The sequence below is a fragment of the Paenochrobactrum pullorum genome (assembly GCF_041929845.1).
GTDB classification, from domain to species: domain Bacteria; phylum Pseudomonadota; class Alphaproteobacteria; order Rhizobiales; family Rhizobiaceae; genus Paenochrobactrum; species Paenochrobactrum pullorum.
Window position 1 is genome coordinate 73,355 of record NZ_JBHEEH010000002.1, and the last position, 56,668, is coordinate 130,022.

The 56,668-nt window shown below is 49.5% G+C and carries 61 protein-coding genes and 1 tRNA gene (1 of these 62 only partly in view); 52 read left to right on the top strand and 10 right to left on the bottom strand.

All coding sequences use genetic code 11. From position 1 onward, the window contains the following. The 10 genes from JNC77_RS06540 to rpoC form a co-directional block, all read left to right on the top strand. Positions 1 to 78, top strand: a 78-nt coding sequence (locus JNC77_RS06540) for an EF-Tu C-terminal domain-related protein (RefSeq protein WP_445482846.1), incomplete at its 5' end; no start/stop codon positions are given. Positions 79 to 220: 142 nt separating this feature from the next. Next, positions 221 to 296 (top strand) — tRNA-Trp (locus JNC77_RS06545). 345 nt (positions 297 to 641) lie between these two features. Continuing rightward, positions 642 to 842 carry a preprotein translocase subunit SecE gene (gene secE, locus JNC77_RS06550; RefSeq protein WP_374830697.1) on the top strand — a complete coding sequence of 67 codons (201 nt, stop codon included), beginning with the start codon at positions 642 to 644 and terminating at the stop codon, positions 840 to 842. A 22-nt stretch (positions 843 to 864) separates the two neighbouring features. Next, positions 865 to 1,392, top strand: a complete 528-nt coding sequence (gene nusG, locus JNC77_RS06555) for a transcription termination/antitermination protein NusG (RefSeq protein ID WP_374830699.1) — start codon at positions 865 to 867, stop codon at positions 1,390 to 1,392. 170 nt (positions 1,393 to 1,562) lie between these two features. Further along, entirely contained in the window at positions 1,563 to 1,991 is a 429-nt protein-coding gene (rplK, locus tag JNC77_RS06560; RefSeq protein WP_343804213.1) for a 50S ribosomal protein L11, read from the top strand. 4 nt (positions 1,992 to 1,995) lie between these two features. Beyond that, positions 1,996 to 2,697: a 50S ribosomal protein L1 gene (gene rplA, locus JNC77_RS06565; RefSeq protein ID WP_374830701.1), complete on the top strand. Its 702-nt coding sequence runs from the start codon at positions 1,996 to 1,998 to the stop codon at positions 2,695 to 2,697. A gap of 326 nt (positions 2,698 to 3,023) precedes the next feature. Next, a complete protein-coding gene (gene rplJ / locus JNC77_RS06570; RefSeq protein ID WP_374830703.1) occupies positions 3,024 to 3,542 on the top strand; it encodes a 50S ribosomal protein L10 in 519 nt (172 codons plus the stop codon). A gap of 51 nt (positions 3,543 to 3,593) precedes the next feature. Continuing rightward, positions 3,594 to 3,968: a 50S ribosomal protein L7/L12 gene (gene rplL, locus JNC77_RS06575; protein WP_374830705.1), complete on the top strand. Its 375-nt coding sequence runs from the start codon at positions 3,594 to 3,596 to the stop codon at positions 3,966 to 3,968. A 213-nt stretch (positions 3,969 to 4,181) separates the two neighbouring features. Beyond that, positions 4,182 to 8,312 (top strand): DNA-directed RNA polymerase subunit beta, encoded by a 4,131-nt coding sequence (gene rpoB, locus JNC77_RS06580; protein ID WP_374830708.1) that lies wholly within the window; start codon positions 4,182 to 4,184, stop codon positions 8,310 to 8,312. Positions 8,313 to 8,460: 148 nt separating this feature from the next. Then, positions 8,461 to 12,663, top strand: a complete 4,203-nt coding sequence (gene rpoC / locus JNC77_RS06585) for a DNA-directed RNA polymerase subunit beta' (protein WP_374830710.1) — start codon at positions 8,461 to 8,463, stop codon at positions 12,661 to 12,663. Positions 12,664 to 12,770: 107 nt separating this feature from the next. Here rpoC and JNC77_RS06590 read toward each other — a convergent pair whose 3' ends face one another. After that, positions 12,771 to 13,085: a hypothetical protein gene (locus JNC77_RS06590; RefSeq protein WP_374830712.1), complete on the bottom strand. Its 315-nt coding sequence runs from the start codon at positions 13,083 to 13,085 to the stop codon at positions 12,771 to 12,773. A 478-nt stretch (positions 13,086 to 13,563) separates the two neighbouring features. On the opposite strand from JNC77_RS06590, the gene rpsL reads away from it, so the two are divergent. The 38 genes from rpsL to alaS all read left to right on the top strand — a co-directional run bounded on the left by rpsL (position 13,564) and on the right by alaS (position 41,754). Continuing rightward, positions 13,564 to 13,935 carry a 30S ribosomal protein S12 gene (gene rpsL / locus JNC77_RS06595; protein ID WP_184218718.1) on the top strand — a complete coding sequence of 124 codons (372 nt, stop codon included), beginning with the start codon at positions 13,564 to 13,566 and terminating at the stop codon, positions 13,933 to 13,935. 68 nt (positions 13,936 to 14,003) lie between these two features. Beyond that, complete coding sequence (gene rpsG, locus JNC77_RS06600; RefSeq protein ID WP_374830714.1) at positions 14,004 to 14,474, top strand: 30S ribosomal protein S7; 471 nt, start codon at positions 14,004 to 14,006, stop codon at positions 14,472 to 14,474. Between the two features lie 30 nt (positions 14,475 to 14,504). Then, the gene (gene fusA, locus JNC77_RS06605) at positions 14,505 to 16,589 is read left to right on the top strand and encodes an elongation factor G (RefSeq protein WP_374830716.1); all 2,085 of its coding nucleotides are present in this window, start codon (positions 14,505 to 14,507) and stop codon (positions 16,587 to 16,589) included. A gap of 59 nt (positions 16,590 to 16,648) precedes the next feature. After that, positions 16,649 to 17,824 carry an elongation factor Tu gene (gene tuf, locus JNC77_RS06610; protein WP_374830718.1) on the top strand — a complete coding sequence of 392 codons (1,176 nt, stop codon included), beginning with the start codon at positions 16,649 to 16,651 and terminating at the stop codon, positions 17,822 to 17,824. A 63-nt stretch (positions 17,825 to 17,887) separates the two neighbouring features. Further along, a complete protein-coding gene (gene rpsJ / locus JNC77_RS06615; protein ID WP_002964363.1) occupies positions 17,888 to 18,196 on the top strand; it encodes a 30S ribosomal protein S10 in 309 nt (102 codons plus the stop codon). 26 nt (positions 18,197 to 18,222) lie between these two features. Continuing rightward, positions 18,223 to 18,945, top strand: a complete 723-nt coding sequence (gene rplC / locus JNC77_RS06620) for a 50S ribosomal protein L3 (RefSeq protein WP_374830720.1) — start codon at positions 18,223 to 18,225, stop codon at positions 18,943 to 18,945. Then, positions 18,945 to 19,565 (top strand): 50S ribosomal protein L4, encoded by a 621-nt coding sequence (gene rplD, locus JNC77_RS06625; RefSeq protein ID WP_374830722.1) that lies wholly within the window; start codon positions 18,945 to 18,947, stop codon positions 19,563 to 19,565. The genes rplC and rplD overlap by 1 nt, the downstream gene beginning before the upstream one ends. After that, positions 19,562 to 19,855: a 50S ribosomal protein L23 gene (locus tag JNC77_RS06630; RefSeq protein WP_184218700.1), complete on the top strand. Its 294-nt coding sequence runs from the start codon at positions 19,562 to 19,564 to the stop codon at positions 19,853 to 19,855. Before rplD ends, JNC77_RS06630 begins: the two co-directional genes overlap by 4 nt. A gap of 20 nt (positions 19,856 to 19,875) precedes the next feature. Continuing rightward, positions 19,876 to 20,709, top strand: coding sequence for a 50S ribosomal protein L2 (gene rplB, locus JNC77_RS06635; protein WP_184218697.1), 834 nt, complete (start codon positions 19,876 to 19,878; stop codon positions 20,707 to 20,709). Positions 20,710 to 20,724: 15 nt separating this feature from the next. Next, complete coding sequence (rpsS, locus tag JNC77_RS06640) at positions 20,725 to 21,003, top strand: 30S ribosomal protein S19 (RefSeq protein WP_184218694.1); 279 nt, start codon at positions 20,725 to 20,727, stop codon at positions 21,001 to 21,003. Positions 21,004 to 21,005: 2 nt separating this feature from the next. After that, a complete protein-coding gene (gene rplV, locus JNC77_RS06645) occupies positions 21,006 to 21,395 on the top strand; it encodes a 50S ribosomal protein L22 (RefSeq protein WP_184218691.1) in 390 nt (129 codons plus the stop codon). Further along, a complete protein-coding gene (rpsC, locus tag JNC77_RS06650) occupies positions 21,395 to 22,105 on the top strand; it encodes a 30S ribosomal protein S3 (protein WP_184218688.1) in 711 nt (236 codons plus the stop codon). Before rplV ends, rpsC begins: the two co-directional genes overlap by 1 nt. 39 nt (positions 22,106 to 22,144) lie before the next feature. Further along, positions 22,145 to 22,558 carry a 50S ribosomal protein L16 gene (gene rplP, locus JNC77_RS06655; RefSeq protein ID WP_374830724.1) on the top strand — a complete coding sequence of 138 codons (414 nt, stop codon included), beginning with the start codon at positions 22,145 to 22,147 and terminating at the stop codon, positions 22,556 to 22,558. Positions 22,559 to 22,569: 11 nt separating this feature from the next. Beyond that, complete coding sequence (gene rpmC, locus JNC77_RS06660) at positions 22,570 to 22,770, top strand: 50S ribosomal protein L29 (RefSeq protein ID WP_184218682.1); 201 nt, start codon at positions 22,570 to 22,572, stop codon at positions 22,768 to 22,770. 12 nt (positions 22,771 to 22,782) lie between these two features. Continuing rightward, positions 22,783 to 23,025 (top strand): 30S ribosomal protein S17, encoded by a 243-nt coding sequence (rpsQ, locus tag JNC77_RS06665; protein WP_184218679.1) that lies wholly within the window; start codon positions 22,783 to 22,785, stop codon positions 23,023 to 23,025. A 66-nt stretch (positions 23,026 to 23,091) separates the two neighbouring features. After that, entirely contained in the window at positions 23,092 to 23,460 is a 369-nt protein-coding gene (gene rplN / locus JNC77_RS06670; protein ID WP_184218677.1) for a 50S ribosomal protein L14, read from the top strand. 12 nt (positions 23,461 to 23,472) lie between these two features. Further along, a complete protein-coding gene (gene rplX / locus JNC77_RS06675; RefSeq protein ID WP_374830726.1) occupies positions 23,473 to 23,784 on the top strand; it encodes a 50S ribosomal protein L24 in 312 nt (103 codons plus the stop codon). Further along, positions 23,777 to 24,334: a 50S ribosomal protein L5 gene (gene rplE, locus JNC77_RS06680; protein WP_374830728.1), complete on the top strand. Its 558-nt coding sequence runs from the start codon at positions 23,777 to 23,779 to the stop codon at positions 24,332 to 24,334. The genes rplX and rplE overlap by 8 nt, the downstream gene beginning before the upstream one ends. A 25-nt stretch (positions 24,335 to 24,359) precedes the next feature. Next, positions 24,360 to 24,665: a 30S ribosomal protein S14 gene (gene rpsN, locus JNC77_RS06685; protein ID WP_374830730.1), complete on the top strand. Its 306-nt coding sequence runs from the start codon at positions 24,360 to 24,362 to the stop codon at positions 24,663 to 24,665. 10 nt (positions 24,666 to 24,675) lie between these two features. Then, positions 24,676 to 25,074 carry a 30S ribosomal protein S8 gene (gene rpsH, locus JNC77_RS06690; protein WP_184218669.1) on the top strand — a complete coding sequence of 133 codons (399 nt, stop codon included), beginning with the start codon at positions 24,676 to 24,678 and terminating at the stop codon, positions 25,072 to 25,074. A gap of 39 nt (positions 25,075 to 25,113) precedes the next feature. Next, entirely contained in the window at positions 25,114 to 25,647 is a 534-nt protein-coding gene (gene rplF, locus JNC77_RS06695) for a 50S ribosomal protein L6 (RefSeq protein WP_374830732.1), read from the top strand. Between the two features lie 12 nt (positions 25,648 to 25,659). After that, a complete protein-coding gene (rplR, locus tag JNC77_RS06700) occupies positions 25,660 to 26,022 on the top strand; it encodes a 50S ribosomal protein L18 (protein WP_374830734.1) in 363 nt (120 codons plus the stop codon). Positions 26,023 to 26,195: 173 nt separating this feature from the next. Continuing rightward, complete coding sequence (gene rpsE / locus JNC77_RS06705; RefSeq protein ID WP_374830736.1) at positions 26,196 to 26,756, top strand: 30S ribosomal protein S5; 561 nt, start codon at positions 26,196 to 26,198, stop codon at positions 26,754 to 26,756. A 56-nt stretch (positions 26,757 to 26,812) separates the two neighbouring features. Further along, a complete protein-coding gene (gene rpmD, locus JNC77_RS06710; RefSeq protein ID WP_184218657.1) occupies positions 26,813 to 27,010 on the top strand; it encodes a 50S ribosomal protein L30 in 198 nt (65 codons plus the stop codon). Positions 27,011 to 27,029: 19 nt separating this feature from the next. Continuing rightward, entirely contained in the window at positions 27,030 to 27,506 is a 477-nt protein-coding gene (gene rplO, locus JNC77_RS06715) for a 50S ribosomal protein L15 (protein WP_374830738.1), read from the top strand. A gap of 275 nt (positions 27,507 to 27,781) precedes the next feature. Beyond that, positions 27,782 to 29,122, top strand: coding sequence for a preprotein translocase subunit SecY (secY, locus tag JNC77_RS06720; RefSeq protein ID WP_374830740.1), 1,341 nt, complete (start codon positions 27,782 to 27,784; stop codon positions 29,120 to 29,122). Beyond that, complete coding sequence (locus tag JNC77_RS06725; RefSeq protein ID WP_374830742.1) at positions 29,119 to 29,703, top strand: adenylate kinase; 585 nt, start codon at positions 29,119 to 29,121, stop codon at positions 29,701 to 29,703. The genes secY and JNC77_RS06725 overlap by 4 nt, the downstream gene beginning before the upstream one ends. A gap of 231 nt (positions 29,704 to 29,934) precedes the next feature. Further along, entirely contained in the window at positions 29,935 to 30,303 is a 369-nt protein-coding gene (rpsM, locus tag JNC77_RS06730; RefSeq protein WP_374830744.1) for a 30S ribosomal protein S13, read from the top strand. A gap of 135 nt (positions 30,304 to 30,438) precedes the next feature. Next, positions 30,439 to 30,828, top strand: coding sequence for a 30S ribosomal protein S11 (rpsK, locus tag JNC77_RS06735; protein WP_374830746.1), 390 nt, complete (start codon positions 30,439 to 30,441; stop codon positions 30,826 to 30,828). 112 nt (positions 30,829 to 30,940) lie between these two features. Beyond that, a complete protein-coding gene (locus tag JNC77_RS06740) occupies positions 30,941 to 31,954 on the top strand; it encodes a DNA-directed RNA polymerase subunit alpha (RefSeq protein WP_184218640.1) in 1,014 nt (337 codons plus the stop codon). Between the two features lie 40 nt (positions 31,955 to 31,994). Continuing rightward, positions 31,995 to 32,423 (top strand): 50S ribosomal protein L17, encoded by a 429-nt coding sequence (rplQ, locus tag JNC77_RS06745; RefSeq protein WP_374830748.1) that lies wholly within the window; start codon positions 31,995 to 31,997, stop codon positions 32,421 to 32,423. Positions 32,424 to 32,639: 216 nt separating this feature from the next. Beyond that, on the top strand, positions 32,640 to 34,073 hold the full coding sequence (locus tag JNC77_RS06750) for a DegQ family serine endoprotease (protein ID WP_374830750.1): 1,434 nt from the start codon (positions 32,640 to 32,642) through the stop codon (positions 34,071 to 34,073). A 31-nt stretch (positions 34,074 to 34,104) separates the two neighbouring features. Then, positions 34,105 to 35,421, top strand: a complete 1,317-nt coding sequence (locus JNC77_RS06755) for a replication-associated recombination protein A (RefSeq protein WP_374830752.1) — start codon at positions 34,105 to 34,107, stop codon at positions 35,419 to 35,421. 249 nt (positions 35,422 to 35,670) lie between these two features. Continuing rightward, a complete protein-coding gene (locus tag JNC77_RS06760) occupies positions 35,671 to 36,255 on the top strand; it encodes a transglycosylase SLT domain-containing protein (RefSeq protein ID WP_374830754.1) in 585 nt (194 codons plus the stop codon). A gap of 128 nt (positions 36,256 to 36,383) precedes the next feature. Further along, a complete protein-coding gene (locus tag JNC77_RS06765) occupies positions 36,384 to 37,049 on the top strand; it encodes a YiaD family glycine zipper/OmpA-like lipoprotein (protein ID WP_374830756.1) in 666 nt (221 codons plus the stop codon). A 309-nt stretch (positions 37,050 to 37,358) separates the two neighbouring features. Beyond that, positions 37,359 to 38,444 (top strand): recombinase RecA, encoded by a 1,086-nt coding sequence (gene recA, locus JNC77_RS06770; RefSeq protein ID WP_374830758.1) that lies wholly within the window; start codon positions 37,359 to 37,361, stop codon positions 38,442 to 38,444. 202 nt (positions 38,445 to 38,646) lie between these two features. Next, positions 38,647 to 38,775: a hypothetical protein gene (locus tag JNC77_RS06775; protein ID WP_374830760.1), complete on the top strand. Its 129-nt coding sequence runs from the start codon at positions 38,647 to 38,649 to the stop codon at positions 38,773 to 38,775. A gap of 315 nt (positions 38,776 to 39,090) precedes the next feature. Then, positions 39,091 to 41,754, top strand: a complete 2,664-nt coding sequence (gene alaS, locus JNC77_RS06780; RefSeq protein ID WP_374830762.1) for an alanine--tRNA ligase — start codon at positions 39,091 to 39,093, stop codon at positions 41,752 to 41,754. A 59-nt stretch (positions 41,755 to 41,813) separates the two neighbouring features. Here alaS and JNC77_RS06785 read toward each other — a convergent pair whose 3' ends face one another. Together JNC77_RS06785 and JNC77_RS06790 are read right to left on the bottom strand one after the other, a co-directional pair. Next, complete coding sequence (locus JNC77_RS06785) at positions 41,814 to 42,068, bottom strand: hypothetical protein (RefSeq protein ID WP_374830764.1); 255 nt, start codon at positions 42,066 to 42,068, stop codon at positions 41,814 to 41,816. 32 nt (positions 42,069 to 42,100) lie between these two features. Then, on the bottom strand, positions 42,101 to 42,568 hold the full coding sequence (locus JNC77_RS06790) for a peroxiredoxin (protein WP_374830766.1): 468 nt from the start codon (positions 42,566 to 42,568) through the stop codon (positions 42,101 to 42,103). A 241-nt stretch (positions 42,569 to 42,809) separates the two neighbouring features. On the opposite strand from JNC77_RS06790, the gene JNC77_RS06795 reads away from it, so the two are divergent. The 3 genes from JNC77_RS06795 (at position 42,810) to JNC77_RS06805 (ending at position 48,521) form a co-directional block, all read left to right on the top strand. Next, on the top strand, positions 42,810 to 46,295 hold the full coding sequence (locus JNC77_RS06795) for an RNA-binding protein (protein ID WP_445482845.1): 3,486 nt from the start codon (positions 42,810 to 42,812) through the stop codon (positions 46,293 to 46,295). 97 nt (positions 46,296 to 46,392) lie between these two features. After that, positions 46,393 to 47,196 (top strand): bestrophin-like domain, encoded by an 804-nt coding sequence (locus tag JNC77_RS06800; RefSeq protein WP_374830768.1) that lies wholly within the window; start codon positions 46,393 to 46,395, stop codon positions 47,194 to 47,196. A gap of 257 nt (positions 47,197 to 47,453) precedes the next feature. Next, positions 47,454 to 48,521 (top strand): DUF475 domain-containing protein, encoded by a 1,068-nt coding sequence (locus JNC77_RS06805; protein ID WP_374830770.1) that lies wholly within the window; start codon positions 47,454 to 47,456, stop codon positions 48,519 to 48,521. A 78-nt stretch (positions 48,522 to 48,599) separates the two neighbouring features. Here the strand turns inward: JNC77_RS06805 and JNC77_RS06810 are convergent, their stop codons facing one another. The 6 genes from JNC77_RS06810 to JNC77_RS06835 are packed head-to-tail and all read right to left on the bottom strand — an operon-like array spanning position 48,600 to position 55,220. Next, positions 48,600 to 50,123, bottom strand: coding sequence for a serine hydrolase domain-containing protein (locus tag JNC77_RS06810; protein ID WP_374830772.1), 1,524 nt, complete (start codon positions 50,121 to 50,123; stop codon positions 48,600 to 48,602). A gap of 12 nt (positions 50,124 to 50,135) precedes the next feature. Next, positions 50,136 to 50,876, bottom strand: coding sequence for an ABC transporter ATP-binding protein (locus JNC77_RS06815; protein ID WP_374830774.1), 741 nt, complete (start codon positions 50,874 to 50,876; stop codon positions 50,136 to 50,138). Next, positions 50,876 to 51,703, bottom strand: coding sequence for an ABC transporter ATP-binding protein (locus JNC77_RS06820; RefSeq protein ID WP_374830776.1), 828 nt, complete (start codon positions 51,701 to 51,703; stop codon positions 50,876 to 50,878). The genes JNC77_RS06815 and JNC77_RS06820 overlap by 1 nt, the downstream gene beginning before the upstream one ends. A 9-nt stretch (positions 51,704 to 51,712) precedes the next feature. Continuing rightward, entirely contained in the window at positions 51,713 to 52,615 is a 903-nt protein-coding gene (gene nikC / locus JNC77_RS06825) for a nickel transporter permease (protein WP_374830778.1), read from the bottom strand. Further along, the gene (locus JNC77_RS06830) at positions 52,612 to 53,622 is read right to left on the bottom strand and encodes an ABC transporter permease (RefSeq protein WP_374830780.1); all 1,011 of its coding nucleotides are present in this window, start codon (positions 53,620 to 53,622) and stop codon (positions 52,612 to 52,614) included. The genes nikC and JNC77_RS06830 overlap by 4 nt, the downstream gene beginning before the upstream one ends. After that, on the bottom strand, positions 53,622 to 55,220 hold the full coding sequence (locus tag JNC77_RS06835) for an ABC transporter substrate-binding protein (RefSeq protein ID WP_374830782.1): 1,599 nt from the start codon (positions 55,218 to 55,220) through the stop codon (positions 53,622 to 53,624). The genes JNC77_RS06830 and JNC77_RS06835 overlap by 1 nt, the downstream gene beginning before the upstream one ends. Before the next feature lie 323 nt (positions 55,221 to 55,543). Here JNC77_RS06835 and JNC77_RS06840 point away from each other — a divergent pair, with 323 nt between their 5' ends. Further along, entirely contained in the window at positions 55,544 to 56,584 is a 1,041-nt protein-coding gene (locus JNC77_RS06840) for a dipeptidase (protein WP_374830784.1), read from the top strand. 71 nt (positions 56,585 to 56,655) lie between these two features. Here the strand turns inward: JNC77_RS06840 and JNC77_RS06845 are convergent, their stop codons facing one another. After that, positions 56,656 to 56,668 carry the final stretch of an HIT family protein gene (locus JNC77_RS06845; RefSeq protein WP_374830786.1) on the bottom strand. Its footprint extends 413 nt past the window's final position, so 13 of the gene's 426 nt are visible here — the last part of the coding sequence; its start codon lies beyond the right edge, outside the window — the gene reads right to left on this strand; it ends in the stop codon at positions 56,656 to 56,658.

Consider the following 56,668-nt stretch of genomic DNA (forward strand, 5'->3'; position numbering starts at 1 on the left):
GAAGAAAAGCTCCGCTTTGCTATCCGTGAAGGTGGCCGCACCGTTGGTGCAGGCGTCGTCGCTTCCATCATCGAATAAAAACCTGCTGGTCAGCTAAAATAAATGCTGATCAGTGCTTTTTAGAGCTTGATGTTTTAAATTTTGAGCGCTAAGAGGTTGAAAGAATTCAAACATCGGATTCTCCGGTGTTAAATACAAGAGCCTTCAGGTTTAAGTATTTAGGGGTATAGCTCAGTTGGTAGAGCGACGGTCTCCAAAACCGTAGGTCGCGGGTTCGAGCCCTGCTGCCCCTGCCATTTAGTTGGGTGCTGCATAGTGTAAAGCTGTGCCGCGCTCAATTTCGTTTTAAGGCCGGTAATATTTTTTAGGTTGAATATTATGGTCAAGCACATTCTCGCCTTTTGAGGTGAGGGGAGTGTCCGAAGGGTCTTTTCTCTGGGTGGGCGCAGTTTTTGAACGACTGTTTTACTTTCGTTAACGTCTGGGCTTGTATTTTTTGAGAATCGGTTCTATGTAAGGTCAACAGACACGCGGCGCGTGGGGCTGAATCATCAGCTTTACGTGCCGTAGTTGCGTGAGTGGAAAATTGATTCGTTTGCGAAATTGTTTTTTACTACGCCAGATCAATGACAGAGTGACAAATGGCATCTAAGACGAATCCTTTTACATTTTTGCAGCAGGTTCGTGCTGAAACGGCTAAGGTTACATGGCCTTCACGGCGTGAAACTGTTATTTCTACCATTATGGTGGTTGTAATGGCGTTTGTTGCGGCTGTGTTTTTCTTTTTTGCAGATCAGCTTATGGCTTACGTTGTTGAGTTGATACTTGGTCTCGGACGCTGACGGTTTATACGGGAGTAACGGGATGACTGCACGCTGGTACATTGTTCATGCCTATTCGAACTTTGAAAAAAAGGTTGCTGAAGATATTCAGCTGAAGGCGGACCAGAAGGGTCTGTCGCACCTGATCGAACAGATTATCGTTCCGACCGAAAAGGTTGTGGAAGTGCGTCGTGGCCGCAAGGTTGATGCAGAGCGTAAGTTCTTTCCAGGTTATGTATTGATTAAAGCGAATTTGACAGATGCTCTGTTCTCGCTGATCAAAAACACATCGCGCGTAACCGGCTTTTTGGGTGATCCGAATCCGGTTGCGATTCCTCTGCGCGAAATCGAACAGATTTTGGCGCAGGTTCAGGAAGGTGTTGATCGTCCTAAGGCTTCTATTACCTTTGAAGTGGGTGAGCAGGTTCGTGTTTCTGACGGTCCGTTCGCATCCTTCAATGGTATCGTACAGGAAGTTGAGGAAGAGCGCGCACGCTTGAAGGTTGAGGTTTCAATCTTTGGACGCGCCACGCCTGTGGATCTTGAATTCGGTCAGGTTGAAAAGCTTTGATCGTTTTACGGCGGCCTTAGTGTCGCCCGCCGCATTGTAAATGCGGTGTGAGGTGGAAGGTAAGCCGGCTTTAGCCGGTCGGTAAGCCAGACCACCGAACTGCACTGCCAATTTAATTGGCGTTTTAAAGAGTCGCCGGTTCGCCGGTATATCAATGAAAGCAGAATGCAATGGCTAAAAAAGTTGCAGGTCAGCTCAAACTGCAGGTTGCTGCAGGTGCTGCCAACCCTTCGCCACCAATTGGTCCGGCTCTCGGTCAGCGTGGTATCAACATCATGGAATTCTGTAAGGCATTTAACGCTGCTTCACAGGATATGGAAAAGGGTTCCCCGATTCCAGTCGTGATTACATATTATCAGGACAAGTCTTTCACTTTTGTGATGAAGACCCCACCTGTTGCTTACTTCTTGAAAAAGGCTGCTAATCTTAAGTCCGGTTCGAAAGAGCCAGGCAAGATTAAAGCCGGTACAATTTCACGCGATAAAGTTCGTGAAATTGCAGAAGCTAAGATGAAAGACCTGAGCGCAGCTGATATCGAAGCGGCTATGCGTATGGTTGAAGGTTCTGCCCGTTCGATGGGCCTGGAAGTGGTGGGCTGATCTGATGGCGAAATTATCAAAGCGTGTAGCTAAGATTCGTGAAGGTTTTGATCACGATAAGCTTTATGACTTGTCGACCGCTATCAGCGTAGTCAAGGAACGTGCTGTTGCGAAATTCGATGAAACCATCGAAATCGCGATGAATCTCGGTGTTGACCCACGTCATGCAGACCAGATGGTTCGCGGCGTTGTTAACCTGCCAAACGGTACAGGCCGTACAGTTCGCGTTGCTGTTTTTGCTCGTGGCGATAAAGCCGAAGAAGCTAAAAAAGCCGGTGCAGACATCGTTGGCGCAGAAGACCTGTTCGAAATCGTCAATGGCGGCAAGATCGAGTTTGACCGTTGCATTGCAACCCCTGACATGATGCCACTGGTTGGTCGTCTGGGTAAGGTTCTTGGACCGCGCGGCATGATGCCGAACCCTAAAGTTGGTACTGTTAGCGTTGATGTTGCAGCAGCTGTTGCTGCCTCCAAGGGCGGTGCAGTTGAATTCCGCGTTGAAAAAGCTGGTATTATCCATGCTGGTATTGGCAAGGTTTCATTTGACAACAAGGCTTTGGAAGAAAACATCCGCGCATTTGCTGATGCAGTTCTGAAGGCAAAGCCTGTTGCTGCCAAGGGTGAATACCTGAAGCGCGTTTCGATTTCTTCAACCATGGGCGTTGGCGTCAAAGTAGATGCAGCCTCCGTTAAAGTTGAAGCTTAATAATTTGCTGGTCTGTTGAATTTCAACAGACCAGCGCTTTCATTCCGGGCCGCAAGGCCCGGATAACCGGATGAAAATCCGGTTATCCTGTCCGAGATTGTGGGTGGCTTCGGTCTTAAATTTTGCCTGCATGAGACGTGGAATAACCAGGTTTAGCGCTAGTCGCAATTCAAGGTTTGAACCGTAGTTGCTTTTATAATGCCGGTGTATGCCGCTTATAAAAGGGACAGGAGACCAAGCGTCTGAATGCTTCATTGAATGAATGAATTCAGGCTAAGGCAAACCGGCAATTGCATTTTTATGTAATTGTCTACTGGAGAGACACCGTGGATAGAGCGGAAAAACGCGAATTTGTCACATGGCTGAACAGTACTTTTAGCGAGTCTGGTTCCGTCGTCGTGGCTCACTATACCGGTCTCACTGTTTCGCAGATGAGCGATCTACGTTCTAAAATGCGCGAAGCTGGTGGTTCCGTTAAAGTCGCGAAAAACCGCCTTGCCAAAATCGCTCTTCAGGGCACGGAAGCTGAAGGTATCGCAGAGCTTTTCACAGGTCAGACTGTAATTGCTTATGCAGAAGATCCTATCAGCGCTCCTAAAGTAGCAGTTGAGTTCGCCAAGGCTAACGACAGGCTCGTTATTCTTGGTGGTGCAATGGGTGCAACCACTCTTGATGCCGAAGGCATCAAGTCACTTGCTTCCTTGCCTTCACTCGACGAACTGCGCGCAAAGCTGGTTGGTATGATCCAGACACCGGCACAGCGTCTTGCAGTACTTACAAGCGCACCAGCAGGCCAAATCGCCCGCGTTATTGGCGCGCATGCCCGGAAGAACGAGGCGGCTTAAGGCCGTTTCTCGCTGTCAATTGTTCAAACCTTTAAACTAAGGAATACTAAAATGGCTGATCTCGCAAAGATCGTTGAAGACCTCTCAGCATTGACCGTTCTCGAAGCTGCAGAACTGTCCAAGCTTCTGGAAGAAAAGTGGGGCGTTTCCGCTGCTGCTCCTGTTGCTGCTGCTGCTGCTGCTGGTGGCGCTGCTGCCGCTGCTGCTGAAGAAAAGACCGAATTTGATGTCGTTCTCCTTGACGGCGGCGCATCCAAGATCAACGTGATCAAGGAAGTTCGCGCAATCACCGGTCTGGGTCTGAAAGAAGCTAAAGACCTCGTTGAAGGTGCACCTAAGCCTGTTAAAGAAGGTGCAGCTAAAGACGAAGCTGAAAAAATCAAAGCTCAGCTCGAAGCAGCTGGTGCTAAGGTTGAACTTAAGTAAGTTCAGTCATCCGGCAGATGTTCTTGCATCTGCCGGATCTCTGCATTATCAGTAGATGGATGCAGTTTAGTAGGTACCGAACCCTTTTCCTGACCACAATTGATGTGGTCAGGAAACGGGTTTTGTCCCGTTCAGGTGACCGCCGTCAGGCGGCGTATAATAAAGGCCGCAAGGCGTGAGCAAGGCCGCAAGGCTATAGAACGAGGAGCGACGATGGCTCAGACCCATTCTTTCAATGGTCGCAAGCGCGTACGCAAGTTTTTCGGTAAGATCCCCGAGGTCGCCGAGATGCCGAACCTGATTGAGGTTCAAAAGGCATCTTACGACCAGTTCCTTATGGTTAAGGAACCTGCTGGCGGGCGTCTTGACGAAGGCTTGCAGGCCGTTTTCAAGTCTGTTTTTCCGATTCAGGACTTTTCCGGAGCATCGATGCTTGAATTCGTTTCTTACGAGTTCGAGGCGCCGAAATTTGACGTTGACGAATGCCGTCAGCGTGATTTGACCTATTCCGCACCATTAAAAGTGACTTTGCGTCTGATCGTTTTCGATATTGACGAAGATACCGGCGCGAAATCCATTAAGGATATTAAAGAGCAGGATGTTTACATGGGCGATATGCCGCTCATGACAGACAACGGCACTTTTATCGTTAATGGTACTGAGCGTGTTATCGTGTCACAGATGCACCGTTCACCTGGTGTGTTCTTCGATCATGATAAGGGCAAAACCCACTCATCGGGCAAGTTGCTTTTTGCATCGCGTGTCATTCCTTACCGCGGTTCATGGCTGGATATCGAGTTTGATGCCAAGGACGTAGTATTTGCCCGTATCGACCGTCGTCGTAAATTGCCAGTCACCAGCTTGCTGATGGCACTCGGTATGGATGGCGAAGAAATTCTTTCGACTTTCTACAACACTGTCACATATACACGTGACGGTGATGATTGGCGTATGCCTTATTCGGCTGAGCGCTTTAAAGGTATGAAAGTTATTTCAGACCTGATTGACGCTGATACCGGCGAAGTTGTTCTTGAGACCGGCAAGAAGCTGACAGCCCGTGCTGCCCGCCAGCTGGCTGAAAAAGGCCTCAAGGCTATCAAGGTCACCGAAGATGATCTGTTTGGCTCATATCTGGCTGAAGACATCGTCAATTATGAAACCGGTGAGATTTTCCTCGAAGCCGGTGACGAGCTTGACGAAAAGACACTGAAGGTTCTGCTTGAAACCGGCGTTGATGAAATCAATACGCTGGATATCGACCATGTGAACATCGGTGCCTACATCCGTAATACACTGGCCGCTGACAAGAATGAAGGCCGTCAGGATGCGCTGTTTGACATCTACCGTGTCATGCGTCCTGGTGAGCCACCGACCATGGATTCTGCTGAAGCCATGTTCCATTCACTGTTCTTTGATGCAGAGCGTTACGATCTGTCCGCAGTTGGTCGCGTCAAGATGAATATGCGTCTTGATGTCGATGCCGCAGACACTGTTCGTGTCCTTCGCAAAGAAGACATTGTTGCTGTTGTTAAAATGCTGGTTGAGCTGCGCGATGGTCGTGGTGAAATCGACGATATTGACAACCTCGGCAACCGTCGTGTGCGTTCGGTCGGCGAATTGATGGAAAATCAGTATCGCGTTGGTTTGCTGCGTATGGAACGCGCAATCAAAGAGCGTATGTCGTCGATCGAAATCGATACAGTGATGCCGCAGGATCTCATCAACGCGAAGCCTGCTGCGGCGGCTGTGCGTGAGTTTTTCGGTTCTTCGCAGCTGTCGCAGTTTATGGATCAGACCAATCCGCTGTCTGAAATTACCCATAAGCGTCGTCTTTCGGCTCTCGGACCCGGCGGTCTGACCCGTGAGCGTGCAGGCTTTGAAGTTCGTGACGTTCATCCGACACATTATGGCCGTATCTGCCCGATTGAAACACCGGAAGGCCCGAATATCGGTCTGATCAACTCTTTGGCAACTTTTGCCCGCGTCAACAAATACGGCTTCATCGAAAGCCCGTATCGTAAGATCGTTGACGGCAAGGTCACCAGTGATGTTGTTTATCTGTCTGCAATGGAAGAAGCCAAGCACTCTGTTGCTCAGGCTAACGCCATTATCGACGAGAACGGTCACTTTGTTGATGAATTCGTTGTTTGCCGTCATGCCGGCGAAGTGATGATGATGCCACGTGAAAACGTGGACCTCATGGACGTTTCGCCTAAGCAGTTGGTATCGGTCGCAGCAGCTCTTATTCCGTTCCTTGAAAACGACGACGCGAACCGCGCATTGATGGGTTCGAACATGCAGCGTCAGGCCGTGCCTCTGGTACGTGCAGAAGCTCCATTCGTCGGCACCGGTATGGAACCGATTGTTGCCCGTGACTCCGGTGCTGCTATTGCTGCACGTCGCGGTGGTGTTGTTGATCAGGTGGATGCGACCCGTATCGTTATCCGGGCAACCGAAGATCTGGATCCGTCCAAGTCCGGTGTTGATATCTACCGCCTGATGAAGTTCCAGCGCTCCAACCAGAACACCTGCATCAACCAGCGTCCACTGGTTCGTGTCGGTGATCGCATCGGTAAGGGTGACATTATCGCTGACGGTCCTTCGACCGATCTTGGTGATCTGGCGCTTGGTCGTAACGTGCTGGTCGCGTTCATGCCTTGGAACGGCTACAACTATGAAGACTCCATCCTGCTGTCTGAAAAGATTGTTTCCGATGACGTTTTCACTTCGATCCATATCGAAGAATTTGAAGTTGCGGCTCGTGATACCAAGCTCGGACCTGAAGAAATCACCCGTGATATTCCAAACGTTTCGGAAGAAGCGCTGAAGAATCTCGACGAAGCCGGTATTGTTTATATCGGTGCCGAAGTGAACCCGGGCGATATTCTGGTCGGTAAGATCACACCAAAGGGCGAAAGCCCGATGACACCGGAAGAAAAGCTGTTACGCGCCATCTTTGGTGAAAAAGCTTCCGACGTCCGTGATACCTCCATGCGTATGCCTCCGGGAACATACGGTACGATCGTTGAAGTTCGTGTTTTCAATCGCCACGGCATTGAAAAAGACGAACGTGCAATGGCCATTGAACGTGAAGAAATCGAACGTCTTGCAAAAGACCGCGATGACGAACAGGCCATTCTCGACCGCAACACCTATGGTCGTCTGGTGGATACACTGGAAGGTAAAGTCGCGATTGCCGGTCCTAAGGGCTTCAAAAAAGGCGGCGCACTGACCCGTGATGTGATTGCAGAATATCCGCGTTCACAATGGTGGCAGTTTGCTGTTGAAGACGAAAAGCTTCAGGGTGAAATTGAAGCGCTTCGCAACCAGTACGACGAATCCAAGAAGATGCTTGAAGCACGCTTCATGGACAAGGTTGAAAAGGTCCAGCGCGGCGACGAAATGGCTCCTGGCGTCATGAAGATGGTCAAGGTCTTTGTTGCTGTTAAGCGCAAGATCCAGCCTGGTGACAAGATGGCCGGCCGTCATGGTAACAAGGGTGTGGTTTCCCGTATTCTGCCTGTCGAAGATATGCCGTTCCTGGAAGATGGTACGCATGCGGATATCGTGCTTAACCCGTTGGGTGTGCCGTCCCGTATGAACGTTGGTCAGATTCTGGAAACGCATCTGGGCTGGGCTTGTGCCGGTATGGGTAAGAAGATCGGTGAACTGATCGAAGCCTATAAGAAGAGCGCTGACATTCAGCCGCTGCGTCAGACACTGGAGCATATCTATCCAGATAATGACCGCAACGAGCCTGTCCGCAATTACGATGATGAGTCGGTTCTGACACTGGCTAATCAGGTAAAGCGCGGCGTATCGATTGCCACACCTGTTTTTGACGGCGCTGTGGAAGCCGATATCAACGCGATGCTGACAGATGCCGGTTTGGCAACATCGGGTCAGTCAACTCTTTATGATGGTCGTACCGGTGAGCCGTTCGATCGTCAGGTGACTATGGGCTACATCTATATGCTGAAGCTCCATCACTTGGTTGACGACAAGATCCATGCGCGTTCGATCGGACCTTACTCGCTCGTCACACAGCAGCCGCTGGGTGGTAAAGCGCAGTTCGGTGGTCAGCGCTTCGGTGAAATGGAAGTCTGGGCTCTGGAAGCTTACGGTGCAGCATATACCTTGCAGGAAATGCTCACAGTCAAGTCTGATGACGTGGCCGGACGTACCAAGGTCTATGAAGCGATTGTACGTGGTGACGACACATTCGAGGCCGGTATTCCTGAGAGCTTTAACGTTCTCGTCAAGGAAATGCGCTCGCTGGGTCTCAACGTACAGCTCGATGACACCCGTGATGCTCAGCCGATGCTGCCGGACGCAGCCGAATAAATTTACAGGCGCGCTATGGTTTTTCCATAGTGCGCCCGTATTGTCAGTTTAAACGGCATTAGTTAGCGAATTCTATTTACGGTGATGAGGTATCCTCCTGCATCGCTGACGACACAAAGGGCGGCGGATCGCCCTCAAGGAGAACGGCATGAACCAAGAGGTCATGAATCTTTTCAATCCTCAGGCTCCGGCGCAGACGTTCGATTCCATCAGAATCTCGATCGCCAGCCCTGAGAAGATTCTGTCCTGGTCATACGGCGAGATCAAAAAGCCGGAGACGATCAACTATCGTACGTTCAAGCCTGAACGCGATGGTCTTTTCTGTGCGCGCATCTTTGGCCCGATCAAGGATTACGAATGCTTGTGCGGTAAGTACAAGCGTATGAAATACAAAGGCATCATTTGCGAAAAATGCGGCGTTGAAGTCACATTATCACGCGTACGTCGTGAGCGCATGGGTCATATTGAACTCGCGGCTCCGGTTGCACATATCTGGTTCCTGAAATCTCTGCCAAGCCGCATCGGTACATTGATGGATATGACGCTCAAGGATATTGAGCGCGTACTCTACTTCGAAAATTACATCGTTACCGAACCAGGTCTGACTTCACTGAAAGAGCATCAGTTGCTTTCAGAAGAAGAATATATGATCGCGGTTGACGAGTTCGGTGAAGATCAGTTCACAGCTCTTATCGGTGCAGAAGCAATCTACGAAATGCTGGCCGCTATGGATCTGGCAAAGATCGCTGCTGACCTGCGCGTGGAATTGGCTGAAACGACATCAGAACTGAAAACCAAGAAGCTGATGCGTCGCCTGAAGATCGTTGAAAACTTCATGGAATCGGGCAACCGTCCTGAATGGATGATCATGAAGACTGTTCCGGTTATCCCACCGGATCTGCGTCCTCTGGTTCCGCTTGATGGTGGTCGTTTTGCGACTTCCGATCTGAACGACCTTTACCGCCGTGTGATCAACCGTAACAACCGTTTGAAGCGTTTGATCGAACTGCGTGCGCCTGGCATCATTATCCGTAACGAAAAGCGTATGCTTCAGGAAGCTGTTGATGCGCTGTTCGACAATGGTCGTCGTGGCCGCGTCATCACCGGTGCGAACAAGCGTCCGCTGAAGTCCCTTTCAGACATGCTAAAGGGTAAGCAGGGTCGTTTCCGTCAGAACTTGCTCGGTAAGCGCGTCGACTATTCCGGTCGTTCGGTTATCGTGACCGGTCCTGAACTGAAATTGCACCAGTGCGGCTTGCCGAAGAAGATGGCACTGGAACTGTTCAAGCCATTTATCTATGCACGTCTTGACGCCAAAGGCTTCTCTTCAACTGTTAAGCAGGCGAAGAAGCTGGTTGAAAAAGAACGTCCGGAAGTTTGGGATATTCTTGATGAAGTGATCCGTGAGCATCCGGTTCTTCTAAACCGTGCGCCAACACTTCACCGTCTTGGTATTCAGGCTTTTGAACCCGTGTTGATCGAAGGTAAGGCAATCCAGCTGCACCCGCTCGTATGTACTGCGTTTAACGCTGACTTCGACGGTGACCAGATGGCTGTTCACGTGCCGCTGTCGCTTGAAGCACAGCTTGAAGCACGCGTTCTGATGATGTCGACCAACAATATTCTGCATCCTGCAAACGGTCTGCCGATTATTGTTCCTTCACAGGATATGGTTCTCGGTCTCTATTATCTGTCGATCGTTGCGGATAAAGAGCCGGGTGAGGGCATGATTTTCGCCGATATGGGCGAATTGCACCATGCGCTGGAAAGCAAAGTGATTACACTGCACACGAAAATCAAAGGTCGCTACAAGACCGTTGATGCAGAAGGTAATCCGGTTTCCAAGATTTATGACACCACACCAGGTCGTCTGATTTTGGGTGAATTGCTGCCGAAGAACGTCAATGTTCCATTCGACACCTGCAATCAGGAAATGACCAAGAAGAACATCTCCAAGATGATCGATCTGGTTTACCGTCATTGCGGCCAGAAAGAGACAGTGATCTTCTGTGACCGTGTGATGCAGCTTGGCTTTGCACATGCGTGCCGCGCGGGTATTTCCTTTGGTAAGGATGACATGGTCATTCCTGACACCAAGGCGAAGATCGTTGCCGACACTGAAGCGCTCGCCACCGAATATGAACAGCAGTACAATGACGGTCTGATTACTCAGGGCGAAAAGTACAACAAGGTTGTTGATGCTTGGGGTAAGGCGACTGACAAGATTACCGAAGAAATGATGGCTCGTATTAAAGCCGTTGAATTCGACCCGGTAACCGGTCGTCAGAAGCAGATGAACTCGATCTACATGATGTCGCATTCCGGCGCGCGTGGATCGGTCAACCAGATGCGTCAGCTCGGCGGTATGCGTGGTCTGATGGCCAAGCCTTCAGGTGAGATTATCGAAACGCCGATTATCTCGAACTTTAAAGAAGGTTTGACCGTTAACGAATACTTCAACTCCACACACGGTGCCCGTAAGGGTCTTGCCGATACGGCGTTGAAGACCGCGAACTCCGGTTACTTGACACGTCGTCTTGTTGACGTGGCTCAGGATGCGATCATCTCCGAAGTTGATTGTGGTGCTGATATTGGTCTGACCATGCAGCCTATCGTTGATGCCGGTCAGATTGTAGCCTCCATTGGTCAGCGCGTTCTCGGCCGTACAGCACTCGATGCAATCCTGCATCCGCTGACGGGTGAAGTCATTGTTGAAGCCGGTCGTATGATTGAAGAATACGACGTCGATAAGATCGAAAAAGCTGGTATCCAGTCGATCCGTATCCGTTCGGCTCTGACCTGTCAGACACGTAACGGCGTGTGCGCCAAGTGCTATGGTCGTGACCTTGCACGCGGTACTCCGGTTAACCAGGGTGAAGCAGTTGGTGTTATCGCGGCTCAGTCCATTGGTGAGCCTGGTACACAGCTGACCATGCGTACGTTCCACTTAGGCGGAACAGCGCAGGTTGTTGATAGTTCTTATCTTGAAGCTTCTTATGAAGGTACAGTCCAGTTGCGTAACCGCAACGTGGTTCGTAACTCTGACGGCCAGCTGGTTGTCATGGGTCGTAACATGGCTGTTCTCATCATTGATGCTTCCGGCAAGGAACGTGCAAGCCATCGTGTTACTTACGGTTCACGCTTGTTCGTGGATGAAGGTGATGCAGTTCGTCGTGGTCAGCGTATTGCGGAATGGGATCCATATACCCGTCCGATCGTTACCGAAGTTGAAGGTATTGCTGAATTTGAAGACCTCGTTGATGGTCTCTCGGTTCAGGAAACCACCGATGAATCAACCGGGATCACCAAGCGCGTTGTTATAGACTGGCGTTCAACACCACGTGGTGCAGATCTGAAGCCTGCGCTTATCATCAAGGATAAGTCCGGCAAGATCGCGAAACTTTCAAAGGGTGGTGAAGCCCGCTTCCAGCTTTCAGTTGAAACAATTCTTTCGATTGAGCCAGGTGCGACGGTTAAAGCCGGTGACGTCATTGCGCGTCTGCCGCTTGAAAGTGCCAAGACCAAGGATATTACCGGTGGTCTGCCGCGGGTTGCTGAATTGTTCGAAGCACGTCGTCCGAAGGATCATGCGATCATCGCTGAAATCGATGGTACAATCCGCTTCGGTCGTGACTACAAAAACAAGCGTCGTATTGTTATTGAGCCAAGTGACAGCACGATTGAACCAGCAGAATATCTGATCCCTAAGGGCAAGCCTTTCCATCTCCAGGATGGTGACGCGATCGAAAAGGGTGATTACATTCTCGATGGTAATCCGGCACCACACGACATTCTTGCTATTAAGGGTGTTGAAGCGCTGGCGTCCTATCTGGTCAATGAAATTCAGGAAGTCTACCGTCTGCAGGGCGTGTTGATCAACGATAAGCACATTGAAGTCATCGTACGTCAGATGTTGCAGAAAGTTGAAATCACCGAGTCCGGCGATAGCGGTTACATCCCTGGTGATCATGTTGATCGCATTGAACTGGATGAAATCAACGATCGTCTGATCGAAGAAGGCAAGAAGCCAGGTGTTGGTACTCCGGTACTCTTGGGTATTACCAAGGCTTCGTTGCAGACACCTTCGTTCATCTCTGCTGCATCCTTCCAGGAAACAACCCGCGTTCTGACCGAAGCGGCTGTTGCTGGTAAGATGGACACATTGCAGGGCCTGAAGGAAAACGTGATTGTTGGTCGTCTGATCCCGGCAGGTACCGGTGGCATGACCAACCAGATCCGCCGGATCGCTTCGGCCCGCGATGAACTGATCATCGACGAGCGCAAGAAATCCTCCGGTTCTGCCAGCGCAGACGCCATGTTGGTTGATATGACCAAAGGCGCTGCTGAATAAAAAATAAAAAAAGCGGTCTGAATTTCAGGCCGCTTTTTTCATGCTCTTATCAGACATAAAAAGAGACCGCCGGCGAGGGCGGTCTTTTTTTGTTTGTGAAGCAAGGCTTATTCTTCGTCTTCTTCCTCATCGTCACCATCAAATTCGATCAGGGCAACCTCACCGCTACGCGCTGTTTCCCATGCGCTGCGATGTGGTTCTTCATCCGGTTGATCTTCAATTGTACCAACTTCGAGAAGTTCGGCCTCATGATAACCTTCCTCAGCCAGAATGCTCAAAGCGAGATCAACCAGATTTTCATCTTCTTTGTTGGTGAGGAGAAGGTGAACTTCAATCGACTCATCGCTGCCTTCGTTCCAGACATCGGCAATGATAAGATGAACCGGAAGTTCTGTTTTCGGCGTTTCAGTTGTGGACGACATTGTGGATTCCTTGAAATTACAGTTGCTTTTCGACTCAGTCGTGGTTGAATAGCTTTTGTTGCGGCTGATCGCCATCCTAAATGGTTAAAACATCGTTGACGATGCTAAATAATCACCGGTCCCCCGCTTTTCGGCATGGTTTGCGCTGCCCAATTCGTTAAAAATTCCTTAACAGAGTGCCTGTTTTAAGAAAGTTAAGCCGCAGACCTTGACGCGGGAGTGTTAAACGCGTATCAGCAGCCCATCTGAGCCGATGTGAGACAGGCTTTTTCGAGGTGACTCACCTTGAAGTTCATCTCAAACAGGGTTCGTTTTACTTACGAAATGCAACTTGCCGTTCGCATGAAACTGTTGGTTTCCTCTGCTTTTGTTCGGGATGGATACCGCTAGGTACGCTATACCCGAATTTGTGCATGTTTATAGCGTAGAAACGGCCCAATTGGGCAGAGATACGAGTTTTTTGAAAGAGGAAGGTGCTATGCCTACCGTAAACCAGTTGATCCGCAAGCCGCGCACTGCGCCGGTAAAGCGTAATAAAGTGCCTGCTTTGCAGGCAAATCCACAAAAACGTGGCGTTTGCACCCGCGTTTACACCACAACCCCTAAGAAGCCTAACTCGGCTCTTCGTAAGGTTGCCAAAATCCGTTTGACCAATGGCTTTGAAGTCATCGGCTACATTCCGGGTGAGGGTCACAACCTTCAGGAGCACTCCGTGGTTATGATCCGCGGCGGCCGCGTAAAGGATTTGCCGGGTGTGCGTTATCACATCATCCGTGGTGTGCTTGATACACAGGGTGTTAAAAACCGTAAACAGCGTCGTTCGCTGTATGGTGCTAAGCGCCCTAAATAAGAATTTTCCGGGGATACCGGCCGCCATTCCGGCGAGTTGAGCCCGATGTAATTGAAAGACTAGAATAAATGTCTAGACGCCATAAAGCTGAGAAGCGTGAGATCAATCCGGATCCAAAGTTTGGAGATCTCGTCATCACCAAGTTCATGAATGCAGTAATGCTTCATGGTAAGAAATCGACTGCTGAAGGTATCGTATACGGCGCGTTGTCCGCGATCGAAGCGAAAGCCAAGCAGGAGCCGCTTGCCCTGTTCCATCAGGCGCTTGATAACGTAGCTCCGCACGTTGAAGTGCGTTCGCGTCGCGTTGGTGGTGCAACCTATCAGGTTCCGGTTGATGTTCGCCCAGATCGCCGTCAGGCGCTGGCGATCCGTTGGTTGATCAATGCTGCTCGCGGCCGTAACGAAACCACTATGGTTGATCGTTTGTCCGGTGAGTTGCTTGATGCAGCTAACAACCGTGGTTCGGCTGTTAAGAAGCGTGAAGACACGCATCGTATGGCTGAGGCGAACCGCGCCTTCTCGCATTACCGTTGGTAATCATCGAACTCTATTCAAAGAGCAGAAAACATGTCCCGCGAATATAAAATCGAAGACTACCGTAACTTTGGTATTATGGCTCACATCGATGCCGGTAAGACCACGACTTCGGAACGTATCCTGTTTTACACCGGTAAAAACCATAAGATTGGCGAAACCCACGACGGTTCCGCTACTATGGACTGGATGGCGCAGGAGCAGGAACGCGGTATTACGATTACTTCTGCTGCTACAACAACTTTCTGGCAGGGCCGTGATGGCAAGAAGCGTCGCTTCAACATCATCGACACTCCGGGTCACGTTGACTTCACCATTGAAGTTGAGCGTAGCTTGCGTGTGCTCGATGGTGCGATTGCACTTCTCGATGCGAATGCCGGTGTAGAGCCGCAGACTGAAACCGTATGGCGTCAGGCTGAAAAGTACCATGTACCACGCATGGTTCTTGTAAACAAAATGGACAAGATCGGCGCAGACTTCTTCCGTTGCGTTGATATGATCAAAACCCGACTTGGTGCGACAGCACTCGTTATCCAGCTGCCAATCGGCTCGGAAAACGAATTTGAAGGCGTTGTTGATCTGGTTGAAATGAAGGCATTGACTTGGGATGGCACCATCGGTGCTCCAACTCAGGTCGGCGATATTCCGGCTCATCTCTTGGAAAAAGCCGAAGAATACCGTGAAAAGCTGATCGAAGCTGCTGTTGAAGTTGATGAAGCTGCAATGGAAGCTTACTTGGAAGGCAAAATGCCAACCAATGAAGAGCTGCGCGCATTGATCCGTAAGGGTACAATCGACGTTCTGTTTCATCCGGTTCTCTGCAGCACCGCGTTCAAGAACAAAGGCATTCAGCCGGTTCTCGATGCAGTTGTTGACTATCTTCCTGCTCCAAACGAAGTTCCTGCAATTAAAGGTATCGACGTTAAGACTGAAGAAGAAACAACACGTGAATCATCTGATGATGCGCCGCTTTCATTGCTCGCATTCAAGATCATGAACGATCCGTTTGTTGGTACGCTGACATTCGCCCGTATTTACTCTGGTAAGCTGACCAAGGGCGTTTCCTTGGAAAACACCGTTAAGGGTAAGCGCGAGCGTATCGGCCGTATGCTGCAGATGCACTCAAACAGCCGTGAAGATATCGAAGAAGCATTTGCTGGTGATATCGTTGCGCTTGCTGGTCTGAAAGAAACCACAACCGGTGACACGCTCTGCGATCCGCTGAAGCCTGTTATTCTGGAACGTATGGAATTCCCAGATCCAGTTATCGAAATTGCGATCGAACCTAAGACCAAAGCTGACCAGGAAAAGATGGGTATTGCACTCAATCGTCTGGCTGCTGAAGATCCTTCATTCCGCGTTAAGTCCGATGAAGAATCAGGTCAGACCATCATCGCAGGTATGGGTGAACTTCACCTCGACATCCTCGTCGATCGTATGAAGCGTGAATTCAAGGTAGAAGCAAACGTGGGTGCTCCACAGGTTGCTTACCGTGAATCCATCACCCGTCAGGCAGAAATTGACTATACCCACAAGAAGCAGTCTGGTGGTTCGGGTCAGTTCGCTCGTGTTAAAATTGTCTTCGAACCACATGATGGCGATGACTTTATCTTTGACTCCAAGATCGTTGGTGGTGCGGTTCCTAAGGAATTTATCCCTGGCGTTCAAAAGGGTATCGAAAGCGTTATGGGTGCGGGTCCTCTTGCTGGTTTCCCAATGCTCGGCGTTAAGGCAACTTTGATCGACGGCGCGTATCACGACGTTGACTCCTCCGTTCTGGCCTTTGAAATTGCTGCTCGTGCAGCATTCCGTGAAGGTGCACAGAAGGCAGGCGCTCAGCTTCTTGAGCCGATCATGAAGGTTGAAGTTGTTACTCCTGAAGATTATGTCGGTGATGTAATCGGTGATCTGAATTCACGTCGTGGTCAGATCTCGGGCACAGAAGCCCGCGGCATTTCCACTGTCGTGAACGCAATGGTTCCACTGGCCAACATGTTTGGTTATGTGAACAACCTTCGTTCGATGTCACAAGGCCGCGCACAGTACACGATGCAGTTTGATCACTACGATCCTGTACCGGCTGCGGTTGCACAGGAAATCCAGAAAAAGTTTGCGTAATTCATTTTACGTAAGTCAATCAAGAATGCCTGAGCAGGCTAAACTTATGGAGAGCTCAGATGGCTAAGAGTAAATTTGAACGTAATAAGCCGCACGTTAACATCGGCACCATCGGTCACGTTGACCATGGTAAGACCTCGTTGACAGCTGCTATCACCAAATTCTTTGGTGACTTCCGCGCATACGACCAGATCGATGCTGCACCGGAAGAAAAAGCACGTGGTATCACCATTTCAACGTCGCACGTTGAATATGAAACCGAAAACCGTCACTACGCACACGTCGACTGCCCAGGTCACGCTGACTATGTTAAGAACATGATCACCGGTGCGGCTCAGATGGACGGCGCGATCCTCGTTGTGAACGCAGCCGACGGCCCGATGCCGCAGACCCGTGAGCACATCCTGCTTGCTCGTCAGGTTGGTGTTCCTGCGATCGTTGTCTTCTTGAACAAAGTTGACCAGGTTGACGATGCTGAACTGCTTGAACTGGTTGAAATGGAAGTTCGTGAACTTCTGTCGAAATACGACTTCCCAGGCGATGATATTCCAGTTGTTAAGGGCTCTGCTCTTGCTGCTTTGGAAGATTCAGACAAGACCATTGGTGAAGACGCAATCCGCGAATTGATGGCAGCAGTTGATGCTTACATCCCGACACCAGAGCGTCCAGTTGACCAGCCGTTCCTGATGCCAATCGAAGACGTGTTCTCGATCTCCGGTCGTGGTACAGTTGTTACCGGTCGTGTAGAGCGCGGTATCGTTAAAGTTGGTGAAGAAGTTGAAATCGTTGGTATTCGTCCTACCAGCAAGACAACTGTTACCGGCGTTGAAATGTTCCGCAAGCTGCTCGATCAGGGCCAGGCTGGCGATAACATCGGTGCACTGGTTCGTGGTGTTGGCCGTGAAGACGTTGAACGTGGTCAGGTTCTGTGCAAGCCAGGTTCCGTTAAGCCACACACCAAGTTCAAGGCAGAAGCCTATATTCTGACCAAGGAAGAAGGCGGCCGTCATACTCCGTTCTTCACCAACTACCGTCCTCAGTTCTACTTCCGTACCACTGACGTTACCGGTATTGTGACCTTGCCAGAAGGCGTTGAAATGGTTATGCCAGGCGACAACGTTTCGGTTGATGTTGCGCTGATCGTGCCAATCGCTATGGAAGAAAAGCTCCGCTTTGCTATCCGTGAAGGTGGCCGCACCGTTGGTGCAGGCGTCGTCGCTTCCATCATCGAATAATAATAATTGTGCAGGGACGTTTCCTGTTATATGAAACGTCCCTCGTAACAAGGAACAGATGAAATGAACGGTCAAAACATCCGCATTCGCCTTAAGGCGTTTGATCATCGGATCCTTGACGCTTCGACCCGCGAAATCGTGTCGACTGCCAAGCGTACCGGTGCCAATGTGCGCGGACCGATCCCTCTGCCAACACGGATCGAAAAGTTCACAGTTAACCGGTCGCCGCATATCGATAAGAAGAGCCGCGAGCAGTTCGAGATGCGCACGCACAAGCGTCTTCTCGATATCGTTGACCCAACCCCGCAGACTGTAGATGCGCTGATGAAGCTGGATCTGTCCGCAGGTGTTGATGTCGAGATCAAGCTGTAAGGCTTGAGGACGGAAGGAACGAACCGATGCGTTCAGGTGTTATTGCACAAAAGCTGGGCATGACCCGCGTCTATAACGACGCTGGCGAACATGTACCGGTGACAGTACTCCGCATGGAGAACTGCCACGTAGTAGCTCAGCGTACTGAAGAAAAAAACGGCTATACGGCTGTTCAGCTTGGCGTAGGACTTGCCAAGGTGAAGAATACAACCAAAGCTCTGCGCGGACATTTCGCGAAAGCTGAGGTTGAGCCTAAGGCTAAAGTTGCGGAATTCCGCGTATCTCCTGACAACCTTTTGGATGTCGGCGCCGAAATCACGGCGGAACATTTTGTTGCGGGCCAGAAAGTGGACGTAACAGGAACCACGATCGGTAAAGGTTTTGCCGGTGTTATGAAGCGTCACAACTTCGGTGGTGGACGTGCGACACACGGTAACTCTGTTTCTCACCGCTCACACGGTTCTACCGGTCAGCGTCAAGATCCGGGTAAAGTGTTTAAGGGTAAGAAAATGGCTGGCCACATGGGTCAGACCCGCGTAACCACTCAGAATATCGAAGTCGTATCAACTGATACCGACCGCGGTCTTATTCTGGTTCGCGGTGCTGTTCCAGGTTCAAAAGGTGCATGGATCTTGGTTCGTGATGCTGTTAAAGTATCGCTGCCTGAAAATGCTCCTAAACCAGCTGCCCTGCGCTCAAGCGCGAATAATGCAGCGGTGGATGCCGTCGCGACTGAGGGAGCCGAATAATGGATCTCACGATTACAACTCTTGAAGGCAAGGATGCCGGCAAGGTCAAGCTGAACGAAGAAATCTTCGGTCTTGATCCGCGTGATGACATCCTGCAGCGTGTTGTACGCTGGCAGCTGGCTCGTCGCCAGCAGGGTGGCCACTCAACGCTTACACGCGGTGAGGTTGCCCGTACCGGTGCAAAAATGTACAAGCAGAAAGGTACCGGCCGTGCCCGTCACCATTCCGCTCGTGCTCCACAGTTCCGTGGTGGTGGTAAGGCGCATGGTCCGGTTGTTCGCAGCCATGACCACGAATTGCCGAAGAAAGTGCGTGCACTTGGTCTTCGTCATGCCCTTTCCGCTAAGTTGAAGACATCAGACCTGATTATCATCGACGATCTGGCTGCAAACGAAGCAAAAACCAAATTGCTGATTGCACAGTTTGCCAAGCTCGGCCTCGAAAATGCACTGCTCATCGGCGGCGCAGAGATTGATGTCAACTTCAAGCGCGCTGCTTCGAATATCCCGAACATCGACGTTTTGCCGGTGCAGGGGATCAATGTTTATGACATCCTTCGTCGTGGCAAGCTCGTGCTTTCCAAGGCGGCGGTCGAAGCTCTCGAGGAGCGTTTCAAATGACAGATCTTCGCCACTATGACGTCATCGTCAGCCCGGTGATTACTGAAAAATCAACTATGGTTTCCGAATATAACCAAGTTGTTTTCAACGTAGCGCGTAAAGCGACGAAGCCGGAAATCAAAGCTGCGGTTGAAGCGCTGTTTGGCGTGAAGGTAACCGCAGTTAACACCACTGTGCGTAAAGGCAAGGTCAAGCGGTTCCGCGGCATTGTTGGACGCCAGAGCGATGTCAAGAAAGCGATCGTAACTTTGGCTGAAGGCCAGAGCATCGACGTTTCGACTGGTCTCTGAGAGGCCGTGGAGTAAAGACAATGGCACTCAAGCACTTTAATCCGATCACGCCAGGTCAGCGCCAGCTGGTTATCGTTGATCGTTCAGAGCTCTACAAAGGCAAGCCGGTCAAAGCATTGACCGAAGGTTTGTCCAAGAAGGGCGGTCGTAACAACACAGGTCGTATCACTGTCCGTTTTCAGGGTGGTGGTCACAAGCGTACCTACCGTTTCGTTGACTTCAAGCGTCGTAAGCACGACATGTCAGCAACGGTTGAACGTTTGGAATACGATCCAAACCGTACCGCATTCATTGCGCTTATCCGCTATGAAGATGGTGAACTGAGCTACATCCTGGCTCCGCAGCGTTTGGCAGTCGGCGATAAAGTTATCGCCGGTCAGTCCGCTGACGTTAAGCCAGGTAACGCAATGCCTTTGGCATCCATGCCAGTTGGTACCATTATCCACAATGTGGAAATGAAGCCAGGCAAGGGCGGTCAGATTGCTCGTTCAGCCGGTACATATGCACAGCTCGTTGGTCGTGACCAGGGCATGGCAATTTTGCGTTTGAACTCGGGCGAACAGCGTCTGGTTCCAGGTGCATGTTTCGCAACTGTTGGCGCTGTATCCAATCCGGATCATGCCAATATCAACGACGGTAAAGCCGGTCGTTCGGTGTGGCGCGGTAAGCGTCCTGGCGTTCGCGGTGTTGCTATGAACCCGGTTGATCACCCACACGGTGGTGGTGAAGGCCGCACATCCGGTGGTCGTCATCCGGTTACCCCTTGGGGTAAGCCAACCAAAGGCAAGAAAACGCGTTCGAACAAGTCAACCGACAAGTTCATCATGCGTTCACGCCATCAGCGTAAGAAATAAGAGAGGTAGTCTAAAGTGGCTCGTTCAGTTTGGAAAGGACCGTTTATTGACGGCTATCTTCTCAAGAAGGCTGAGAAGGTACGCGATGGCGGTCGTAATGAAGTTATCAAGATCTGGAGCCGCCGCTCCACGATCCTGCCGCAGTTCGTAGGCCTGACCTTCGGTGTGTACAACGGAAATAAGCATATTCCGGTGTCAGTATCAGAAGAAATGGTTGGACATAAGTTCGGTGAATTCGCGCCTACACGTACCTATTACGGTCACGGTGCGGACAAAAAGGCAAAGAGGAAGTAACGATGGGCAAGGCCAAGGCTCCCCGCCAGCTTAAGGATAACGAGGCGCAAGCCGTCGCCCGTACGCTTCGCGTCAGCCCGCAGAAACTTAATCTTGTCGCGGCAATGATCCGCGGCAAGAAAGTCAATGCGGCACTTGCTGATCTGGAATTTTCCCGCAAGCGTATCGCCGGCACAGTCAAGAAAACTCTTCAGTCAGCGATTGCAAACGCAGAAAACAATCATGATCTCGATGTGGATGCATTGATTGTTTCTGAAGCATTTGTTGGCAAGTCGATTGTCATGAAGCGTTTTCACGTTCGCGGTCGCGGTCGTGCAAGCCGTATTGAGAAGCCGTTTTCGCATCTCACCATTATTGTCCGCGAAGTAGCGGAAAAAGTGGAGGCCGCATAATGGGTCAGAAGATTAATCCGATCGGTTTTCGTCTCGGCATCAACCGTACCTGGGATTCGCGTTGGTACGCGAATACCGGCGAATATGGTAAGCTGCTTCACGAAGATGTAAAAATTCGTGAATACCTGACGAAAGAACTGAAGCAGGCAGCGATTTCAAAAATCGTTATTGAGCGCCCTCACAAAAAGTGCCGTGTGACTATTCACTCAGCACGCCCGGGCATCATTATCGGTAAAAAAGGTGCAGACATCGAAAAGCTCCGCAAGAAGCTTTCCGAAATGACCAATTCCGATGCTTCGCTGAATATCGTCGAAGTTCGCAAGCCAGAAATTGATGCAACTTTGGTTGCTCAATCGATTGCTCAGCAGCTGGAACGCCGTGTGGCATTCCGTCGCGCCATGAAGCGTGCAGTTCAGTCTGCAATGCGTCTTGGAGCTGAAGGCATTCGTATCAATTGCTCGGGACGTTTGGGCGGTGCAGAAATTGCTCGTATGGAATGGTACCGTGAAGGTCGCGTTCCTTTGCACACTCTGCGCGCTGATATCGACTACGGTACGGCTGAAGCACAGACCGCTTATGGTATCTGTGGCGTGAAGGTTTGGGTATTCAAGGGCGAAATCCTTGAACATGACCCAATGGCTTCCGAACGTCGTGCGGTCGAGGGTGACAATCAAGGTTCCCAGTCGAACCGCCGCCGCGAAAACGCCTGATAATACGGGCCGCGAGCGAGAAAATTGGAGTAGAGAACAATGATGCAGCCTAAGCGCACCAAGTTCCGTAAACAGTTCAAGGGCCGTATCCACGGCGCCTCGAAAGGTGGTACGGATCTTAATTTCGGTGCTTTCGGCCTGAAGGCCGTAGAGCCGGAACGCGTCACCGCCCGTCAGATCGAAGCGGCTCGCCGTGCGATCACCAGACACATGAAACGTGCAGGCCGTGTATGGATCAGAATCTTCCCTGATCTGCCAGTAACCGGCAAACCAACCGAAGTCCGTATGGGTAAAGGTAAAGGTTCTGTTGACTATTGGGCTTGCCGTGTGGCACCAGGTCGCATAATGTTTGAGCTTGACGGCGTACCAGAAGATGTGGCACGCGAAGCACTCAGACTCGGCGCAGCTAAGTTGCCGATCAAGACACGCTTTATCCAGCGTATCGCAGAATAAGAGAGGCAACTATGAAAGCCGCAGATGTTCGGGCCAAAAGCCCTGACCAGTTGAAAGAAGAGCTCGGCAGCTTGAAGAAAGAGCAGTTTAACCTGCGCTTCCAGAAAGCTACCGGACAGCTTGAAAAAACCGCGCGTGTGAAGCAGGTTCGCCGCGACATCGCACGCATTAAGACTATCGCCCGCCAGAAGGCGGCCGAAAGCAAGGCATAAGGAAGTTATATAATGCCTAAACGCATTCTGCAGGGCGTTGTCGTCAGCGACAAGAACGACAAGACAGTAGTCGTACGGGTAGAGCGTCGCTTTGCGCACCCTCTGCTTCAGAAAATTATTCGTCAGTCGAAAAAATACAAAGCGCATGACGAAACAAACCAGTTCAAAACCGGTGATCTTGTTTCCATTCAGGAATCAAAGCCGATTTCGAAAGACAAACGCTGGGTCGTTATTTCAAACGGCGTAGCGGGCTAAATACAACACGCAGCTTAGGTAGGGCAGGAGCCCTTAACCAGCTGAGAGGAAAGAAGGCGGCCAGTCATGATTCAGATGCAAACAAACCTCGACGTGGCGGATAACTCCGGCGCACGCCGTGTCATGTGCATCAAGGTGCTGGGCGGTTCGAAGCGTAAATATGCTTCCGTGGGCGACATTATTGTAGTGTCGATCAAGGAAGCTATTCCGCGCGGCCGCGTCAAAAAGGGTGATGTGATGAAGGCAGTCGTAGTACGCACTGCCAAGGACATCCGTCGCGCTGACGGCAGTGTTATCCGTTTCGATAACAATGCTGCCGTTATCATCGATAACAAGAAAGAGCCTATCGGCACACGTATCTTCGGACCGGTTCCACGCGAACTTCGCGCTAAGAACCATATGAAGATCATCTCGCTGGCTCCGGAAGTTCTGTAAGGGAAGCACACGATGCAGAAGATTCGCAAAGGCGACAGCGTTGTCGTGCTTGCTGGTAAGGACAAAGGCCGTACCGGCGAAGTTATCAAAGTTATGCCTAAGGATGATCAGGCGATCGTCCGTGGTATCAATCTTGTGAAGCGCCATCAGCGTCAGACACAGACACAAGAAGCCGGAATTATCTCGAAAGAGGCTCCGATTCATTTGTCGAATCTGGCGGTTGCTGATCCTAAAGACGGTAAACCAACCCGCGTTGGTTTCCGCATTGAAGACGGCAAAAAAGTACGTGTCGCAAAACGTTCTGGAGCGCTGATCAATGGCTGAAGCTAAGGCACTTCCCCGCTTCAAGAAGCTTTATCAGGATGAAATCCGTAAAGCTTTGCTTGAAGAATTCAAGTACAGCAACGAAATGATGATTCCACGTCTTGATAAAGTGGTCATCAATATGGGTGTTGGTGAAGCAACTGCGGACTCTAAAAAGCCTGCACGCGCTGCTGAAGATCTTGCTCTTATCGCAGGTCAGAAGCCGGTCATCACCCGTGCACGTAATTCGATCGCAACCTTCAAATTGCGCGAAGAAATGCCGATCGGTACGAAGGTAACTCTTCGTGGCGAGCGTATGTTCGAATTCCTGGATCGTTTGGTTACGATTGCGCTCCCGCGCGTTCGCGACTTCCGCGGTCTGAATCCTAAGAGCTTTGATGGTCGTGGCAACTTCGCCATGGGTATTAAGGAACACATCGTGTTTCCAGAAATCAACTATGATAAAGTTGATCAGATCTGGGGCATGGACATCATCGTTTGCACGACTGCCCAGACGGATGATGAAGCGCGCTCATTGCTGCGTGCCTTCAACTTCCCGTTCCGCCAGTAACGACAAGCGTAGCGAGGTATAGAAAATGGCCAAGACTAGCGCAGTCGAAAAAAATAAGCGCCGCGAAAAGTTGGTTAAGCGTCATGCTGAAAAGCGTGCTCGTCTGAAGGCGATTGTAATGAATCAAAGCCTTCCGCTGGAAGAGCGCTTCCGCGCCACCATCCAGCTCGCCGAATTGCCGCGTAATTCATCCAAGGTCCGTATTCGCAATCGTTGCGAAATTTCAGGCCGTCCACGTGGTTACTACCGTAAGCTGAAAATGTCGCGTATTGCGTTGCGTCAGTTGGGTTCGCTTGGCCAGGTGCCAGGCGTGGTCAAGTCGAGCTGGTAAGGAGAAATAGATGTCTTTGTCAGATCCAATCGGCGATATGCTGACCCGCATCCGTAACGCAATCGGCCGTAAGAAGACCAAGGTTTCAACACCTGCGTCTAAACTGCGTGCACGTGTTCTGGATGTTCTTCAGGCTGAAGGTTATATCCGCGGATATACACAGAGCGAATTCGAAAACGGTAAAGCCGAGATCGAAATCGAACTGAAATATTACGAAGGTGCTCCGGTTATTCGCGAAATTACGCGCGTATCCAAGCCTGGCCGTCGCGTTTACGTGTCGGTTAAATCGATCCCGCAGGTCGCAAACGGACTTGGTATTTCGATCTTGTCAACACCTAAGGGTGTTATGGCTGATCACGAAGCCCGCGATCAAAACGTTGGTGGTGAGTTGCTCTGCCGCATCTTCTGATGCGACAGGCAATTTACATAGAAACGGACAGGTAGAAAAATGTCTCGTATCGGTAAGAAACCCGTGCCGGTTCCGGCGGGCGTAACCGCCACCGTCGATGGGCAAACCGTTAAAGCCAAAGGCGCAAAAGGCGAATTGTCTTATGTCGTCAACGAAGAAGTGCTTGTTGCTTTAGAAGATGGTGCAGTTTCTGTAACTCCACGCGATTCTTCAAAAGACGCACGTTCCAAGTGGGGCATGGCGCGTACAATGATCTCCAACATTTTTGTTGGTGTCACTGACGGCTTTGAAAAGAAGCTGGAAATCAACGGCGTTGGTTATCGTGCAGCAATGCAGGGTAAAAATGTTCAGCTTTCCCTCGGCTTCAGCCATGAAGTTGTTTACGAAGTGCCAGCAGGCATCACCGTTACAGTACCGAAACCTACAGAAATTGTAATTAACGGTATTGATAAGCAGGTGGTCGGTCAGGTCGCAGCAGAAATTCGCGAATATCGTCAACCTGAGCCTTACAAGGGCAAGGGCGTGAAATATGCTGGCGAAGTGATCGTCCGTAAAGAAGGCAAGAAGAAGTAAGGAGCGCGCGTCATGGCATCGCCAAAACAAACTACTCAGCGTCGCGCTGCACGCGTCCGTCGTCAGCTTAAGGCTGTTGCGAATGGTCGTTTGCGTCTTAGCGTACATCGCTCTTCGAAAAACATCTACGCACAGATCATCGATGATTCCCGTGGTGTAACAGTTGCTGCTGCATCCACACTTGAAGGTGATCTGAAGTCTTCATTGAAGACCGGTGCTGACCAGGCCGCAGCTGCTGCTGTTGGCAAACTGGTTGCCGAGCGTGCAGCTAAAGCCGGCGTCAAAGAAGTTGTCTTTGATCGTGGCGCTTTCATTTTCCACGGCCGTGTTAAGGCTTTGGCAGATGCAGCCCGCGAAGGCGGTCTGAGCTTCTAATTTTTGCTTCTGATTTATCAGAGGTAAAATATATGGTGTCGGGAAGGGAAGACTTGTAAGTTTTCCCTTTTCCGTTTATGCACCGCAGTGTTCAGGTGAGGGGAACTCATAGTTTCCGCTTAATTGCCTGTGCATTTACATTGTGCTTCCGGAAAAGAAAAAGGAAACAGGATATGGCACAGAGAGACCGTAATCGCGAAGACCGCGGTCGCGACGAACGCGACAGTGAATTCGTAGATAAGCTGGTACACATCAACCGTGTTGCCAAAGTTGTTAAAGGCGGCCGTCGTTTTGGTTTTGCTGCACTCGTCGTTGTTGGCGATCAGAAAGGCCGCGTTGGTTTTGGTCACGGTAAGGCTCGTGAAGTACCTGAAGCAATCCGCAAGGCAACAGAAGCTGCAAAGCGTGATATGATTTTCGTACCGCTTCGCTCAGGCCGTACACTTCATCATGATGTTGCTGGCCGTCACGGCGCAGGTAAAGTTCTGCTTCGCTCAGCTCCTGCCGGTAAAGGTATCATTGCCGGTGGTCCTATGCGTGCAGTTTTCGAAACGCTTGGTGTGCAGGACGTTGTTGCTAAGTCGCTCGGTTCATCGAACCCTTATAACATGGTGCGCGCAACCTTTGATGCTCTGAAACATCAGATGCATCCGAAGGATATTGCTGCGCAGCGCGGTATTAAGTATTCGACATTGCAAGCGCGTCGCGCTGATGTTGTTGGTTCCGAAGAGTAAGCTAGCAGCTTAAGCAAGCTTTAATTCGAGCTTGCCCATGATAAAGGATTTCAGTTATGGCTGAGAAGAAGGGTAAGACGGTTACGGTCGAACAGATCGGTAGCCCAATCCGTCGTCCTGCTGAGCAGCGTGCAACGCTTATCGGTCTGGGACTTAACAAAATGCGTCGTCGCTCAACACTTGAAGATACACCTTCAGTGCGCGGCATGATCCGTAGCGTCCAGCATCTCGTCCGCGTAGTGGACGAGGCTTAAGCCGCAGGGAGATATAGAGATGAAACTCAACGATCTGCGTGAAAAGCCAGGTGCAGTTAAAGCACGTAAGCGTGTAGGCCGTGGTATTGGTTCCGGAACCGGCAAGACCGGTGGTCGCGGTGTGAAGGGTCAGAAGTCCCGTTCAGGCGTAGCCATCAATGGTTTTGAAGGCGGCCAGATGCCAATTTACCGTCGCTTGCCTAAGCGCGGTTTCACCAATATTTTTGCTAAAGATTTCAACACTGTTTCCGTTGAACGCGTTCAGACTGCAATTGATGCAGGTAAACTGGATGCTTCAGCTGTAGTGACTGTAGAAGCTTTGGTTGCAGCCGGCGTGATTCGTCGTGCGAAAGATGGCGTACGTCTGCTTTCGAACGGCGAAATTACTGCTAAAGTAACTTTTGACGTTGCAGGTGCTTCAAAAGCTGCAATTGAAAAAGTTGAAAAAGCTGGCGGTAGCGTAAAGCTTCCTGAAGCAGCTCCTGCTGCTGAATAAGCAAATTAATAGCGGCGGCTTTCGAGCCGCCGCTTGCATATTTAAGCTTGTGCGCTTATCTGGCTTAGAACGCCTGCGCTTATCGTCTGTTTAGATTCGTGTTGTCGTTGTTCTGATGGTCGCAATACATGTTTTATCGGTACTCTTTTTGCTAACTCTGTATTGAATTCCGGTTTGTAGGGCGATATCAAAACTACTTGAACTCAAATCTTAACAGACCTAGAGGCGTCTTAACGGATCTAGAGGCGGGCCTGAGATTTCACCGGAGTATTTTTATGGCATCGGCTGCTGAACAGCTTGCATCCAACCTTAATTTTTCAGCTTTTTCCAAGGCAGAAGAACTCAAGAAGCGTATTTGGTTTACCCTAGGCGCATTGCTTGTTTATCGGTTTGGTACTTATATCCCGTTACCTGGTATTAATCCTGATGCATTGGCACAGGCATTCCAGCAACATGCACAAGGGGTCTTGGGCCTCTTCAACATGTTTGCCGGTGGTGCTGTGGGCCGTATGGCTATTTTTGCCCTCGGAATTATGCCTTATATTTCTGCGTCCATTATCGTGCAGCTGATGACCTCAGTTGTGCCTTCACTTGAAGCTTTGAAAAAAGACGGTGAAGCAGGGCGTAAAGTCATCAACCAATATACCCGCTATGGTACTGTGCTTCTGGCGCTTGTTCAGGCCTATGCAATTTCTGTCGGTCTGGAATCAGGCAGCGGAATCGTCACGGAACCGGGTATGTTCTTCCGTGTATCTTCTGTGATTACACTGGTTGGCGGTACCATGTTCCTGATGTGGCTTGGTGAGCAGATCACCGCACGCGGTATCGGTAACGGTATTTCTCTGATCATCTTCTCCGGTATTGTTGCCAACCTTCCAAGTGCCATTTCCGGTACACTTGAACTTGGCCGTACAGGTGCATTGTCGACCGGTCTGATTTTGGCCGTTATTATTCTGGCGATTGTTCTGATTGCTGTGATCGTATTCGTCGAGCGTGCTCAGCGTCGACTGTTGATCCAGTATCCGAAGCGTCAGGTGGGTAACCGCATGTTCCAGGGTGATACGTCACACCTGCCGCTTAAGCTGAACACTGCCGGTGTTATTCCGCCTATCTTTGCGTCTTCCTTATTATTGTTGCCTGCAACGGTTGCCGGCTTTGCAAATTCAGAAAATATGCCAGCTTGGGGTTCGGCTATTCTGAACGCGCTTGGCCACGGTCAGCCGCTTTATATGCTGCTTTACGCTGCACTGATCATTTTCTTCTGTTTCTTCTACACCGCCATTGTCTTCAATCCTAAGGACACTGCCGACCAGTTGAAAAAACATTCAGGCTTTATTCCGGGTATCCGTCCGGGTGAACGTACCGCAGAATATATCGACTATGTGCTGACTCGCATTACCGTCGTAGGTGCTATTTATATTACATTAGTATGTTTGCTTCCTGAGTTCCTTATTTCTGCAACCGGTGTACCGTTCTATTTGGGTGGAACGTCACTTCTGATTGTTGTCAGTGTCACGCTTGATACTGTTCAGCAGGTTCAGGGCCATCTGATTGCGCATCAGTATGAGGGACTCATCAAGAAGTCCAAACTAAGAGGCGGGAAACGTAACAGATGAGATTGATTTTTCTTGGACCACCAGGAGCCGGCAAGGGTACGCAGGCTTCATTGCTGACAGCACAATACGGGATCCCGCAATTGTCGACCGGTGATATGTTGCGCGCAGCTGTTGCGCAACAAACCGAAGTTGGCAAACGTGCTAAGGCTGTCATGGATGCAGGCCAGCTTGTTTCTGATGAAATTGTCAACGCGATTGTTTCAGATCGTATTGATGAAGCTGATTGCGCCAATGGGTTCATTCTGGATGGTTATCCGAGAACTGTGCCACAAGCTGTAGCACTCGCTGATATGTTGAGTGGTAAAGGTTTGAAGCTTGATGCTGTTATCGAGCTGAAGGTTGATGAATCCGCTTTGGTTAAGCGTATGGAAAATCGTGTGGCCGAAACTATCGCTAATGGCGGTCAGGTTCGCTCTGACGATAATCCGGAAGCTTTCCGTAAGCGTTTGGTTGAATATCGTGAGAAAACCGCACCATTGTCTGATCATTATGCATCAACAGGTGAGTTGAAGACGGTAGACGGTATGGCGGAAGTTGATACCGTGACGAAAGAAATCGCCAAGATCCTGGCTTCGGCGTAGACTGAAAGCCTGTTTCTTGCGACTGACGGTGTCGGCAAAAGTTACTTAATGGTTGACTTTTGCCGACGATTCCGTCAATGACAGCCCCACTTCGATTATCTTAGTGGTCGATGTTGGTTTTTTGCGTACAAGAGGCGCTTGATCAGATATCGGACATGAAAACTGTCTGGATTAGGGCAATCGAATATTAACGTCCGGACAGGACATTAACACTTCTCAAGGAGAAAACGCGTGGCACGTATCGCTGGCGTCAACATCCCTACGAATAAACGCGTAATCATTGCGCTTCAGTATATTCACGGGATTGGACCAAAATTTGCACAGCAGATTGTGACGAAAGTCGGAATCGCTGCTGAACGTCGCGTCAACCAGTTGACCGACGCTGAAGTGCTTCAGATTCGTGAAGCAATCGATGCTGACTATCAGGTTGAAGGTGACCTGCGTCGTGAAACATCGATGAACATTAAACGTCTGATGGATCTGGGCTGCTACCGCGGTCTGCGTCATCGTCGTTCATTGCCGGTACGCGGTCAGCGCACCCATACCAACGCACGTACCCGTAAGGGGCCTGCCAAGGCAATTGCCGGTAAGAAGAAATAATCCGTAGCGCTTGAATAAAGCGCTGCGTGCTTATCTTAAGCATATATAATTTGATGCTAGTCCTGTGTCCGAGTATTCGGGACTGGTGGAGCCGCTGGAATTACGGCGGTGTAGAGATCAATTGGAAGGACTGACATGGCCAAGGATGCCGCTCGCGTTCGTCGTAGAGAACGCAAGAATATTTCGACCGGTGTTGCACACGTTAATTCAACGTTCAACAACACACTGATCACAATCACTGATGCGCAGGGCAATGCTATTGCCTGGTCGTCAGCTGGTGCTCAAGGTTTCAAGGGCTCACGTAAATCGACCCCGTTTGCTGCACAGATCGCTGCTGAAGATTGCGCCAAAAAGGCACAGGAACATGGCATGCGAACCCTCGAAGTTGAGGTTTGCGGTCCGGGTTCAGGTCGTGAATCAGCACTGCGTGCCCTGCAGGCTGCTGGTTTCGTGATCACATCGATTCGTGACGTGACACCGATCCCGCACAATGGTTGCCGTCCTCGCAAGAAGCGCCGCGTATAATTTCTGTTCACTGCCGCATGGGGATTAAGGCGTTAAAGTCTGTTTTCTCTGCGGCTTCTTCGCTTGATCGCTACGATTGGATGGTAGCGACAGTTGTATGAAGGAAAATAAAATGATTCAGAAAAATTGGCAGGAACTAATCAAACCTAACAAGGTTGAGTTTCTCACCAGTGGTTCGCATACGCATGCAACAGTGGTTGCCGAGCCTTTAGAGCGCGGCTACGGTCTGACACTTGGTAACGCTCTTCGTCGGGTGCTCTTGTCATCCTTACGCGGTGCTGCTGTTACTGCAGTTCAGATTGATGGCGTTCTGCATGAATTCTCGTCAATTCCGGGTGTTCGTGAAGATGTTACCGACATCGTTTTGAATATCAAAGAAATCGCCATCCGTATGGAAGGTGAGGGTCCTAAGCGCATGGTTGTGCGTAAAGAAGGCCCGGGCGTTGTAACCGCCGGCGATATTCAGACTGTTGGCGACGTTGAAATCCTTAATCCGGATCACGTCATCTGCACCCTCGACGAGGGCGCTGAGATTCGTATGGAATTCACCGTCAATACCGGTAAGGGTTATGTCCCTGCCGACAGAAACCGTGCTGAAGATGCTCCGATTGGCTTGATTCCAGTCGACAGCCTCTATTCACCGGTGCGTAAAGTCTCTTACAAGGTTGAGAACACCCGTGAAGGTCAGGTTCTTGACTACGATAAGCTGACGCTCAACATTGAGACAAATGGTGCGGTTAGTGGTGAAGATGCTGTTGCTTATGCAGCCCGTATTCTTCAGGACCAGCTGGCAATCTTTGTCAACTTTGAAGAGCCGCAAAAGGAAGCCCCGCAGGAGCAGGAAGCAGAACTGGCCTTTAACCCAGCACTGCTTAAGAAAGTTGACGAACTGGAGCTTTCAGTGCGTTCAGCTAACTGCCTCAAGAACGATAACATCGTTTATATCGGCGACCTCATTCAGAAAACGGAAGCCGAAATGCTGCGGACTCCGAATTTCGGCCGCAAATCGTTGAACGAAATCAAAGAAGTTCTTGCGTCAATGGGACTCCATCTTGGTATGGAAATTCCAACATGGCCGCCTGAGAATATCGAAGATCTCGCAAAACGCTACGAAGACCAATATTGAGCCGGCACTGATCGGTTGAAAAAGATTAAAGGAGAAGGCCATGCGCCACGGTAATGCACAGCGTAAGCTGAACCGCACCGCCTCGCATCGCAAAGCAATGTTCGCTAATATGGCAGCATCGCTTATTGAGCATGAACAGATCGTAACGACCCTTCCTAAAGCTAAGGAAATTCGTCCGATCGTAGAAAAGCTTGTTACACTCGGCAAGCGTGGCGACCTGCATGCACGTCGTCAGGCAATTTCTGCAATCCAGAACGTCGAACTGGTTGGCAAGCTGTTTGATACAATTGCAACCCGCTACGCAACCCGTAACGGCGGTTACATCCGCATCATGAAAGCGGGCTATCGCTTTGGTGATAATGCGCCTATGGCTGTTGTTGAGTTTGTTGAGCGCGATGTAAACGCAAAGGGCGCAAAAGATCTCGCCCGCGTTGAAGCTGAACAGGCTAACGAAGCTGATGCAGCATAATTTTCAGTCACATGACTGGATTTAAGATCAAGGAGCTTTCGGGCTCCTTTTTCTTTGCTTAAAGGTTTTTATCAGTCTGATAAGAGCTTTTTGGTGAGCTATTATATGGCGCTAAGATTTAAATCCGCTTTGATGGTTTAATCAGTGACAGTTTCGACTACATTATGCCATGAATCAAAGATTATAATCTGCGCTTTATAGTGGATGGAGTATCGTATGAGAGCTTGGCGATCGATGGTTTTTGGCGCACTGATGGGCTTTAGCGCTTTATCAATAACGGGCGTAGCGGTGGCGCAAGATAGTGTCACACGGGCAGTTCCGGACAACCGCGCACAAGTTCAGGCATCTTTTGCGCCTTTGGTAAAACAAACAGCGCCTGCGGTCGTCAATATTTATGCGGCGCGTCAAGTTCAGCAGCGCCGTTCACCTTTCGCCGGTGATCCATTTTTCGAACAGTTTTTCGGTCGTCAATTTGGTCAAAGTTTTGGGCAGGGCAGGCCACGGGTCGAACAATCATTGGGCTCAGGTGTCATTGTGGATGCCTCCGGTATTGTGATTACCAATAATCACGTTATTGAAGATGCCGACGAGATCAAAGTGGCGATGTCCGACGGGCGTGAATATGAAAGCCGTATTTTGCTCCGCGATAAAACCTCCGATCTGGCCGTGCTTAAAATTGAAGGCAAAGATCCGTTTCCCGTCGTAGCGCTTGGTGATTCCGATGCGGTCGAAGTGGGTGATCTGGTCTTGGCAATCGGTAATCCGTTTGGTGTCGGGCAGACTGTCACCAGTGGTATTGTGTCCGCGCAATCACGCACACAAGTGGGAATTTCCGATTTCGACTTTTTCATTCAGACCGATGCCGCAATCAATCCGGGCAATTCGGGTGGTGGTCTGATAGATATGAATGGCCGATTGATTGGCATCAATACGGCGATTTTCTCACGATCCGGCGGTTCGATCGGTATTGGCTTTGCAATTCCATCCAATATGGTGAAAGCGGTTGTGGATGCCGCAGCTGCCGGTAATTCCAGTTTTGTGCGTCCGTTTATCGGTGCCACCTTCCAGACCATCACTCGTGATGTGGCTGATAGTCTTGGAATGGAGCAGCCATATGGCGCTTTGATAGCAGCGCTTGTCAAAGATGGCCCTGGAGAAAAGGCCGGTTTGAAGATCGGTGACGTTATTTTGCGGGTGCAGGGTGTGCGCGCGGATAATCCCGATGTGCTAGGCTATCGCCTTTCAACGGCAGGTATTGGCAATGTCGTGGAACTGGATGTGCTGCGCGATGGCAAACAGCAGAAAATCTCGGTGAAACTTGCAAAAGAACCGGAAGTTAAAGATGTAGCACCACAATTGATTGAAGGTGATAATCCGATTTCAGGTGCTTCGGTTGTAGAATTGAATGCTTCTGCCAATAAACGGTTGCGTCTGCCGCAAAATACGACAGGTGTAGGTGTTTCGGAGGTTTATCAAGGGTCACCGGCACATCGTTTGGGACTTCGTCCATCCGATATTATTCGTGGTATCAACGGTACCCCGATCCGTAATATACAAGACCTGCAATCAGCCCTAAGCGGTGGTCGTGGTTTGATGTGGCGGCTTGAATTTGAGCGCAATGGTGCTTTGATCCGGCAATTTGTGCGATAACCGGTTTTAACCGGTAATTTGTGAGACAAGAATGAGCGATCTTTTTTCTGCATCCCCTGACCCAATGGCCGACCGCAATCGGCCATTGGCCGACCGGATGCGCCCCCGTACATTGGCGGAAGTGTCGGGACAAGAACATTTGACCGGTGAAGACGGAGTGCTAAGCCGCATGATTGCGTCAGGCACTTTGGGTTCAATGATTTTTTGGGGGCCGCCAGGAACAGGGAAAACGACGGTTGCTCGTTTGCTTGCCGGAGAAACTGATCTCGCATTTGAACAGATTTCGGCAATTTTCTCCGGTGTGGCTGATCTGAAGCGTGTTTTTGAAATGGCGCGCTCCAGACGCATGTCCGGTCGGCAAACCTTGTTGTTTGTTGACGAGATTCATCGCTTCAATCGTGCGCAGCAGGATAGTTTTCTGCCCGTGATGGAAGATGGCACGGTTATTTTGATTGGTGCAACAACGGAAAACCCGTCATTTGAACTCAATGCGGCGCTATTGTCGCGCGCGCGGGTTTTGACTTTCAAACCGCATGATGAGACGAGCATTTCCGTGCTGTTGAAGCGTGCGGAAGCGCAGGAAGAACGCGAATTGCCACTGGATGAGAATGCACGGCAAAGCCTCATCCGCATGGCGGATGGTGATGGTCGCGCAGCTTTAACCTTGGCCGAAGAGGTTTGGCGTGCTGCCAAGCCGAATGAAACCTTTGATGCTGAAACTTTGCAAGAGATTGTGCAGCGTCGTGCCCCTGTTTATGATAAAGGACAGGACGGTCATTATAATCTGATTTCTGCCTTGCATAAATCCGTGCGTGGTTCTGATCCCGATGCAGCACTATATTATCTTTGCCGTATGTTTGATGCAGGTGAAGACCCGCTATATATTGGCCGTCGATTGGTACGCATGGCGGTAGAAGATATCGGCTTGGCTGATCCGCAAGCTTTGGCCATTTGTAATGCTGCCAAGGATGCTTATGATTATTTGGGCTCGCCGGAAGGAGAGCTGGCACTTGCTCAGGCTTGTGTTTATCTTGCAACAGCACCGAAATCCAATGCGGTTTATGTAGCTTATAAAGCAGCATTGGCAACTGCCAAAGCCAATGGCTCGCTCTTGCCGCCAAAGCATATTCTCAATGCACCGACCAAACTGATGAAGGGCGAAGGCTATGGTGATGGTTATGCTTATGACCATGATCAGCCGGACGCTTTTTCCGGACAAGATTATTTTCCTGAGAAATTAGGCCGCCAAAATTTCTATCAGCCGGTGGAGCGCGGCTTTGAACGTGAATTACGCAAGCGTCTGGATTATTGGCAGCGTTTGCGTCAGGAACGATCCGGCCGGAAATAGCTTAGCTATAAAGACGCGGCAAAACCTTGAATTTTGAGCAAATATTTACCACGTCCTGGATTTGTATAGCTAAAAACAGGCTGGGCAACAGCCTGTTAATATTTACGCTTCATTCATGATCTTTCACGATGCCTCTTTTTGAACGCATTCCGGACATTGTCAGTCTTTCAATTTGCTGCATATCAAAGATTGATTATCAGGAATGCCGGTCGAAACAGGTGAATGAAGCGGGCATGTAGGAAAGGTTGAATGATGCGCATTTTGTGTCTCGTAGCGCTTCTGATACTGGCTGGATGTGCTAGTGCGCCAAAACAGGTGAATAATGCCTGTGCTATTTTTGATCAACGCGATGGTTGGATCAATAATTGGCATGGTGCAGCACAAAAAACCTCGCGTGAGTTTGGGGTTCCCATCCCGGTCTTGATGGCAACAATCTATACGGAATCAAGTTTCCGACCATATGCGCGTCCGCCAAGAACGAAGCTGCTTGGATTTATTCCGTGGAAGCGCCAGTCCACTGCTTATGGATTTTCACAAGCTTTAAATGGTACTTGGGATCGTTATCGTCGTGAAACTGGTCGCAGCGGTGCTTCGCGCAGTAATTTTAATGACGCGATCCATTTCATCGGCTGGTATCATTATCAAAGCTATAAAACCAACGGTATCGCCCGTAATGATGCCTATAATCTTTATCTGGCATATCATTCCGGTCATGGCGGTTATTCGCGTGGCGTGTGGCGTAAGAGTGCGGTCGCGAAAAACGGTGCGAAGCGTACGGCCGATATGGCGAAGCGTTATCAAGTACAGCTTAGAAGTTGTGGGCGGTTGAGTTAAACAATCCAAAAACTTTGACTAAGAAACAAGCAGGGTTTGAAAATTGGCACTATGCGTATAAAGTGCATGTTCGTGCCGTATTCAGGATTATTATACGCTCAGAATCGCTCATTTAGGGATAATCTTTTATGTTGAAGAAACTGACCATTGCTGCCCTTGCGGCTACTTTCCTTTCCGCCTGTACTACTGATCCTTATACAGGGCAGGAAAAGGTTTCCAACACAGCCGGTGGGGCTGCAATCGGTGCAGCTGTTGGTGCATTGGGCGGCTTGATGGTTGGTGGCTCCAGCCGTGCCCAGCGTAATGCGGTGCTGATTGGTGCCGGTATTGGTGCGCTTGGTGGCGGTGCGATCGGTAATTATATGGATCGTCAGGAATCAGAATTGCGCGCTCAGTTGCAGGGTACCGGTGTTTCCGTCACCCGTAATGGCGATCAGATTATTCTGAATATGCCTTCAAGCATTACTTTCGATACCGATCAGGATGCTGTTAAGGGGCAGTTCTACCCAACCTTGAACTCCGTTGCGATTGTCCTGCGCAAGTTCAACCAGACCTTGGTTGATATTCTCGGTTTTACCGACTCAACCGGTAGCGCTAGTTATAACCAACAGCTTTCACAGCGTCGTGCAGCTTCGGTCGCAACTTATCTCGGTAGTCAGGGTATTGATCCACGCCGCTTTGCCGTGATCGGTTACGGTGCTTCGCAACCGGTTGCTTCCAACGCAACGCCGGAAGGTCGCGCGCAGAACCGTCGCGTTGAAATCCAGATTTCTCCGTTGAAATCCGGTATGTAAGCCAAGTATATCAATCTGAACTTATTCAGATTGTGTGAAATGTGTTAAAGCGTGGTACCTCAAAGGGATGCCACGCTTTTTTATAGATTTAACGAATCATATTTCATGAAAATCAGCTTCTCATTTGCAACATAATTTCAGTACCCAATTTGTTGAAATGATGTTTTTAAGCGAACGTTTATAGAACAAATTTTAAAAGTATTGTGTTATCAATGAGTTGTTGATATTGCAATTTTGGAACAAAACAGATACAAAGAATTAGAAACTCTCTTAATAGTGGGCTACAAGCAGCACAAGAGGATGTTATAAATGTCTCAGAATTCATTGCGACTCGTTGAGGAAAAATCAGTGGACAAGACAAAAGCTCTGGATGCAGCGCTATCCCAGATCGAACGTCAGTTCGGTAAAGGCTCGATCATGCGACTTGGTCAAAGCGATCAGGTTGTGGAAATTGAAACAGTTCCGACTGGTTCGCTGTCGCTTGATATTGCGCTCGGCGTCGGCGGTCTGCCAAAAGGGCGTATCGTTGAAATTTACGGACCTGAAAGCTCCGGTAAAACAACGTTGGCTCTGCACACAATTGCAGAAGCTCAGAAAAAAGGTGGCGTGTGCGCATTTGTCGATGCGGAACATGCACTTGATCCGATCTACGCCCGCAAGCTTGGCGTTGATCTGGAAAACCTGTTGATCTCGCAGCCGGATACCGGTGAGCAAGCGCTGGAAATTACTGATACATTGGTGCGTTCCGGAGCGATTGATGTGTTGGTGATTGACTCTGTAGCTGCTTTGACACCGCGTGCGGAAATTGAAGGCGATATGGGGGATTCATTGCCGGGTTTGCAGGCGCGTTTGATGAGTCAGGCTCTGCGCAAGCTCACTGCTTCGATTTCCCGCTCTAATTGTATGGTTATATTCATCAACCAGATTCGTATGAAGATTGGTGTGATGTTCGGTTCTCCTGAAACAACAACCGGTGGTAATGCGCTGAAATTCTACGCATCCGTCCGCCTTGATATCCGCCGTATCGGTGCAATCAAGGATCGTGATGAAGTCGTTGGCAACCAAACTCGCGTGAAAGTGGTCAAGAACAAGCTTGCACCTCCGTTCAAGCAGGTTGAATTCGATATCATGTATGGTGCCGGTGTTTCCAAGGTTGGCGAATTGGTCGATCTGGGTGTGAAAGCCGGTATTGTTGAAAAGGCGGGTGCATGGTTTTCCTATAATTCACAGCGTTTGGGTCAGGGACGTGAAAACGCCAAGACCTATTTGCGTGAGAATCCGGAAGTCGCAAATGAGATTGAACTGGCATTGCGTCAGAACGCCGGTCTGATCGCCGAAAAATTCCTTGAAGGTGGCGGGCCCGATGATGAAAGTCCGGAAGTCGCTGAAAGTTAAAGCATGTCTCCCAAAAGTGGGTACCGGTTTTGGGATAAAGACATGCGTAAAAACAAAACGCTAGAGCGAGCACGGTGGATACGATTAAGTGCGACACGCTCTAGGTTTTTCACATATCCGTTCAGGGTTGTGAAAATACAAAATCCCCTGTCATCCTTTGATGGCGGGGGATTTTTCTGTCTTGGCAGATGGTGTGTTGAGAATGTCAGCGATGTGCCATTTATCTGGTCTGATTGATGAATGTGTGAAAATGCCACAAGCAGCCAAAGCAAGGCTTTCCGAGCGCGAGTTGATCTGGACAGCGCCGTCAGACCTCGCTAAAAGCACTTAACCTTAGGCTGTTTTATCCATTTGGTTTGGCTGTGCATGAGTGTTTTTCATATGCACAAATCATTTGAGCTGAAGATGCATCTTGAAGACAGTAAAGCAATTTATGCAATACTTGTTGGAATATGCTGAATATAAGCACCAATGGGTGTTTAAAGTTCATCAGAATTTCAGTGGTCGGTATTTTTTACCTGATTGAAATAGCCTATATAATTTCTAACGTGAGACATTGATAATTGTCTCGGATGTATTTGACGCAACATGAGCATAATGCCGGTTATCGCGTCTGAATTGAGGGTGAAAAACCCGAAGGTGGAGCATGAGTGGCGTCAACGAGATAAGATCTACATTTCTCGATTATTTCCGCAAAAACGGTCATGAAGTTGTACCGTCCAGTCCGTTGGTTCCGCGTAATGATCCAACCTTGATGTTTACCAATGCGGGTATGGTGCAGTTTAAAAATGTGTTTACCGGTCTGGAAACACGTCCTTACAGCCGCGCGACCACCTCGCAGAAATGCGTTCGCGCCGGCGGCAAGCATAATGATTTGGACAATGTCGGTTACACTGCGCGACACCACACATTTTTTGAAATGTTGGGCAATTTTTCGTTTGGTGATTATTTCAAAGAAGAAGCAATTACTCATGCTTGGAACCTGATCACCAAAGAATTTGGTCTGAAAAAAGACAAGCTGCTGGTCACTGTTTATCATACCGATGATGATGCTGCCAATTACTGGAAGAAAATTGCTGGTCTCAGCGATGATCGTATCATCCGCATTGCAACAAATGACAATTTCTGGGCGATGGGTGACACCGGTCCTTGTGGCCCGTGTTCTGAAATTTTCTATGATCACGGCGATCATATCTGGGGTGGCCCTCCGGGATCGGCTGATGAAGACGGTGACCGGTTCATCGAGATCTGGAACCTTGTTTTCATGCAGTTTGAACAAGTGACCAAAGAAGAGCGTGTTGATCTGCCACGCCCATCGATTGATACGGGTATGGGTCTGGAGCGTATCGCTGCAATTTTGCAGGGTGTTCATGACAATTATGATATTGATATCTTCAAAGCACTGATCCGTGCATCGGAAGAAGTAACGGGTGTGAAGGCAGAAGGCGGGCAGCGCGCAAGTCACCGTGTGATTGCCGATCATCTGCGCTCAGCCAGTTTCTTGATTGCCGATGGCGTATTGCCTTCCAATGAAGGCCGAGGTTATGTACTGCGGCGAATCATGCGTCGCGCTATGCGTCATGCACAGCTGCTTGGTGCGCGTGATCCTTTAATGTATCGCTTGCTGCCGACATTGGTGCGCGAGATGGGGCAGGCCTATCCGGAACTGGTACGTGCAGAAGCATTGATTTCTGAAACACTCAAATTGGAAGAAACCCGTTTCCGCAAAACGCTGGAACGCGGCCTTGGTTTGCTCAGTGATGCAACCGAAAATATGAGCGAAGGCCAGAGCCTTGATGGCGAAACCGCATTCAAGCTCTATGACACTTATGGTTTCCCGCTTGACCTGACACAGGATGCTCTGCGTCAGCGTGGTATCAGTGTTGATACGGACGGGTTTAGCGCTGCGATGGAGCGCCAGAAGGCGGAAGCACGTGCCAACTGGTCCGGTTCAGGTGATGCTGCAACCGAGAAAGTCTGGTTTCAGGTTCGTGATAAAGTCGGCGCAACTGAATTCCTTGGCTATGACACCGAGAAAGCCGAAGGTGTCGTCACCGCACTGGTGCGTGAAGGTGAGGTGATTGATAAAGCAAGTACCGACGAGAATGTTTCCATCATCGTCAATCAGACCCCGTTTTATGCGGAATCCGGTGGTCAGCAAGGTGATGCGGGCTTCATTTATGGTGACGGTTTTGTCATCGAAGTAACCGATACGGTGAAAAAAGCTGACGGTGTTTTCGTTCATCAGGCCATTATCCGTGAAGGCAAATTGCAAACCGGTGATGCGGTTGAACTCGTGGTTGACCATGAGCGTCGCTCACGTATGCGCTCCAACCATTCGGCAACGCATTTGCTGCATGAAGCATTACGTGAAACGCTTGGCACTCATGTGGCGCAGAAAGGTTCGCTTGTCGCGCCGGAACGATTGCGTTTTGACTTCTCGCATCCGAAACCGATCAGTGATGATGAATTGCGCGAGATTGAAAATATTGCCAATGAAATTATCTTGCAAAATGCGCCGGTTAATACCCGTTTGATGGCAGTTGATGACGCTATCGAAGCAGGTGCCATGGCGCTTTTCGGTGAAAAATACGGGGATGAAGTGCGTGTGGTTTCGATGGGAACTGCCACCAAAGGTGATAAAGCTGGCAAAACTTACTCGCTTGAACTTTGCGGCGGTACACATGTTCACCAGACCGGTGATATCGGCTTGGTACGCATTGTTGCAGAAAGTGCGGTTGCAGCTGGTGTTCGTCGCATGGAAGCGCTGACCGGTGAGGCTGCCCGCCTTTATCTTGAAGAGCAGGATGACCGTATCAAAGCGATTGCTTCTGCATTGAAAACCACACCTTCTGAAGCGCTTGAACGTGTCAACAATTTGATTGACGAGCGTCGCAAGCTTGAAAAAGAACTGACCGAGGCGCGCAAAAAACTGGCACTTATCGGTGACAGTGCAGATGGTGCTGCGACACATGAAGTTGTTAATGGCGTTAATTTCATGGGCAAGATTGTGAGCGGCGTTGCCCCGCGTGATCTGAAGCCATTAGCCGATGATGGCAAAAAGCAGCTTGGCTCCGGTATTGTGCTTTTCATTGGTATTGATGAAAGCAACAAGGCAAGTGCCGTTGTGGGTGTGACTGAGGATTTGGTATCGCGCTTCAGTGCGGTCGATCTGGTGCGTGTGGCATCAGCAGCCCTTGGTGGTGCTGGTGGTGGCGGTCGCCCTGATATGGCGCAGGCTGGTGGGCCGGATGGTTCGCAGGCCACGAATGCCATTGCGGCTGTTAAAGGTGCACTTGCTTCAATCTAAAAGTAGACAATATTAAAAAGGCCGGAATTTCCGGCCTTTTTAATGAATGATTTTAAAGATTATTTTTTAACCGGTACCGGCCCCGTTATAATCGGATCAATTGCACTAACGACCAGAGATTGGTGCAGGATCGGGTTTACAACAGCTGGCGGTTTTGTTTGTGTTAATGGCGGCAGTGTTTGTTGTGCTGTTGGAGCATCAATAAAATCAGGAATTGGCTTGGCGGTTTCGGCAGAACCTGCACTTAAACTTATCAGACTTAAAAGCGTAAAGGCTAAAGCTCTGATAAAGCATTTTTTCAGGAAAATCTGCACGTTTTAACCTTCTGCTCTTGAAGTGCGTAAATTTATAGAGCCTGTGTTTTTGCAAGCACGGCTTCGGCATGGCCTGCCACTTTGACCTTATTCCATATCCGGGCAATTTTACCTTCACGGTCGATCAGGAAAGTGGTGCGTTCAACACCCATATATTTACGACCATACATGCTTTTCTCTACCCAGACACCATAGGCTTCCAAGGCAGTTCGTTCTTCATCTGCCACTAGAAGAGTGGTGAGGTTATGTTTGATGCGAAATTTTTGGTGCTTTGCCACGGTGTCGGGTGAAATACCGACAATGACCGTATCAGCCTTTTCAAACTCTACCTTCAATTCACTAAAGGCAATCGATTCTTTGGTGCAGCCGCTTGTGTCATCTTTGGGATAAAAAAACAAAACAACTTTTTGTCCGCGTAGCGAAGATAAGGTCAGATTGCCGTTTAAATCCTCCGGTAGGGTAAAATCCGGTGCAATATCACCAATTTGGGGCTGTGCCATATTAATGCCTTTCAAGTGTCGGATTCGCAGTTCATTCAGAGGCTTTTAAAAATCATGCCATTATTGACCGCAAGAGTGCAAGGCGTGGCTTGGTTGCTTTTGATTGTTTCCGGCAGCACTCTGTTAATTATACTGATTTATCAGTTACGAATCGTTACCGGTTGTTCATAGTGATGTTGCACGAGATTCGACATACAAGTTTTGGCTTGCAGTAACAAACAAGCATAGTGGCGTCAGGATATTGAGACAGAAGATTAGCAAAGTTCGGTTTTCCAAAAAAGAGCTGGAAAGAATAGAGCGCAGTCTTTTGGCTGAAGGTGAGGATATTTGCGCTCATCCGACTGTAAAAGACTTCACTCCAAAACGTTCCGGCTCAAAATATCTGTTATATTGCTTTCTTTCTCTTCCACTTTTGGCGGCAATAATAATCCTAACGACATTCTTTGTTTTACGCAGTGGTTTTGACAGTGAATTTCTACGCGCAGAAGCGCAAAAAAATATCGCTCAATTTTTAAGTGATGATAGTCAAATATCGGTCGGTAAGGCACGTATTTCACTCGACCAGACCAATAATTTAGCTATTGAAGCCACTGATGTAGCGCTTATTGATGCTCAAAGAGGGCTTGATATCAGGCATATCAATTCGTTTAAACTGGGGCTTTCGCCTTTAGCGTTATTGCTTGGTAGAATTGAAGTGAAGAGTGCGGAAGTCTCCGGGGTTGAAATCAGTCTAAGTGACAGCGGAAAGAATAATAATTTTCTGCAAAATTTGCCTTATGACAGTCAAGGCCGAGTTGATTTCGATGCGGCTTCAACGCTTGTTTTTGATGGCGTTAATGAAGCCTTATCTTTACTTTCACAACGCCAGACACAGGCGATCCGGATTTCAGATATGATTATGAAATATCCGGCTGCAAAAGGTGAGGAAACCTTTGCCATTTCAGAAGCTTCAATTGAAGAACACAATGATGCTATTTTGTTGAAAGGCGCCTTTGATTGGCATGGTAAACCACTCATTTTAGATGGTCAGATTAACCGCCCAAATGGCATGTTTCAGAAATTTTCGCTTAAGCTCGATGGTATTCCTGTCCATTTAGGGTCGCCGCCACAGGTAAAGGCATTGGTTGGTACTGAAAATCGTGTCAATCCGGCGCATTTTTCCCTTTCTTCCAATGCAAGTGTGACATTAAGCGGTCAGACGACAAATGATGAGCAACCGCAGAAACTGAATGCCGCAATTAAATTTTCAGATATTGATCTGGAAGTCGGACGTATCAACGATATTTTGGGGCAGGCCGAATTTAATCTGGAATTACTGCATGATACCAAGAAAGTTGAAATATTGTCTTCGAATCTGCAATTGGGCGGGGTAAAGTTAAAGTTTAATGGTGCTTTTGGCCCTGAAGATAATAATGGTGCGCTGCATGAAACTGCGGACAATGCTAATGCAAAAAACCACAATAATAACGGTTATCGTTTTGAAATCGTAACAAGTGAGGCTGTGAGTGCGCCTGAGCAATCAAGCGAAGCGCCATTGTCTTTCGCAGGTCGTGTTGCAGGACGCTTTGATATCCAGGAAAATCGGCTTGAATTTAACAATCTCGACGTCAAAACTTCGGATGGATCACTTTACGGGCAGGGAAGCTTGAGCTTTGGCCAAGGTTCGCCAGGAATTATATTCTTGTTACGGGTGCCGGAAATGCCGGTCGCACAGGCCAAACAATTATGGCCGGTTGATGTTGCCGACGGGGCTCGTGAATGGGTGTTAAAAAACCTCTTTGGTGGCCAGCTCAGTAATGGACGTATTGATGTCGCTATTCCGCCCGGTCATTTCAACGGGCAGGATCAGTTGCCGGAATTAACCGGTGAAGAAGTTCAGGTTGATTTCGATATTCAAAATACACGCCTTGATGTGATTGGTGATTTGCCGCCATTGCGTGAGGCTGGTGGCCATATTGAAGTGCGTGGTGCACATACGACTATCAATCTCGATAAGGGAACGTCTTTCACACCGGAAAACAGACAACTTGATGTCAGTCATGGCACGCTCTTTATCCCTTGGGGACGCCAGCGCCCTGTCATGGCCGATCTGGATATAAGACTACAAGGCAATGCAGATGCTGTGGCTGAAATTCTGGGCAAGCGCCCGATCAATATTTCAAGGCATCTGCCTTTTAAACCGGCTGATATCAAAGGCGATGTTACATCGCAGGTTAAGGTCTCTTTTGCGGTCAATAAAGATGCACCGGCGGGCACTTATACATGGAATGCGGATATTGATTTTAATGGGGTGGAAATCAACAAGCCGATTGACGGGCAGATCATCACCCGTGCCGATGGCAAAATCAAAGTTGATCCGAAAGCAGCACATATCAGCGCTAATGCTTTACTGAATAATATGCCTGCCAAAATCTCAATGGTTGAACCTGTTGAAGATAAAACGGTGTTGAAACAACAGCTTGTTGAATTGACAATCGATGATAAAGCGCGCGCTGCCCTGTTTCCGGATATTAATACAGTGTTTTCAGGGCCGATGGTGGTCAAGCTCGGTTTGGTTAAGAACAAACAGCGTGCGATTGGTATCGATCTTAAAAATACCGAAATTAATCTGCCGTGGTTGGGATGGAAAAAGGGTGCAGGCATCGCCGCCAAAGCCGAGCTGATCTACAGTAAACCGGACGAAAATGCCGCTGATATGGCGATTAAGGATCTGATTGTCAGTGGTGATGGTTTCCAAATAGCCGGTGATATCAACATTGATAAATCAGGTCTTGCATCCGCAGATTTTAAAAAGATCCAGCTGACCAGCAGCGATAATTTATCTTTGAAACTACGCCGCATCAAAGATGGTTACGGTGTTGATTTGCGGGGTTCAAGCTTTGATGCCCGTGCCTTGATTAAGCAATTAAGTCAAGGAGATACAGAATCTTCTTCCAAAAGTGATTCATTGGGAAAAAACCGTATTGTTTTGAATGGCCAAATTGACAAATTGAATGGTTTTTATAATGAGAAATTGATGAATTTTGCGATTTCTTATGAAAGCATGGCCAAGAAGATTTCCAGCTTTTCGGTTAATGCTTCGACTGAATCTGGCAAAGAATTCGTTGCCACCAGCAATACGCAAAATGATGCCCGTTCTGTTTCGCTTAAATCATCCGATGCTGGTGCTATGCTGCGTTTCTTTGATTTTTACGACAAAGTTCATGGTGGCACGATTAGCGTGGGTCTTGCCGCACAAGGCAAAAATCCGCTTCATGGGCAAATTGATGCCCGCAACTTTGCCATCCTCGGCGAGGGACGCTTGTCATCCATTGTTTCGAGTTCCCCGACACCGGGCGGTGCCAGTCTCAATCAAGCAGTTAAGCACGATATTGACGTGTCACGTGTTGATATTGAGCGCGGCTATGCTCTGATTGAAAAGGGCGAAGGTTATGCAAACTTGTCAAAAGGCGTTATACGCGGGCCGGTTGTTGGTACAACCTTTCAAGGCACACTCTATGATCCTGCCGGCAATATGAACATGACCGGTACTTTCATGCCTGCCTATGGTCTTAACCGGATGTTTGCCGATATTCCGCTTTTTGGGGCATTATTGGGCAATGGCCGGGACCGCGGCTTGATTGGTATTACTTATAAATTATCCGGCTCAGCCAAGTCTCCCAAAGTGACCGTTAATCCGATTTCCGCAATTGCACCGGGTATTTTCCGCACCATTTTCGAATTTTAAGCTGCTTCATTTGTTAAAATAAACTTATAGCTTTCAGCAGACATATTAGCATATATAAGTTCAACTTGAGCATGCTGGCGCAGAAGGGGAGCGGCTGATGCAATCTATATTTACCTGGGCGCCATTCACTATTTTATTGGTCTTTTTTATTTGCGGCCTTATTTCAGTCAGCATTGGTTTGCTGGCTCTGAAATGTTTTAATTATCAATTACGAAAATATCCAACCTCCATGCCTGTGGCCGCTTTTCTCGGCACTGTTGCAACTGCATGGGCATTGGCTCTTGGCTTTGCAGCGGCTGATGTGTGGTCGATCAATGCAGAAGCATCGCGCTCGGCTTCTGCAGAACGCTCTTCCCTTTCAAGATTGGAGGGTATGACGGCGGAAGATGCACTTAACTCGGCTGAACTGAACAAAGCCGTTAAAACCTATCGTGTGGCCGTTTCAGAAATAGAGTGGACGGATCATTTGAATGTTAAGCCGGTTGTCGAGGTGGAGCACGCATTGCAGGAAATGCGTGTGGGATTGCTTAATCTGGCAGAAAGCAATGTACCGGATCCGATTGTGTCGCAATTGGTGCAGGATTTTGATGAATTACAAGATGCCCGCAATGACCGCCTTGCGATGGGCAACAATTCCATCAATAATTATAAATGGTATCTGGTGCTATGTCTGACGCTGATTACCACCATCGTTTTGGCCGCCACCCATGCCGATCGGCCGCGTGCAGCCGTTCAAGCCATGCTGATCTATACATTTACAGCGGTAGTTTGCATGTGGATTTTAGCGCTGCATGTACACCCTTATGCGGGTGCAGGAAGACTTGATGCCAGTGTACTAAAACAACGTGTCTCGCAAGATTTGCAATATGAAATAATGCTGAAGAACAAGCATCTCTCTTGACGCCTTCGACAGAAGGCTTACATATAAGGGGTCCTTGGCATGCTTCGCATGTAGTATATCAAAAGGATATAGTCTGGTGCCGGGCCCCTCTGGCGAGAGTTTAGCGGCGCTCTCGTGATGTCGGTACCGCCAGCAAAATCAGCCGGCGGATAAAGCAAAATGCTACATTTTTCCGTGTCTTGTACGCGTGTCAGTAATGATGCGTGTTTTTTTCCCTATTTTTTTGAGTTATCTTTGAACATGCAGGAGCAGAGCAAATGACGCCAACTGCTTCTTCATCAACAACCTCCACAACGACGTGGGGCTATTTCAAATGGGCGATTATCGTCACTGTCGTTGGTTTGGCACTGGGTGCTTGGCTTGGCTGGCAGTCGACGGGCACGCTTGGCGGCATGGCCTCTGTGTTCTTCATCTGTGCGGTGCTCGCAGTCTTGGAAATCTCATTGTCTTTTGACAATGCTATCGTCAATGCCAACAAGTTGAAGGATATGACCCCGGTCTGGCAACATCGCTTTTTGACCTGGGGTATCATCATTGCAGTTTTCGGGATGCGCGTTATCTTCCCGCTATTGATTGTGGTGATTGCAGCGAAAATTAATCCGGTTGAAGCCGTGATTTTGGCAGCAGCAAAGCCTGAAGAATATGCCCGTATTATGCAGGAAGCACATTTGCCGATTGCAGCATTTGGCGGTGCATTTTTGATGATGGTGGCGCTGAAGTTCTTCTTTGATGAAGAAAAAGATATCCATTGGATACCATTTTTGGAGCGTCCTTTCCGTTATCTTGCCAGTATCAAGGGCATTGAAGTTGCGATTGTTTTGATCGTGATGCTGATTTTTTCCAGCATGCTTGATGATGATAAAGCGGTGAGCTTCTTCTTCTCGGCCATCTATGGGCTTGTTTCATTTTTGGTGGTGGAAGTATTGGGTGGCTTGCTTGATGCCTCGCAAAAAACCATGAGTGCAGCTGCTAAAGGTGGTTTGGGAGCATTCCTTTATTTGGAAGTGCTGGATGCCAGCTTCTCATTTGACGGGGTGATCGGTGCATTTGCGCTGTCGCAAAACCTGTTCGTGATTGCGATCGGTTTGGGTATCGGTGCGATGTATGTGCGTTCCATGACCATTATGCTGGTCGAGAAGGGCACATTAGCCGAATATCGCTATCTGGAGCATGGCGCATTCTATGCGATCCTGATCCTGTCGGTCATTATGTTTGCGCAGACGCTGGTGCACATTCCGGAAGTGATCACCGGTCTTGGCGGTGCAGTGCTGATCGGCATCGCGTTCTGGGCATCGGTTCGTTTTAACAAAAACAACCCAGAATAAGATTTCGAAATTCAAGACATAAAAAAAGGGCGGAAGAGTTCAACTCTTCCGCCCTTTTTCATTACCGTAAACTTGAGTTTACTTACGTGTGTATTCCATCATACGGCTGCGGCTCAACACCAGTTCAACACGATTCTCATCCAAGTGATGCAGGCAGACACGTTTTGTCCAAGGGCCGTCATGCAGGGTAAACAGCCAACGGCCATTGCCCAGATCTTCCAGTGGCATGGTGTTGCGGATCGGGCCAATGCCCATCACCACATGACCATCGACAATATCAAACTGTGTGCCGTAAAGATCGGCAGTCCAGTGACCATCCAGCTCTGCACCGGCCTTCTTAGGTGTAACAGGCAAGAGTGTCCGTGCAGCGTAACCGATTTCACCAACCAGTTTATCGCCTTCTACCTTCAGCGAGACAGGGGAGGACGGCGAAGTGGATGAATAAATACCATTGCCGACATCGTAGAGCGTATCTTCGCTGTCGAGATAGTTGATGGAAGCTGCACCGACCTGAACCCAGTAAGGGCCCTTTTCGGTCACATACAGACCTTGCGGTAACGTGCTTGAAGCTTGCGGAAGTGCCAAACCATGAAGCACTGCCATGACATCGCGGGCAAGCTTGTAGGTGTTGACGTCTTCGCGGTTGGCGACAACGGCAATACCGGTTTGTGTTTCCGGATCCAGTAGCAGATAGGTTTTGTAACCAGGATGGGAACCGCCGTGACCGACAAAGCTCTTGCCGTCAATGACATTCCAGCGCACACCCAAACCATAACCGGTGACACGACCATCTTTCATGTGACGGTCGGCGCCTAATTGAGCCAAAACGCCATCAAAGGGGTGGCTGTTGCAAACCAATGCTTGACCCCAAAGGGCCAATGCCTTGGCACTGCCTGCTAAGCTTCCGGAAGCAGAAATATGCAAACCGGCAGCGCTTAGCTGCCATTTGGAACCATTGTGCCAGTAGCCCGGTGCCAGACCAAGCACTGTGTCATTCCAGACATCAGGGGCGGTCAGGAAAGTGCCCAGTGCTGCCGCCACTTTTTGCTCAACGAAATCGTTGAAGCGGAAGCCATGACGCTCCAGAATGGTTTCAACCAGACGGTAGCCTGTATTGGAATAGGAAATTTCTGTGCCAGCTTCAAAGTTCAATCTTGTGAAGGTGGCAAGAAATTCCATCAAACGTTTGGCTTCTGTTTCCGTGTAAACGGAGAGGCCAAGCAGTGTCAGGCATTCGCGGGTGTCCGGCAGGCCGGCGGTCATATCGAGCGCCTGACCAACTGTCACATCGCTTAACGGTGCCTGCAATTCCGGCAAGTGCTGCCCCAAGCGATCATCTAGGCTGATGATGTCGCTGTGCTGCAAAACCATGGCACAGAAAACATGCTTGGTAACAGAAGCATAACGAACAACTGTATCCGCACTGAAAGGCGTTCGGGTGCTCAAGCTTTCCAAACCGCCTGCATGGGCAAACTGAACGCCGTTTGCATCAAAGCAGACAATTGCTCCACCCGGTACTTGGCCCTGTTCTTCTAAAGACCAGGCATTGGCAAAGTTTTTTGCAAGTTCGGAGGCTTTGCCCCAGTTTAGTTCCAAAGACATTGATAGCTCCGATCAGGCCGGTTCTTCCAGACTTACACTCAGCTGACGCAGTTCAGTGGTATGCGGATGCTTGGTATTGCCTTCACGCAGATCTTCCGCGCTGAGCTGTTCAACCATCTCACCTAATTGCATAACGCCCAGACGCGGGCACAGGTGGGTGATCACAGCCAGATTATGGCTCACAAGCACATAGGTAAGGTTCTTGGCAGCGCGCAGATCCGATAACAGGTTGAGAATTTCAGCCTGTACAGAAACGTCGAGTGCTGAGGTTGGTTCATCAAGCAACAGCACTTCAGGTTCAGCAATAAGCGCACGGGCAATCGCTACACGCTGACGCTGACCACCAGACAACTGGTGCGGAAAGCGGAAGCGCGCTGCCTGCGGCAGTGCAACATCATCAAGAGCCTGCGCAATGCGTTTCTCGATATTGTCGATGCCGTGGACCAGCAACAGTTCGCTCAAAATACGGTCAATGGTCTGACGCGGATGTAAGGAGCCGAACGGATCCTGAAACACCATCTGCACATGACGGAAAAATTCCGGCGGGCGCTTTAATGGTGCATCTTTGCCGTTGAACGAAATGCGGCCTGACCACTTTTCGTTCAAACCGGCCATAGCGCGCAAAATCGTTGATTTTCCGGAACCACTTTCGCCGACAATACCAAAACTGTCGCCTTTAGCGACATCAAAGGATACACCTTTGACGATTTCACGTTCGCCAAAACTGATCCGTAACTGATCAACAGAAATCATTATTTCAACCAATCTGAATCGCGGGTTAGGATAGGCAGACGTTCTTTTGGATGCGTCAGTGAAGGAATGCAGTTGAGCAAGCCTTTGGTGTAGGGATGCGTGGCACGGGTCAGTTCGGAAGCTTTAATTTCTTCCATCACCTGACCGGAATACATCACCATGACGCGGTCGCAGAAATGAGAGACCAATGGCAGATCGTGACTGATCAAAATGAGACCCATGCCGCGCTTGGAGACGAGATCGTCAATAAGACGCAGGATTTCAGCCTGAACAGTGGCATCGAGTGCCGAGGTCGGTTCGTCCGCGATCAGAACTTCCGGATCTGGTGCAAGCATCATGGCGATCATGACGCGCTGTCCCATACCGCCGGAAACCTCATGCGGATAAAGCTTGGCCACATCGCCCGGATTGCGGATCATAACCTGATCAAGCAAGTCAACCGCTGCTTCTCTGGCCTGTTTGGCCGAGCCACCTTTATGGGTACGCCAGGATTCTGCAACTTGTGAACCGATGGTTTTAACAGGGTTCAGGGAGTATTTAGGATCCTGAAGAATGAAGCCTGCGCGTTTGCCACGGATTTTTCGCATATCAGCCTCGGTGGCTGACAGAATATCTGTTCCGAAGAATTCAAGCTTGTCGGCCTGAACCTGTGCAATCGGTGGCAGAAGCTTCATCAATGCGCGAGCGGTGAGGGACTTACCGGAACCGGATTCCCCCACAATGCCGAGCTTTTCTTTGCCGAGCTTCAGATTAAGGCCACGGACAGCTTCGAAACGGCTGGTGCGCGTTTCGAAGGCGATACGTAAATTTTGGATATCAACCAGCATTGTCCCGTCCTAGTTCTGCTTCGGATCGAGCACGTCACGAAGACCGTCGCCCAAAAAGTTGAAGGAGAGTGCAACAAGGAAGATTGCAACACCTGGAATGGTCGCTACCCACCATTGATCAAAAATGAAGCGTTTGGCGGTTGCGATCATTGCGCCCCATTCTGGTGAAGGTGGCTGTGCACCCATACCAAGGAAGCCCAAAGCTGCTGCTGTGAGAATAATCGAGCTCATATCGAGGGTGATACGGACAACCAGACTTGGTACGCATAATGGTGCGATATGGCGCGCTATGATGCGCTTGGAGGAGGCGCCGGTCAGTTTGCAAGCGGCAATGAAATCGCTGTTGCGGATCGTCATTGTTTCAGCGCGGGCAAGGCGCGCATAGGGCGGCCAAGCCGTCAATGCAATCGCGAGAACCGCACTTTCAACGCCGGGACGCAGCGCTGCCACGAAGGCAAGTGCGAGAATGAGGCGTGGGAAAGCAAGGAACACGTCGGTAATGCGCATCAAAGCGGTATCAACGATGCCGCCGTAATAACCAGCAATACAACCAATTGCCAAGCCTAACGGGGCTGTCAAAATGACGACTGTAAGAACCATACCAATGGTTACACGGCCACCATAAAGAATGCGTGATAAAATATCACGTCCCAGTTCGTCCGTACCAAACCAATGTTCGGCTGTCGGGGCTGACAAACGGTTGGCAAGATTTTGTGCGCTTGGATCATAAGGTGCAATAAGCGGTGCAAACAATGACAGCAAGACAAAGGCCAAAATCACAATCAAGCCAAACATTGCCAAATGGTTGGCTTTGAGATTGAGCCACAAGCGGTAGCGGCGTCCCCATGCAGCTTGCGCACGTGAAGACGGGGTTTCACTCAAAGCCCAGTTTCTGAAAGTAGATGTTATCATCTTACACGTGGATCCAGTACTTTATAGAGGATATCGGCCAGAAGATTGAGGCCAACATAAATCACGCCGATCAGCAATGTAGCGCCAACGACCGGGTTCATATCCGCGTTCATCAATGAGACGGTCAGATATTGTCCAAGTCCCGGCCAGCTAAATACAGTTTCGGTTACCACTGCACCTTCGAGCAAACCTGCATAGGTGAGGGCAAGAACTGTTACGAGCTGAACTGCAACGGTTGGAAAAGCATGTTTCCAGATCACTGCTTTGAGCGATAAGCCCTTGGCGCGCGCGGTGATCACATATTCACCTTTAAGCGCATCAAGCATAAAAGCGCGGGTCATGCGGGTGATATAAGCCATGCTGAAATATGCAAGAATGACAACCGGCTGGATCATATGCTTTACAGCATCAACAAAAGCATCCCAATCACCTTCAAGCAGGGTATCAATGGTCATGATGCCTGTGACATGGGTGATCATGCCTTCATAGATAATGTCCTGACGGCCAGGTCCGGGTGCAATGCCGAGCGTTGCGTAAAAGACCAGCAGAGATATCAATGCCAATACAAAGACAGGTACCGAATGACCTGCAAGACAAATCACGCGGATGGTCTGGTCGATCCATGAGCCTTGACGTACCGCAGCCCAAACACCAAGCGGAATGCCGATGATAGCTGAAATAATCAGAGCAAATGTCGCTAATTCCAATGTCGCAGGGAAATAACGTGCGATGTCACTGGTAACCGGATTTCTGGTCAGAATAGAATTGCCCAGATCGCCGTGCAAAACTTGGACAATATAATTGTAGAATTGAACGACCAATGGTTGATCAAGGCCCATTTCAGCGCGTACACGCTGGATTACGGCTTCGGGAGCATTATCGCCGACAGCCGCAATAACCGGGTCGACCGGCATAACGCGACCGATCATAAAAGTGATAACCATAAGACCGAACAGCGTGATTAACACGCTGCCCAGTACACCAGTCAATTTTTGGAGTTTCCTCATCACGCCTTCGCGATCCCTGCATAGGAGTGGCTGTCAGAAAGCACACCCAGACGCATGCCTGTCACATCTTTGCGGCAAGCAGCAGTTTCAAATTTTTGCATCATGACGATGAACGGGCTGTCAGCAATGAACTCGCGCTGAAGGTCGCCATAAAGCTTGATGCGGGTTGCCGGATCTTTTTCATCGCGGGCAGCAATAGCTTTTTTCATGAACTCTTCGTTCTGGTAATGCGAACGCCAAGCAAAAGGCTTGCTCATTGCATTGTCAGAATTGTCTTCATTAATGCAAAATACAGATACGTTGGTGTTCGGATCAAAATAGTCTGAACCCCATGATGTCAGTGCAATCTCATGCTCGCGGGCGCGCATTTTGGTGAGAACCTGACGGTTTTCAGCGGCCAGCAATTCGACTTTAATGCCGATATCTGCGAGATTTGCCTGAATTGCCTGAGCAATATCCGGGCTTGGCTGTGCAGAATAGTGGTCCATTTTGATGGTGAAACCATCGGCAAGACCAGCTTCAGCCATCAAAGCTTTTGCCTTTTCAAGGTCACGTTGGAATGGCTTGTCTGTGATTGCACCAGGGAAACCTTCAGGAACGATGGTCTGATGAACCTTGTACTGCAATGGCACAATGTTCTGCTGGATGCCGTCGTAATCAACAGCCCATTTGATCGCTTCCCAAAGCTTAGGATTGGTGAGCTTTGGATTGTTCTGATTGAGGGACATCAGCATGATACCGCTGACGCTCTGACGAACCATATTGTAGTTTTCATCGTCAACAACAACGCGCAGCTGTTCGGTGGTCAGGTTGCGCGCAATATCAACGTCACCCTTCTGTAGCATGAGAAGCTGTGAAGACGGATCAGCAACGTGACGCAGCATGATGCGCTTTACATTGCCTTTATAAAGACCATGCGGGTTGTAGTTCATCACTACGCTTTCGCTTGGCTTCCAGGAAACGAGGGTCCATTCACCGGAACCGGCGCTGTTCTTCTGCAGCCAGCCGTTACCCATGTCATCGCCATCGGCGTGCTCCATCACCAGCTTCTTCTCGACAATGCTGCCGATGCTTGCAGACAAGCAATAGAGCAGGAAGGAGAGGGAGGTCGGGGTTTCGAGCGAAAGTTTGATGGTGGAATCGTCAACGACGGTGATCCACTCTTCAACATTTTCCGGTGTGAAGCCGAACTGGCCGATGATAAAGGCTGCGCCTTTGTTCATCTTGATTGCGCGCTGCAGGGAGAAGACAGCGTCTTCAGCAGTTACAGGAGCGCCACTGGCAAATTTTGCGTCCGGGTTCATTTTGAAGGTGAAGACTTTGCCTTCTTCGTCAGCTTCCCAAGAGGAAGCAACGCCGCCTTCGATTTCTTCCGGATTGGTCAGGCTTGGATGAACAAGACGCTGATACATGTTGTTGCAGATTTCACTGCCGACAGCTTCAAAGCTTTCATGCGGATCAAGGCTCGTCATATTGTCGAGCGTCTGAGCAACAACGAGAATGTCCTGACGGCCGGCAGCTACGGCTGGCAACAGGCTTGCGTAAGAAAGGAAAGGTACCGCTGCGGCACCTGCCAGAAAATTACGTCTCGAAATCATTTTTTATTCTCCCTGTTAAAGCAACTGCGTGAGCAACTGCCATAAAAGCGCCATCCCAATTAGCTGTACCGCCAGGCGCATTTTTCCTAGCATCCGGTATCATGAGTGGGTTTGTGGGTTCCAATGCAGAATTTGCAATGGTCATGCACAGAATGCATAATGAGGAAATGGATTAGGGTTCGCTAAAATAAATGGCCAACTTATGCAAGCGATTTCTAACATATGCATAAAACGCATTGGCAATTTATGTGTAAGAGCGTAAGCCTTACACAGTGATAAGCTTCAAACTTAAAATTCCAAGACTGATAAAGGCATATCTAGTTATGACAACAGCTCCAATTACCCCTGTTTTTGATGGCCATAACGACGTTTTACTGCGTTTATGGACATCCACCGAGCCGAATCCTGAAGCGCGTTTTATTAACGGTGAAGCGGTTGGCCACATCGATCTGCCGCGTGCAAAGACCGGTGGTCTGGCAGGTGGATTGTGTGCAATTTATGTGCCAAGCCCGTCAAAAGAGCTGAATGCTGAAGGTAACTTTGAAACGCCTGCTCATAGCGATGCACTGACAACAACGCTTGGTATGGCTGCCTTGTTGACCCGAATCGAAATGGCGTCAAAGGGTGGTTTGCGCGTTTGCCGTACCGCTGGTGATATTCGTCAGTCGATGGCCGGTGGTGCTTTTGCTGCTGTTTTTCATATTGAAGGTGTGGAAGCGATCAGTGACGGATTGGACGAACTTTATGTCATGCATCAGGCTGGTCTGCGCAGTCTTGGTCCTGTTTGGAGCCGCCCGAACATTTTTGCATTTGGTGTGCCTTTCCGTTTCAACAGCTCACCGGACATTGGTCCGGGTCTGAGTGATGCCGGTCAGCGTTTGGTCAAAGCTTGTAACGAGCTGAAAGTGATGATCGATCTTTCTCATATGAACGAGAAGGGGTTTTGGGATATTGCCAAGCTTTCCGATGCGCCGCTGGTGGCGTCTCATTCCAATGCGCATGGCGTTTGCCCGCATAGCCGCAACCTGACCGACAAGCAGATGGATGCGATCCGCGACACTGGCGGTTTGGCCGGCCTCAACTTTGGTGTTGCTTTCTTGCACAGCGAAGGTCAGCGCGACCTGAATCTGCCATTGTCAGATATGATCCGTCATATTGATTATATGGTCGAGCGTATGGGCATCGATCATGTGGCGCTTGGTTCCGACTTTGACGGAACAGCGATTTCAACAGAAATCGGCGATGCATCCGGCTTGCCGAAGCTGATTGATGCTCTGCGTGCGCATGGTTATGATCAGGAATCGATCAACAAGATTGCCCATGACAACTGGATCCGCGTGCTGGAACGCACTTGGGGTGCTTAATGGGAGTGCTTAATTTAAAGAGTGCTTCTTAAAGAAAAACGCCGCTTTAAAAGCGGCGTTTTTTATTGTCTTTATGAAAGCTGT

Excerpts from the sequence above, each read along its gene's own strand:
- secE (WP_374830697.1), top strand. The coding sequence starts at position 642 with ATGGCATCTAAGACGAATCCTTTTACATTTTTGCAGCAGGTTCGTGCT.
- nusG (WP_374830699.1), top strand. The coding sequence starts at position 865 with ATGACTGCACGCTGGTACATTGTTCATGCCTATTCGAACTTTGAAAAA.
- rplK (WP_343804213.1), top strand. The coding sequence starts at position 1,563 with ATGGCTAAAAAAGTTGCAGGTCAGCTCAAACTGCAGGTTGCTGCAGGT.
- rplA (WP_374830701.1), top strand. The coding sequence starts at position 1,996 with ATGGCGAAATTATCAAAGCGTGTAGCTAAGATTCGTGAAGGTTTTGAT.
- rplL (WP_374830705.1), top strand. The coding sequence starts at position 3,594 with ATGGCTGATCTCGCAAAGATCGTTGAAGACCTCTCAGCATTGACCGTT.
- rpoB (WP_374830708.1), top strand. The coding sequence starts at position 4,182 with ATGGCTCAGACCCATTCTTTCAATGGTCGCAAGCGCGTACGCAAGTTT.
- rpoC (WP_374830710.1), top strand. The coding sequence starts at position 8,461 with ATGAACCAAGAGGTCATGAATCTTTTCAATCCTCAGGCTCCGGCGCAG.
- JNC77_RS06590 (WP_374830712.1), bottom strand. The coding sequence starts at position 13,085 with ATGTCGTCCACAACTGAAACGCCGAAAACAGAACTTCCGGTTCATCTT.
- rpsL (WP_184218718.1), top strand. The coding sequence starts at position 13,564 with ATGCCTACCGTAAACCAGTTGATCCGCAAGCCGCGCACTGCGCCGGTA.
- rpsG (WP_374830714.1), top strand. The coding sequence starts at position 14,004 with ATGTCTAGACGCCATAAAGCTGAGAAGCGTGAGATCAATCCGGATCCA.
- fusA (WP_374830716.1), top strand. The coding sequence starts at position 14,505 with ATGTCCCGCGAATATAAAATCGAAGACTACCGTAACTTTGGTATTATG.
- tuf (WP_374830718.1), top strand. The coding sequence starts at position 16,649 with ATGGCTAAGAGTAAATTTGAACGTAATAAGCCGCACGTTAACATCGGC.
- rpsJ (WP_002964363.1), top strand. The coding sequence starts at position 17,888 with ATGAACGGTCAAAACATCCGCATTCGCCTTAAGGCGTTTGATCATCGG.
- rplC (WP_374830720.1), top strand. The coding sequence starts at position 18,223 with ATGCGTTCAGGTGTTATTGCACAAAAGCTGGGCATGACCCGCGTCTAT.
- rplD (WP_374830722.1), top strand. The coding sequence starts at position 18,945 with ATGGATCTCACGATTACAACTCTTGAAGGCAAGGATGCCGGCAAGGTC.
- JNC77_RS06630 (WP_184218700.1), top strand. The coding sequence starts at position 19,562 with ATGACAGATCTTCGCCACTATGACGTCATCGTCAGCCCGGTGATTACT.
- rplB (WP_184218697.1), top strand. The coding sequence starts at position 19,876 with ATGGCACTCAAGCACTTTAATCCGATCACGCCAGGTCAGCGCCAGCTG.
- rplV (WP_184218691.1), top strand. The coding sequence starts at position 21,006 with ATGGGCAAGGCCAAGGCTCCCCGCCAGCTTAAGGATAACGAGGCGCAA.
- rpsC (WP_184218688.1), top strand. The coding sequence starts at position 21,395 with ATGGGTCAGAAGATTAATCCGATCGGTTTTCGTCTCGGCATCAACCGT.
- rplP (WP_374830724.1), top strand. The coding sequence starts at position 22,145 with ATGATGCAGCCTAAGCGCACCAAGTTCCGTAAACAGTTCAAGGGCCGT.
- rpmC (WP_184218682.1), top strand. The coding sequence starts at position 22,570 with ATGAAAGCCGCAGATGTTCGGGCCAAAAGCCCTGACCAGTTGAAAGAA.
- rpsQ (WP_184218679.1), top strand. The coding sequence starts at position 22,783 with ATGCCTAAACGCATTCTGCAGGGCGTTGTCGTCAGCGACAAGAACGAC.
- rplN (WP_184218677.1), top strand. The coding sequence starts at position 23,092 with ATGATTCAGATGCAAACAAACCTCGACGTGGCGGATAACTCCGGCGCA.
- rplX (WP_374830726.1), top strand. The coding sequence starts at position 23,473 with ATGCAGAAGATTCGCAAAGGCGACAGCGTTGTCGTGCTTGCTGGTAAG.
- rplE (WP_374830728.1), top strand. The coding sequence starts at position 23,777 with ATGGCTGAAGCTAAGGCACTTCCCCGCTTCAAGAAGCTTTATCAGGAT.
- rpsN (WP_374830730.1), top strand. The coding sequence starts at position 24,360 with ATGGCCAAGACTAGCGCAGTCGAAAAAAATAAGCGCCGCGAAAAGTTG.
- rpsH (WP_184218669.1), top strand. The coding sequence starts at position 24,676 with ATGTCTTTGTCAGATCCAATCGGCGATATGCTGACCCGCATCCGTAAC.
- rplF (WP_374830732.1), top strand. The coding sequence starts at position 25,114 with ATGTCTCGTATCGGTAAGAAACCCGTGCCGGTTCCGGCGGGCGTAACC.
- rplR (WP_374830734.1), top strand. The coding sequence starts at position 25,660 with ATGGCATCGCCAAAACAAACTACTCAGCGTCGCGCTGCACGCGTCCGT.
- rpsE (WP_374830736.1), top strand. The coding sequence starts at position 26,196 with ATGGCACAGAGAGACCGTAATCGCGAAGACCGCGGTCGCGACGAACGC.
- rpmD (WP_184218657.1), top strand. The coding sequence starts at position 26,813 with ATGGCTGAGAAGAAGGGTAAGACGGTTACGGTCGAACAGATCGGTAGC.
- rplO (WP_374830738.1), top strand. The coding sequence starts at position 27,030 with ATGAAACTCAACGATCTGCGTGAAAAGCCAGGTGCAGTTAAAGCACGT.
- secY (WP_374830740.1), top strand. The coding sequence starts at position 27,782 with ATGGCATCGGCTGCTGAACAGCTTGCATCCAACCTTAATTTTTCAGCT.
- JNC77_RS06725 (WP_374830742.1), top strand. The coding sequence starts at position 29,119 with ATGAGATTGATTTTTCTTGGACCACCAGGAGCCGGCAAGGGTACGCAG.
- rpsK (WP_374830746.1), top strand. The coding sequence starts at position 30,439 with ATGGCCAAGGATGCCGCTCGCGTTCGTCGTAGAGAACGCAAGAATATT.
- JNC77_RS06740 (WP_184218640.1), top strand. The coding sequence starts at position 30,941 with ATGATTCAGAAAAATTGGCAGGAACTAATCAAACCTAACAAGGTTGAG.
- rplQ (WP_374830748.1), top strand. The coding sequence starts at position 31,995 with ATGCGCCACGGTAATGCACAGCGTAAGCTGAACCGCACCGCCTCGCAT.
- JNC77_RS06750 (WP_374830750.1), top strand. The coding sequence starts at position 32,640 with ATGAGAGCTTGGCGATCGATGGTTTTTGGCGCACTGATGGGCTTTAGC.
- JNC77_RS06755 (WP_374830752.1), top strand. The coding sequence starts at position 34,105 with ATGAGCGATCTTTTTTCTGCATCCCCTGACCCAATGGCCGACCGCAAT.
- JNC77_RS06760 (WP_374830754.1), top strand. The coding sequence starts at position 35,671 with ATGATGCGCATTTTGTGTCTCGTAGCGCTTCTGATACTGGCTGGATGT.
- JNC77_RS06765 (WP_374830756.1), top strand. The coding sequence starts at position 36,384 with ATGTTGAAGAAACTGACCATTGCTGCCCTTGCGGCTACTTTCCTTTCC.
- recA (WP_374830758.1), top strand. The coding sequence starts at position 37,359 with ATGTCTCAGAATTCATTGCGACTCGTTGAGGAAAAATCAGTGGACAAG.
- JNC77_RS06775 (WP_374830760.1), top strand. The coding sequence starts at position 38,647 with ATGTCAGCGATGTGCCATTTATCTGGTCTGATTGATGAATGTGTGAAA.
- alaS (WP_374830762.1), top strand. The coding sequence starts at position 39,091 with ATGAGTGGCGTCAACGAGATAAGATCTACATTTCTCGATTATTTCCGC.
- JNC77_RS06790 (WP_374830766.1), bottom strand. The coding sequence starts at position 42,568 with ATGGCACAGCCCCAAATTGGTGATATTGCACCGGATTTTACCCTACCG.
- JNC77_RS06800 (WP_374830768.1), top strand. The coding sequence starts at position 46,393 with ATGCAATCTATATTTACCTGGGCGCCATTCACTATTTTATTGGTCTTT.
- JNC77_RS06805 (WP_374830770.1), top strand. The coding sequence starts at position 47,454 with ATGACGCCAACTGCTTCTTCATCAACAACCTCCACAACGACGTGGGGC.
- JNC77_RS06810 (WP_374830772.1), bottom strand. The coding sequence starts at position 50,123 with ATGTCTTTGGAACTAAACTGGGGCAAAGCCTCCGAACTTGCAAAAAAC.
- JNC77_RS06815 (WP_374830774.1), bottom strand. The coding sequence starts at position 50,876 with ATGATTTCTGTTGATCAGTTACGGATCAGTTTTGGCGAACGTGAAATC.
- JNC77_RS06820 (WP_374830776.1), bottom strand. The coding sequence starts at position 51,703 with ATGCTGGTTGATATCCAAAATTTACGTATCGCCTTCGAAACGCGCACC.
- nikC (WP_374830778.1), bottom strand. The coding sequence starts at position 52,615 with ATGATAACATCTACTTTCAGAAACTGGGCTTTGAGTGAAACCCCGTCT.
- JNC77_RS06830 (WP_374830780.1), bottom strand. The coding sequence starts at position 53,622 with ATGAGGAAACTCCAAAAATTGACTGGTGTACTGGGCAGCGTGTTAATC.
- JNC77_RS06835 (WP_374830782.1), bottom strand. The coding sequence starts at position 55,220 with ATGATTTCGAGACGTAATTTTCTGGCAGGTGCCGCAGCGGTACCTTTC.
- JNC77_RS06840 (WP_374830784.1), top strand. The coding sequence starts at position 55,544 with ATGACAACAGCTCCAATTACCCCTGTTTTTGATGGCCATAACGACGTT.